Here is a 46,266-nt window from a genome sequence, read left to right as displayed (position 1 = left end):
GGCAGGGGCTCGAAGATCGAGGTCCACACCGAGTTGTAGTTGACCGAGGAGGCCATGACGGCCACCAGGGCCTCGCCCGGGCCGAGTTCCGGCACCGGGACTTCCATGAGGTGAAGGGACTTGCGCGGGTCCTTCACCTCCGAGTCCAGTCCATCGAACATCCCGATGTCGGCCTTGCGGACGGCGATGCCTCGATAGCTGTCCGGGAGTGGCAGCGCCGCGTAGTCGTTGGACGTCGCCTCCGTGGAGACGATGGCATCGACTATTTCCTTCACGTGGTTTCCTCCGGGGGCGAGTGCGAGGTGGGGCAGTGCACGCCCATCTGGCCAGAGATTAGGCGGGCTCCTTTCTCCCGGAAATCCCCTACCGCCGGCGACCGGATCACCTGTCCCCCCTACCGACCCACCCGGCGAAAGTAGGGGATTGCTGTCGATCCCCCATCCGGGCATCATGTGCAAACGCGAGACTTCGCCCGGTTCACTGTGCAGAACGATTTGGAGTAGGCGGCGTGGCTGGTAACCCCGTTAAAGAAACCGCTTGGGTGCGCAGGTTTCACCCTTCGCCTGAGGCGCGATACCAGCTGCTCTGTTTCCCGCATTCAGGCGGATCCGCCAGCTTCTTCTTTCCGTTCTCGCAGAGGCTGGCCCCGGAAATCGACGTGTGGTCCATGCAGTACCCAGGGCGTCAGGACCGCAGGTCCGAAGCCAATGTCCCGCACATCCACGAGCTGGCCGACCGCGTTGTCGGGGCGGTGGGCCCGCGACTCGACGGCCCCTTCGCCTTGTTCGGGCACAGCATGGGTGCAACGCTCGCCTACGAGGTCGCACTGAGGCTGCAGTCGGGCGGAAAAGGTGCCGAAGCCCTCTTCGTCTCGGGGCGACCCGCCCCCCACCGCAACGTCGACACGGGACTGCACCGGCTCTCGGACGAGGAGATAGCGGAGGACATCCGCGCACTCGACGGCACCGGCTCGGAGATGTTCGGCGACACGGACGTACTCAAGATGTTCCTCCCCGCGATCCGCAGCGACTACCACGCCGCGGAGACGTACGAATACGTACCCGGCCCCGTTCTGAAATGCCCCATCCGCGGCTTCACGGGATTCTCGGATCCACGGGTGGAAGTCGGTGAACTGCACCATTGGGCCGATCACACGGAGGGATCTTTCCGGCTGGATGTCTTCTCCGGAGGTCACTTCTATCTCGTTGACGCCCAGGAGGACGTCGCCAGTGAAATCGAGCGCACCCTGTGCGGTGCCGGACACGGTTGAGGAAATGTGGGATTGAGCACGTCCGGGGCAGCCGCAGGGCGTGTCGGGATATTGGGCACGGGTTCGTTCCTGTCGAAGCGTACTGTCGGGAACCAGGAAATGGCGGCCTCAACCGGTGTCACCCCGGAGTGGATCGAACGCGAGACGGGCGTTGTTGAGCGCCGCTACGCGGAAGACGACCAGGCGGCGTCGGATCTGGCGGCAGAGGCCGGCCCCCACGCCCTGGAGAACGCGGGGGTCCGGCCCACCGAGCTGACCTGGATCATCGTCGCCTTCTCCACACCCGACCAGACCAACCCCCTGTCGCCGCCGTGGTTCAGCGTCTGCTCGGCGCCGACCGTGCCGCCGCCTTCGACGTGAACGCCGTGTGCGCGGGAGATTCCTCGGTGGAAGCGTGGCGACGGACAGCCGACTGCTCGACCTCATCGGCATCGAGGCAGGCGGGAGCCGTAAACCGCCCTCCTCCGACACCGTCGCCGGTGGCGGGCACTCTTTCCGCATGCGCGGGCGTGAGGTCCGTGACTACGTGACACGGGAACTCCCGCGCGCCGTTCACGGCTTGCTGACGGACCTGTCCGTCCCACCGGAAGGGATCCGCCGCTTCGTCCCGCCTCCCGCATCAGGCCGATGGAGCGATGCGCACCTGCACATGCCGGTCGCCCGGCACGGCAACACCGGGGCGGCTTCCATTGGGCACTCGCTAGTTCGTGCCAGGACACAACGACGTAAGGACTGACGTGGATCGATCGAAGACACTCGCCCCCCTGCCCGCCGAACCCCCGCCGGGCTGCCCCTTCTCCCCGCCGCGGGAATACACGAAACTGCGCATCGAACATCCGGTCAGTCGTGTCTCGCTGCCCGACGGGAGCTGGGCCTGGCTGCTGACGCGCTATGCGGACATCCGCGGCGCTCTGTCGGATCCCCGGTTCAGTTCCGACGTGAACGCTCCGGGATTCCCCCGAAGCGGAATGGTGACCGCCGGCGAAGGCAGCAGCCTCATACGGACCGACCCTCCCGAGCACAGTCGCCGGCGCAGAATGCTGACGCACTCCTTCACCGTGAAGAGCGTGTCCGCGCTGCGCGCTCGCATCCAGCAGATCACCGACCACCTGTGCGACGAGATGGAGGAACAGAAACGCAAGGACGGACCCGACGGGTCCGTGGACCTGGTGAGGTTCCTGGCGCTCCCGCTTCCGTCCCTTGTCATCAGCCTGCTGCTCGGCGTGCCGTACGAAGACCGGGACCTCTTCCAGTCGATCACCGCCACCGTGCTCTCCCGGGTGAACACGGAGGACGAGCGCGCCACGGCCCGCAAGGAACTGCGCGCCTACCTGGGCCACCTCGTCGCCAGCAAGGAGGCGGACCCGGGCGACGACATCCTCAGTGAGCTGGTCCACGAGCGGATGCGCGAAGGCCAGTTGACCCGGGAAGAGGTGACGGGGACCGCCACGCTGCTCTTGATCGCCGGGCACGAGACCACCGCGAACATGATCGGGCTCGGCGCGCTGACACTGATCCGCAATCCCCACGCGGCCGACGAACTGCGCAAGGACCCCTCCTTGATGCCGGGAGCCGTCGAGGAACTGCTGCGTTTCCACAGCATCACGCGCAGCGGGCCGCGGCGGGCCGCGGTCGCGGACGTCGAAGTGGGCGGCCAACTCATCAAGGCGGGCGAGGGAATCGTGTGTGCCGTCGCCTCGGCCAATCGCGACCCGGATCACTTCCCCGACGGCGATACGTTCGACATCCGACGCCGGAACGCCCAGCACCACATCGCCTTCGGGTACGGCGTGCACCAGTGCCTCGGCCAGTCCTTGGCGCGTGCCGAGCTGGAGATCTCCCTGAACACGCTGCTGGCCCGCTTTCCGGAGCTGCGTCTGGCGGTGGAATTCGCGGATGTTCCCTTCCGCAGCGACATGTTGGTCTACGGCTGCCACGCACTTCCGGTCACCTGGTGACCGATCAGCGACCAGGGCCTGACCCGAGGAGGAGAACCATGAAAATTTCGATCGAGACGGACAACTGCTGCGGCGCGGGACAGTGCGTCCTGGTCGCGCCGGAGATCTTCGACCAGGACGACGACGGGATCGTGATCCTTCTGGACCCCGCGCCCTCCGACGACGTGCGTGAGGCGGTCGAGGACGCCATCGCCATCTGCCCGGCGGACGTGATCCAGGTGGAATGACACCGGACGGCGGCACCGGTTACCGAGGTTGAACTTGATGCAACTATTTTCGAGGGAAGGTTTGATCCCATGTGCGGTATTGCCGGCTGGGTTTCGTACCGTCGGGATCTGACGCAGCACTCGCAGGTCCTCGACGCCATGACCGAGACCATGGCCTACCGCGGTCCCGACACGCGAGGCACGTGGGCGGGCCGGCACGCCGCCCTCGGCCATCGGCGGCTCGCCGTCATCGACCTGCCCGGCGGCGCGCAGCCGATGCGGGTGGACACCGCGGACGGCGAAGTGGTGACGGTCTATTCAGGAGAGACCTACAACTACACCGAACTGCGCGACGAACTCCGCCGCCGCGGGCACCGTTTCACCACGGACTCGGACACCGAGGTCGTGCTTCGCGGCTATGTGGAGTGGGGCGAGGCGATCGGTGAGCACCTGAACGGCATGTTCGCCTTCGCGGTCTGGGACTCGCGCACCGAGAAGCTCGTCATGGTCAGGGACAGGCTGGGCGTCAAGCCGTTCTACTACTACGAGACCGAGGACGGCGTCCTCTTCGGCTCCGAGCCCAAGGCGATCCTGGCGAACCCGCTCTGCTCCGCCGTCGTCGGCCTGGACGGGCTGCGGGAGATGTTCTCCTTCGCCAAGACCCCGGGGCACGCGATCTGGGACGGGATGCGCGAGCTGCGTCCCGGCCATGTCGCCGTGACGGACGTCAACGGGCTGCGGGAGTACCCCTATTGGAGCCTGGAGGCCGGCGACCACACGGACGACCGACAGGCCACCGTCGCGCACGTCAGGGAGTTGCTGGAGGACATTGTCTCCCGGCAGCTCGTCGCGGACGTACCCCGCTGCACGCTGCTCTCCGGCGGTCTCGACTCCTCCGTCATCACCGCCCTGGCGGCCCAGCAGCTCAGGGAGCGGGGCGAGACGGTCCGCACCTTCGCCGTGGACTTCCCGAACCAGGAGGAGAACTTCAAGGCGATCGACCTCGCCCCCACCCGGGACACCCCGTTCGCGCACGCGGTGGCCGAGCACGTGGGGAGCGTCCACCGGGACATCGTGCTCCGCGGCAGCGCGCTGGCCGACCCGGAGGTACGGCGAGCAGCCGTCGGCGCACGGGACTTCCCCAACGGGATCGGCGACCGCGACAACTCCCTCCACCTCCTCTTCAAGGCCGTCCGCGAGCAGTCGACGGTGGCGCTCTCCGGGGAGTCGGCGGACGAGTTGTTCGGGGGCTACCCGTGGTTCCACGACGACAGGTTCCGCTACGCGGACACCTTCCCCTGGCTCGCGGGCAAGGGCTCCCTCTTCGAGGCGGGCGGCCTCCTGGACGACGACCTGTCACGCCGGCTCGACCTGCGCACCTACGTCCAGGACCACTATGTCGACGCCCTGAAGGAGGTCCCGCTGAAGGAGGGCGAGACCGGCCTGGAGAAGCGGATGCGCCAGGTCTCCTATCTGAACGTGACGCGGAAGATGCAGCCCCTGCTCGACCGCAAGGACCGGATGAGCATGGCGGCCGGGCTCGAGGTGCGTGTCCCGTTCTGTGACCACCGTCTCGTGCAGTACGTCTTCAACACCCCGTGGTCGCTGAAGGCGTTCGACGGCAGGGAGAAGAGCCTCCTGCGCGCGGCGACGCGCGACATGCTGCCGCGGTCGGTGGCCGACCGCAAGAAGAGCGGCTACCCCAGCAGCTTCGACCCGCAGTACCTCGCGGCGGTGCAGTCTCAGGTCTCCGACCTGCTCGACCGCGACGACCAGGCGCTGGCACTGTGCAGCCGGGACCGTCTGAGCGAGGCGGTGAAGGCGGACAGGGACACCATCACCCTCCAGCAGCGGACGGTGCTGGAACGCTCGCTCGACCTGGCGACGTGGTTCGATCTGCGGAACCCGACGCTGAAGCTCGACTGATCCGGCCGTCCTCGGGCTGGGCTTGCCCCCGCTGATGGGGTCGAGCCCCGCCTGAACCCTCCCCTTGCTCGTGTACATGCCTACGACACCGCTTGAGCTCGTCGCGCTCCGCTGTAGTGGCTGGCCGGGAAGGCCGCGAAGCCTCGTTGCACGTTCGTTCACGCACATCCCCGAAGAGTTGCTGACCACACGTGCTTTCGCCGAGCCGGGCCGGTGGGCCATGGGGGTCAGCGCGGACGACGACCGTGCTCGCGACGTGACGTCGGACCTGGTACGCGACTGCGGATTCACGCCTGTGAGCCTCGTGCAGGTGGAAAAGGTGACGACATCGATCCGACAGAAGGAGACCATGCCCAGCGATGCGGCGAGCGCCAAGGCCACTGAAGACGCGGTCGGCCAGAAAACCGATCCAGGCGGCGGGCCCGGCCTGAAGCTCGCTGCTCTCGCGGCCGGGTTTGTCATGGCGACGGTCGACACCACCGTCGTAAACATAGCCGGTACGAAGATCCGGACTTTGTTGCACCTGAACTTTTCCGAGCTCACATGGGTAATCGACGGATATGTACTGACCTTTGCGTCGCTGCTGCTCCTCGCTGGTTCGCTGGCAAATCGCTTTGGGGCCAAGAAGATTTACCTTCAGGGCATGGTGGTATTCGTAGCGGCGTCAGCCGCGTGCGCGGTCGCCTCAAAGGGCCTGGCGCTGATCACCGCGAGAGTGATCCAGGGGGCGGGAGCCGCCCTGTTCATGCCGGCCTCACTGACGCTGCTCACGAACTCCTTCCCTGATCCCAAGCTGCGGACCCGCATGGTGGGTCTGTGGACGGCGATCGTGTCCACGTTCACGGCGCTGGGGCCGGTAATCGGGGGAGTCCTGGTTGGCACGCTCGGCTGGCGCAGCATCTTCGTGTTCAACCTGCCGATCGGTGTCGTAGGTATCTTTTTGACCAGGCGATACATCGCCGCGATCCCGGCGCAGCGGGTCCGGCCCCGGATTCTGGGCAATGCTCTGGGAGTTCTCGGGCTCGTGGCGCTGTCCTTCACGCTGATCGAGGGGCCCTCGTTCGGCTGGTCGTCGGTCCCCGTCCTCCTGTCGGGTGCAGCAGCCGTCGTGTTTCTCGTCGCGCTGGTGGTGCAACAGCGCCGCAGCTCAGCGCCTATCGTTCCGCTCGACCTCTTCCGCGAATCCCGCTTCACCGCAGCCAATCTCGTCGGGTTCCTCATCAACTTCGGGCTCATGGGAGGGATCTTCATGCTCGGTCTCTTCCTGCAGAACGCGCGAGGAGCCTCGCCCTTTCTGGCCGGAGTTCAGATGCTGCCCATGATGGCTGGACCGCTGGTCGGTAACCTGACATTCGCTCGGTACAGCCACCGCTGGGGCGTGCGCCGGCCACTGATCGCCGCCTTGTCCCTCGCGGGCGTGGCGTCCGCGGCGCTCCTCGGTATCAGCGACTCCACGCCGTACTGGATGCTGGCCGCGGCCGTTGGTATCGCCAACTTCGGTATCGGTGTCAGCGCGCCGGCCATGACCTTCGTGCTGATGGAGTCCGCGGGCGCGGAGCACGCGAACATCGCCAGCTCGATGCTCAACACGAACCGTCAGTTCGGTGGACTGGTCGGCGTCGCTGTAATCGGCATCGCTCTGGCACATCCCGACAACTGGTACGTGGGAGCGCGCTCCTCCTTCCTCATAACAGCCGTTTGTTACGGTGCGGCCGCGCTGCTCACACTGAAGTACGTCTCGGCGGCTGGCCGTCGGACGGTGTGACCTGTCTTGGAGCCCAGTCACTCTCGATTCGTCAGCGGGGCCACGTATATGCGCGAAGGAACGGACGTCCGCGACGGCACGAAACAGATCGCGCAGCGCCGGCCCCCAAGCCCAGGGCCGGCACTCCGCACCAGGGCCTGGCCCTCACCCTGCTGACCGGCCGCACGGAGGCGAGGGCGCAAGGGAGCCGGGGCGGTCAGCCGGACTGCGACTGACCGCCCCCGAGCGCGCCCACCGCGGCCCGTGCCGCCTGGATGGCCCCCTTGTTGATCTCGTCCGTGCCGGGCGCCTTCTTCGTGTCGAAGTTGCTGCCGTTGTAGGTGACGATCACCAGGGCGTTGGACACCTGGACCATCACCACCCCCTCGCGCGTCTGCTGCTTGTCCTCCGTGGTGAGGTTGACGACGGAGTACGCGCTGTTCCCGAGCCCCGGCACGGCCCCGCCGCCGCTCTTCTCCTTCACCCGCTGCTGGTACTCCTGCGTCGCCTCCTGGCCCGACCCGCTGATCTCGAACGACACGTCGAGCCAGCGGTAGTCGTAGCCCTGCAGCGCGTTCCAGGAGCAGGTGCGGCGCAGCCTGGTGTCCGTCGACGGGATCTCCTTGCCGCTCGTCTTCGCCCCCGGCACCAGGGACTTGACGGTGGCCGCGGGCACGCTGGTGCAGGGGGAGGGCGCGGTGCTGTACGCCTTCGCCGCCGTGGTGGACGACGGGTCGGAGGAGGACGAAGCGGAGGAGGACTGGCTGGACGTCTTCTGGGCCGCCTGGTGCCCGGCGGCCGCCGACGACGCGGCCGGCCCGGACGTCAGCGCCCAGCCGGCACAGGCGAGCACCGCGACCGGCGAGATCCGCGCGGTGAGGGCGAGCGGCAGAGGAAGAGAACGCACGGCGCACTTCTCGAGTGGGGGAGGGGGTACGGAAGGGGTCGGCAGGGTGGGCGTGGGACGACAGTGTCACACGAGTCCCTGTGGGGCGGAAGCGGAATCTCGCAGCGTGCCCGCCCGATCACGGCAGCGCGTTCACGACGTACCGCTCTGCCTGTTTTGTACCTCGCTGCAGAGGGCGCGACCGGCTACGGGCGGACCGGTGGCACGACGGCGCTCGTCTCGCTCGGCGGCACGGAACTCGTCGGGGCGGGCGCGGCCAGGAGCTTCCTGCGGGGGTCCCGGCGCTGCACAGGCCACCCCCACACCACGGCCACGACGGACGCCGCCGCCTGGGCCGGACACCGAAGGCCGGAACCGCGAGCCATGCGGCGGCACCGAGGGCACGCCGCAGCCAGTAGCGCGGACCACGCCGGTACCAGGTGGCGCCCAGCCCCGGCAGAGACGGTGTGCCCAGGGGTGTTTCGCTCGCTGTCACGTTCCGGTGGGGTGCGCATCCAGCCAGCGGCGGGCGCCGACCTCGCTGGGGTACTCGCGGACGGTGAGCATGCCGGCGCTCCAGCCGACGGCGAAACCGGCCAGCGCCGGCAGGACGGGCGCCGCGAGTACCAGCAGACCGCGGCCGACGAAGGCCAGTCCGGTGGTGCGGCGGACCTCCGTGCTCTTGCGGGTGCGGAACTCGTCCGGCTCGGGCGGATCGAGGAGCTGCCCGCGATGCCGACGCCGCTGCACCACCCATCCCCAGGGCAGGGCCACGCAGGCCCCGGCCACCTGCGCCCAGTCCCATACCGGGCGCACGCCCGACGGCAGCACCGTGCGGAACCCCGCGTAGAGCTCGACGGCGGCGAAGCACAGCAAGGCCAGGACGGCCAGCATCAGGACGGCCAGTCGCACCCGGCGCAGCCAGTAGCCGGTGCCGCGCTCGTACCAGCTGGTGCCCAGCCCGTTGAGGGACGGGATCCGGGCGGGCACGCGGGCACCGGGAGCCTCAGAAGATGCTCGTGATGCCATGCCACACGTCCTCTCCGAGTCGTTTGAAGTCGCCCCCGGTCTTGGACAGTACGTGTCCCGTGCCGGTCAGCACGCCGCCGACCACACCGTGATCGTGGATGTCCTCGCTCCAGTGCTCGTGGAGGGAGTGGTCGATGATGCCGGTCGCGCCGATCACGACGGCCCCGCCGACCCCCGCCGCCACGGCGACGGGCACATCGAACGGCGCGGCGGCCACGAGGCCCGCCGTGATGGCCGTACCGGCCGCCAGGCCGGCGATGTTGGCGCCGCCGTCGGTCGCGATCGACCGCTGCCACGACCAGCCCGCGTCATGGTCACCGGACGCCTCCAGCAGCCCGCAGGCGCCGGCCGCGGCGACGTCGAGGACCGGGATCTCCTTCAGGAAGTCCGGCACCTTCTCCAGGCCCTCGCCCGCGCGCAGCAGGTCGGCGGCGTCGGCCAGCTTCACGTTCAGCGCACGGTCGTAGGGGAGTGCGGTGCTGCCGTTCTCGGCGCGGGCGATCGCGTTCTCCAGGTCGTCGACCTTGGTGAGCGCGTCGCGGTAGGCGCTCTTGGCGGGCAGGTCCTTGGGCAGTGCCTCGCCCGCCTTCTGGTACGCCTTGCGCTCCGCCCGGAGTTGCTTCTTGGCGGCCTGTGCCTCGTTCCTGGCGTCGTCGAGCTTCGCGCGGGCCTTCGCGCCACCGGCTCGGGCGTCCTCGGCGTCGTACGCGTACAGGCCGCGGAGGTAGTCGGCGATGGTGACCTTGTCCCCGGTGGACGCCGCGCCGTCCTTCGACGTCACCTGGTCGTACAGCCCCTGCAACTGGTTCGCCGCCGTGAGTCGCGCGTGCTGGGCGGTCTGCAGGATGTGAGCGCGCGCCGCGGTGTACTCGTTCGTCGCGGCGATGGTCCCCTGATCCTGCGCGCTCGGCGGCTTCGCCGTCGTGGGCTGCCTCGGTACGCCCTTGTCGTCCGTCGCCACCCCCTTGCCGGCGGCGATGTGATGGGCGTTGTGCAGGGACCTCTCGCACGTCGACAGCGCGTCGGCGAGGGTTCCCAGGATCTCGCCCGCCTGATGCACCAGCTCGGCGAAACCGCCGGCCGTGATCTGGTCCTCGCTCCACTTGCCGCGGAACGTCTGGGCCGCGTCGCCCTTCCAGCTCGCGTCACCCGCCAGCTTCTCGACGGCATTGCTGAGCGGCTTCACCACGCCGTCGAGCTTGTCCTTGGCGTTCTTGTACGTGTCGGCCATCGTGTGCAGGCCGCTGATGTCGCCGCCCACCCAGCTGTCGCCCATCAGTGCCAGTCCTCCGGGGTGAGGTCCTCGAAGACGCCGTGGACGTCCACGTCGTGCCGGTGGAAGGAGTCACGCGCGTACCCGGCCTTGTCCCCGTGCTCGTCCAGCCGGTCCGCGAGGAGGATGTGCAGGCTCTCGATGAGGTCGGCGACCTCCTTGATCGCGCTGTCCAGCCCCGGGTCACCGCCGCTGACCACCGGCGGCGTCACGTCCGGTTTCAGCTTCCGGTAGTCGTCGGCCTGGTCGTGGAAGGTCTTCGCCAGCGTGGCGAGGTCGTCGTAGATGACCTTGAAGTCGGCCGTCACCGGCGCACCTCCCGCGCGTAGGCGGCCAGGTCCTCCGGCCGCCAGTTGGGTTCCTGGGGCGCGACCCGCGGATCCAGCAGGACGGTGACGCCCTGTTCGTCCATCGCCTCGGCCAGTGGGCCGATCGAGGCGGCGACCCACGGCTGTGCCTCGCCGAGCGCCTCCACCAGCTTGTCCAGTGCGGTGAACGCGAAGGCCACGCTGCCGTGCGCCGGGTGGGCGAACAGCTCGCAGACGATGAACGGCACCCGTGCCGGGCGCCCGCTCGTCCCCGTCGCCGCGACGGACCTCGGATGGGCCGGGACGAACACCGGTGTGTGGTAGGGCGGCACGCCCGGTCTGGGGCGAGGCCGGCCGTCCTCGGCCACGTTCGGGGGAGGTGCCGCCTCGACGAGGTCCCTCAGATGCGAACGGCGTGGATCCGGTTCCTGCCCCGAGGCAGCGCCTCCCGGCGGATCCGGCTCCACGAAATCGAGCAGGCGTGAACGCATCGGCGCCCCCATCGCCGTCACCTCTTCCCCGTGATTGCGTGGCCGATCGGGCGCGACCACCGTAGCCAGCGGTCAAGGGGGCAAATCCGGCTATGTCGGGGCGGGAATGCGGGCGTACACAGAACCCATACGTCCGCTTGGCCGAGGACAGAACAGCCCTTGACCCACTGCTGAACCAGGGCCGCCTGCGCGGGGTCACGGAGTGCTGCGTGCCCGCCACCGAGGGCCCGCCGATGGGTCGCAACCGCTCTCCCGGGCGGCCGTTTCCGGCCGGAGACCGACGGGGATGCATGGGGTTCGGGGCTCGCACGTGCGCCTGGACGGGTCCGCTGATGGCACGCGAACAGTGAGGTGCGGATGCAATTCACGACTCGTCCCACTCTTCAGGGGACATACGGCATGGTGTCCTCCACCCACTGGCTGGCCTCCCAGTCGGCGATGGCGGTCCTGGAGGACGGCGGCAACGCCTTCGACGCCGCCGTGGCCGGCGCGTTCGTGCTGCACGTGGTGGAGCCCCACCTCAACGGGCCGGCCGGCGAGGTGCCGATCCTGCTCGCGCCGGCCGGCGGCGAGGTGCGCGTGCTGTGCGGTCAGGGCGTGGCCCCGGCCGGCGCCACCGTCGCCCACTACCGGGGGCTCGGACTGGACCTCGTACCCGGCACCGGACCGCTCGCGGCCGCCGTGCCCGGTGCCTTCGACGCCTGGCTGCTGCTCCTGCGCGACCACGGCACGAGGGCCCTGGAAGACGTGCTGAAGTACGCCATCGGTTACGCCGAGCACGGGCACGCGCCCGTGGAGAGGCTGGGCGCGACCGTGGAGACCGTGCGGGAGCTGTTCGAGACCGAGTGGACCTCGTCGGCCGAGGTGTACCTGCCCGGCGGCCGGGCGCCCCGGCCCGGTGAGCGTTTTTGCAACCCCGCCCTCGCCGCCACCTGGAAGCGGCTGCTGGCCGAGAGCGCGACCAGCGGGGACCGGGAGGCGCGGATCGACGCCGCGCGCGAGGTGTGGCGCACCGGCTTCATCGCCGAGGCGCTCGTACGGCAGTCCCGGCGGCCCACGCTGGACACCAGCGGCGCACGGCACACCGGCATGCTCACCGAGGCCGACCTCACGGGCTGGTCGGCGAGCTACGAGGCCCCGGTGACCTACGACTGGAACGGCTGGACCGTGTGCAAGGCGGGCCCCTGGAGCCAGGGCCCCGCCCTCCTGCAGCAGCTCGCCCTGCTCCCGCCCGAGCTCCCCGCGTACGGCTCCGCGGAGTACGTCCACCTGCTGATCGAGGGCTGCAAGCTCGCCATGGCCGACCGCGAGGCCTGGTACGGGGACGCGGCCGAGGTGCCGGTCGCCGAGCTTCTCTCGGACGACTACAACGCCGGGCGGCGGGCCCTCATCGGCGCCAAGGCCTCCTTCGAGCTGCGGCCGGGCAGCCCCGGCGGACGCACCCCACGGCTGCCTGCGCAGGCGTACGCGCGCGTGGAGACCGGCGACCGCGGCTTCGACCCGATGGGCGCCGGCGAGCCGACGGTCGCCGAGCTCCCCGGCGAGCCGCGGGTGGCCGCCGACGGCACGACCCGCGGCGACACCTGCCACCTGGACGTCGTCGACCGCTGGGGCAACATGATCGCCGCCACGCCCAGCGGCGGCTGGCTGCAGTCCAACCCCGTCGTGCCCGAGCTGGGCTTCCCGCTCGGCACCCGTCTGCAGATGACCTGGCTGGAGGAGGGCCTGCCGAACTCCCTCACCCCCGGTCGCCGCCCGCGCACCACCCTCACCCCGTCCCTCGCGCTGCGCGAGGGGGTGCCGGTCCTGGCGTTCGGCACACCGGGCGGCGACCAGCAGGACCAGTGGCAGCTGCACTTCTTCCTCGCCGCCGCCCTGCGCGCCCCGGTCCGCGGCGGTCTCGACCTTCAGGGCGCGATCGACGCGCCCAACTGGCACAACGACAGCTTCCCCAGCTCCTTCCACCCGCGCGGTCGCCGCCCCGGCAGCGTGACCGTGGAGTCCCGCGTGGACGCGGAGGTGGTCGAGGAGCTGCGGCGGCGCGGCCACGACGTCACCGTCGGCCCCGCCTGGTCCGAGGGACGCCTGTGCGCGGTGGCCCGCGACCCGGAGACCGGCGTGCTCTCGGCGGCGGCGAACCCGCGGGGCATGCAGGGGTACGCCGTCGGCCGCTGACTGATCATGCGACACCTGTTGTTCATCCCGATTCCACCCGCCGTGCACCGGGTGGGCGGGGATTGTCAGTGGGACGTGCTCTCATGGAGGCATGATCGAAGCAATGACGGAAACCATCGAAGAGTTTCTCGCCCGCTGCTCGGCCGACGTGGAGGAGGTGGTCCGCAAGGCCGCCGCGGCCGAGATCCTGCCCCGTTTCCGCCACCTCGCCGAGCACGAGGTGGACCAGAAGAGCGGCCCCCACGACCTGGTGACGGACGCCGACCGGCTCGCCGAGCTGCGGCTCACCGCGGACCTCGGGTCCCTGCTGCCCGGCTCGGTCGTCGTCGGCGAGGAGGCGGTGCACGCCGACCCGGCGACCTATGCCGCGCTCCAGGGCGACGCACCGGTCTGGATCGTCGACCCGGTCGACGGCACCCGCCAGTTCGTGCACGGCGACGACGGGTTCTGCACCCTGGTCGCCCTGGCCCACCGGGGCGTCGTCCTCGCCTCCTGGACCTACGCCGCGGCGCGTGACCAGCTCGCCACCGCGGTCCGCGGCCAGGGCGCCTTCCTCGACGGCGAGCGGCTGTTCGCGGGCTCGCCCGCGCCCGGCCGGGACCTCGTCGTCGCCACGTCCCACCCGGACTACACCACCGACGAGCAGAAGCACGCGCTGCGCGCCCTGTGGACCGACGGCCTCGCCCCCCGCCCCTGCGCTTCGGCGGGCCTGGAGTATCTCGCCATCGCCCGGGGCGAGTTGGACGCCGTCAGTTTCTCCTGGGAGGCTGCCTGGGACCACGCGGCCGGCCTGCTCCTGGTCGAGGAGGCGGGCGGCACGCACCTCACCCGCGCCGGCGAGCCGTTCCGCGTGACCGGCGGCAACGCACTGCCGTTCACCGCGGCCCGCGACACCGCGACGGCACGCCGGGTGGTGGACCTGCTGCGCACGTCGGCCTGAAACCGGCGAGGCACCCCGTTCCCGCGGGCGCGGGCTGTATCGGAACGCGGCACCGCCGCGTGGGCCGATCGCACTCGCCGACGCCCCCGTGCCGCCCGACCCATCACGGCCACCGACCCACCGGCCCACCCGGCCACCGGTCGGGCCGGCCTCCCAGCCCTCCCGGCCCCGGGCTCCCGGGCCTCGGCCTCCCGGCCCCGGTCCCCGGCCTCCCGGCCCCGGGCTCCCGGGCCTCGGCCTCCCGGCCCCGGTCCCCGGCCTCCCGTCCCCGGGCTCCCGGGCCTCGGCCTCCCGGCCCCGGTCCCCGGCCTCCCGTCCCCGGGTCCCCAGTCCGTGTCCACCCGTCCCCTGGCCCTGGGCTCCCGGCCCCGGCCACCTGGGTCCCTGGGCTCGCTCTCCCGGTCCCTGTCCGCCCGTCCCCGGGCCCTTGGCCCTGGCCGCCTGGGTCCCTGGCCTCGGTCTCCCGGTCCCTGTCCCCTGTCCCCGGGCCCCGGGCTCCTGGCCCTGGCCACGTGGGTCCCTGGCCTCGGGCTCACAGTCCGTCTCCACCCGTCCCCGGGCTCCTGGCCCTGGCCGCCTGGGTCCCTGGCTCGGTCTCCCGGTCCCTGTCCACCCGTCCCTGGGCGCCCGGCCCCGGCCATCCGGGTCTCTGGCCCCGGACCCCCGGACCCGGCCACCCGGCCCCTGCCCCCCCCAGCTTTGGCTCCCCGAGCCCTGCCCCCCCGCCTTGGCCCCCGTCCCCGCCCCCAAGCCCTGCCCCCCAACCCTGCCCCCCGAGCCCCGCCCCCGGGCCCTTGGCCCCCGGCCCCCGCCCCCCCGGCAGTGTCACTCCTCCGGCATATCCTGACCCTGAGTGGCCATCGGCTGACGAAGGGGTCCGAAGGTGCCGTCGATGCTCGATGCGGTTGTGGTGGGTGCGGGACCGAACGGACTGACCGCGGCCGTGGAGCTGGCCCGCCGCGGCTTCTCCGTCGCGCTGTTCGAGGCGAAGTCCACCGTGGGCGGCGGCGCCCGCACCGAGGAACTGACCCTGCCCGGCTTCCGGCACGACCCGTGTTCGGCCGCCCACCCCCTCGGCGTGAACTCACCGGCGTTCCGGGCCCTGCCCCTCGACCGCTACGGCCTTCAGTGGCTGCACTCCGAGCTGCCGATGGCGCATCCCTTCCCCGACGGCACCGCGGCCGTGCTGTCCCGCTCGGTGGCCGAGACTGCCGCCTCCTTCGGACCAAGGGACGCGGGCGCGTACCGCAGACTGGTCGAGCCGTTCCTCGCCCACTGGGACACCCTCGTACGGGACTTCATGTCCCTGCCGCTGACCGCGCTCCCGCGCGACCCCGTCACCCTGGCCCGCTTCGGCCTGGCCGGGCTGCCGCCGTCCACCTGGCTGCTGCGCCGCTTCAAGGACGAGCGGGCCAAGGCCCTGTTCGCCGGTCTGGTCGCCCATGTGATCGCACCGCTGAACGGCCTGGCCACCGGCGCCGTCGGCCTGGTCTTCGCCCTGTCCGCGCACGCCCGCGGCTGGCCGGTGCCCCGCGGCGGCTCCCAGGCCATCTCCGACGCGCTCGCCGCCTACCTGAAGGACCTCGGCGGCGCCGTGCACACCGACTACGAGGTCAAGCGCCTGGACGACCTGCCCCCCGCGCGGGCGTACGTCTTCGACACCTCACCCACCGCGCTGGCCCGCATCGCCGGCTTCGGCGGCCACTACGCGCACTACCGCTACGGCCCGAGCGTCTTCAAGATCGACTACGCGCTGGACGGCCCCGTGCCCTGGACCGCACCCGAGGCCCGCACCGCCACGACCGTGCAGATCGGCGCGAGCAAGGACGAGATCTCCACCGCCCTGCGCGCCGCCTCCCGCGAGGGCCGTGCCCCCGCCCGGCCGTTCCTGATCACCGTGCAGCCCGGCATCGTCGACCCGACCCGCGCCCCCGAGGGCAAACAGGTCTTCTGGGCGTACGGCCATGTCCCGAGCGGCTGGTCCGGCGATCTCACCGACGCCATGGAACGCCAACTGGAGCGCTTCGCCCCCGGGTTCCGTGACCGCGTCCTCGCCCGCGCCGTCGCCGGCCCCGCCGAACTGGCCGCCCACAACGCCAACTACGTCGGCGGCGACATCGCCTGCGGCGCGGCGTCCGGACTCCAGCTGCTGCTTCGCCCCAGACTGTCCCTGTTCCCGTACCACACCCCCCATCCGGCCGTCTTCATCTGCTCCTCGGCCACGCCGCCGGGGCCCGGCGTGCACGGCATGTCGGGGCACAACGCGGCCAAGGCCGTATGGCGAAGACTGAGGCAGCAGACATGACCACCATCACGCTCGTCCAGGGCGACATCACCCGGCAGAGCGCCGACGCGATCGTCAACGCGGCCAACTCCTCCCTCCTCGGCGGCGGAGGAGTCGACGGCGCGATCCACCGGCGCGGCGGCCCCGCCATCCTTCAGGAGTGCCGCGCCCTGCGCGCCTCCCGGTACGGCAAGGGCCTGCCCACCGGCCAGGCGGTCGCCACCACGGCCGGTGAACTCGACGCCCGCTGGGTCATCCACACGGTGGGCCCGGTGTACAGCCAGAGCGAGGACCGCTCCGGCCTGCTCGCCTCCTGCTACCGGGAGTCGCTCAAGGTCGCCGACGAACTCGGCGCCCGCACGGTCGCGTTCCCGGCCGTCTCCACGGGCGTGTACCGGTGGCCGATGGAGGACGCGGCGCGGATCGCCGTGGACACCGTGCGGAACACACCGACGTCGTCCGTCGAAGAGGTGTGCTTCGTCCTCTTCGACGAGCGAGCGTACGACGCGTTCGCCGGCCAGGTCGGCTGATCCGCACCGGGGCTGGTCCCGGCGCGGACCCCTCCGTCAGGACAGTGCGCGCAGCGTCCGGCCGAGGACGGCCACGCCCTGCGCGATGGCTCCCGGCGCGGTCGCCGCGTAGCCGAGGACCAGCCCCTGTGGGCCGGGCAACTGCCGGTGCCAGGACAGCGGTTGGCACTTCACGCCCCGGGCCAGCGCGGCGGCGGCGAGTTCCGTGTCGGGCACGTCCGCGGTGTACGTGACCGTCAGGTGCAGGCCCGCCGCGGCGCCGTGCACGGTTCCGCCGGGCAGATGCCCGGCGAGCGCGGCGATCATCGCGTCGCGGCGGTCGCGGTGCCGCCGCCGCACCAGCCGTAGGTGCCGCTCCAGCGCCCCGGACTCCATCAGCCCGGCGAGCACCAGCTGCGGCAGCACCGCGTTGCCCAGATCGTTGAACCGCTTGGCGTCGACCAGGTCCGAGCGATAGCGGGACGGCGCCAGCAGCCAGCCGATGCGCAGTGCCGGGGCGAGCAGCTTCGACACGCTGCCCATGTAGCACACCCGGTCGGCCAGCAGCGCCCGCAGCGCCGGGACCGGCGGACGGTCGTAGCGGTGCTCGGCGTCGTAGTCGTCCTCCAGGATCAGCCCGCCGTCCCGGGCCCAGGCCAGCAGCTCACGCCGGCGCTCGCCGCTGGTCACCACGCCGGTCGGGAACTGGTGGGCGGGCGTGAGCAGCACCGCGCGGGCGCCGGTCGCGCGCAGCGCGTCCACCCGCACCCCGTCCGCGTCGACCGGCACCGGCGGGGTCGTCAGGCCCCCGTTGTGCAGGTGCTGACGGGCGCCGAGCGAGCCCGGGTCCTCCACCGCGACGGCGTCGATGCCGTCGCCCCGCAGCACCGGGTGCAGCAGCGTGAGCGCCTGGGCGGTGCCCGCGACGATCAGCACCTCGTCCGGCTCCACCCGCACGCCCCGCATCCGCGCCAGCCACCCGGCGACGGCCCGCCGCAGCGCCGGAGCGCCGCGGGGGTCGCCGTAGCCGAGGTGCTCGGCGGACAGCTCCGCGAGGACGGCACGCTCGGCGCGCAGCCAGGCGGTACGCGGGAAGGTGGTGAGGTCCGGCTTCCCCGGAGTGAGGTCGACGGCGGCCGGGGCGTTGCGCAGCGCGTCGAAGACGTCGGCACCGGGGGCGTGGCGGAAGGGCGCCGCGGGCGGCCCACCGGAGGGCAGCGTGCCGGGGGCGCGCCGGGACGGTGTGCCCGGTGGGTACGGCGACCCGGTCCCGGGCGGGGTTGTGCCGGGCGCCCCGGATGTGCCGGGGAGCGGCCCGCGGAGCGGGGCCCGCACCGGCCCGCTCGGCGCCTCACTCCTGTCCCCGCTCCGGTATCCGGACCCGGCGCCCGCCGGACGGAACGGTGCCGCGACCACCACCGTGCCCCCGCGCCTGCGGCCCTCCACATGGCCGTCCTCGGCGAGCCGGCGGTACGCCTCCGTGATCACCCCGCGCGAGACGCGCAGTTCGGCGGCCAGCACCCGGGTGGGCGGGAGCCTGCTGCCGACCGCCAGCCGGCCGTCCGCTATCGCCTCCCGCAGCCGGCCGGCCAGCCACTCGGCCTTCCCGCCGACGGGCACGTCACCGGCCGCCAGCTGCAGGAAGTCCGAGCCCCGGCCCGTGAGTTCGCCGATCACGGCACACGCACCTCGCTCCTCGTCCACCCCGCCGATGCTGTCACGCACCCGCGCTCAGCCGCCGAACGCGCATTCCGGCACGGCCCGGGTGAGCAGGGCCGACTCCGTGACGGCTCCGCCGGCTCCCCAGTGCGCCGCCACCTCCTCCTCGACCGTCCTCAGCAGCTCGGGCACGCTCTCCGCCCCGCCGTCGTGCATCGCCTCCGCCACCACCAGCACCCGCCGGGTGTGCTCGCCGACCGCCGAGTGGCCGCTCTGCCGGTGGGTCCAGCGCCGGGCGTGCGCGCGGCCCGCGGAGTCGACGAAGGTCACCTCGCCGGGCGCGGGATGCTCCACGCCCCCGCCGAACGCCGTGTACGTCTCGTCGCCGCCGGCCGGGCGCACCTCCAGCAGCGGCCCGGCGATCCGGTCCACGTCCAGGACCGCCACCGGGATCGCGTACGCCACCGACAGCGCGTTGCACAGGTCCACCAGCGGATGGATGCGCGGCAGTGTCCCCTCCTTGCGCAGCCGCCGCAGCAGCGACTCCGAGGCACACCGGTACTGCGTGGGCTTCACTCCCATCCGGCTGAACGTCCGCCGCCAGGCCAGCACCTCGGGGAACTCGCCCTCGGTGGCGCCGCCCAGCCGGGCCAGGGCGCGTGCGGTGTACTCAGCCGCGCGCGGCCCGGTGTCCACGCCGGGGCCGACGCCGCTGACGTACAGCGCGCCGGAGGCCAGTTCGGGGAACGCGGCCCAGATGGTGTCCGCGTGCCGGAATCGCATGGTCAGGGACCTCCTCGGGGTCGGGAGCACCACTCTGCCGCTGCCATGGTCCCCTTGCCAGGGCCAAAGCAGGCCCGCGTCACCGGTCCATAACGGCGGCACGTGCACCGGAACCGGCCCGGGAGCGGCAGACGACGTACGGGCGCGCGTCGCGCAAGCCCGCGCCGTGAAAGGAATCCGCCCCGTACGTGCCCGGCCCTCCCAAGCGGCGGCCCGCCCCCGGCCGACCCCGGGCCGAGACCCCCGTCGCCGCGTGACATCATCGGCCGGGGTCCTGCACGCCGTCGTACGAGGAGCACGATGAACCCCGCTGTCACCGTCACCCCGGCGGTCGGTGCCGCACTGCTGGACGACTTCTCGCTGGAGATGACCGGCAAGGACGTGGCCCGCCTGGAGGAGGCGCACGGCGGCATCCCGCGGGGCACCCGGATCAACATCACCTTCCTCGCCGGGGAGGACCTCGGCATGCGGCTGGCGGCCGCCCGCGCGGTCAAGCGGCTCGGCTTCGTCCCCGTCCCGCACATCTCCGCCCGACGGCTGCCCTCCCGCGCCGCCCTGGAGGAGTTCCTGTCCGGGCTGGCCGAGGACGGCACCGCCGAGAACGTCTTCGTCGTCGGCGGCGACCCCGCCCGCCCCGAGGGCCCCTACGCGGACGCCCTCGCCGTCCTGCGCACCGGCCTGCTCCAGCGTTATGGCGTCCGGCACATCGGCATCAGCGGCTACCCCGAGGGTCACCCCGCGATTGCCGACGGCACCCTGTGGTCCGCGCTCAGCGACAAGGCGGCCGCCATCGGGGCGCACCGGTTCGGCGGCGATGTCATCACCCAGTTCGGCTTCGACGTCGACCCCGTCCTCAGCTGGCTGGAGGCCGCCCGCGTCCGGGGCGTGCACCTGCCCGTCCGCATCGGCGTGCCCGGACCGGCGGGCGTACGCCGGCTGCTCGGCTACGCCACCCGGTTCGGCGTCGCCACCAGCGCCTCCGTCGCCCGCAAGTACGGCTTCTCGCTGACCAACCTCATGGGTACGACCGGCCCAGACCGCTTCCTGCACGCGCTCGCCCACCGCTACGACCCCGAACGGCACGGCGCGGTGAAGGTGCACTTCTACACGTTCGGCGGGCTCCGCACCACCGCCGAGTGGATCGACGCGTTCCGCCAGACCACCCTCAGGACGCCCGCCCGGTGAGACGGCGGGGGTCAGGTCCCCGTCGTCGGCGGGGCCCAGCCCGAACACCGGGTCGATCGGCACCTCAGCAGGCCGGCGAACGCTGGTGTCGGATTTCCGCCAGCGGTCGCCGCACCGGGTGGCGGATGCTGGACGCATGCAGACAGCGACGCACCTCGACCGGGAGCACTGCGTACGCGCCGTGCAGTCCAAGGACGCGCGGTTCGACGGGTGGTTCTTCACGGCCGTCCTGACCACCCGGATCTACTGCCGGCCCAGCTGTCCCGTCGTGCCGCCCAAGCCGGAGAACATGACGTTCTACCCGAGCGCGGCCGCCTGCCAGCAGGCCGGGTTCCGGGCCTGCAAGCGCTGCCGCCCGGACACCAGCCCCGGCTCCCCGGAGTGGAACCAGCGCGCCGACCTGGTGGCCCGCGCCATGCGGCTCATCGCCGACGGGGTCGTGGACCGCGAGGGCGTGCCCGGACTCGCCGACCGGCTCGGCTACAGCACCCGCCAGGTGGAGCGGCAGCTGCTCGCCGAACTCGGCGCGGGCCCCCTCGCGCTCGCCCGCGCCCAGCGCGCCCAGACCGCGCGGCTGCTCATCGAGACCACCCCACTGCCCATGGCGGAGATCGCCTTCGCGGCCGGCTTCTCCTCCATCCGCGCCTTCAACGACACCGTCCGCGAGGTCTTCGCCCTGACCCCGAGCGAGCTGCGCGCCCGCGCGCCGCGGTCCGGGGCCGGCACGCCGGGCGTGCTGAGCCTGCGGCTGCCGTTCCGTGCCCCGCTCAACCCGTCCAACCTCTTCGGCCACCTCGCCGCCACCGCCGTACCCGGCGTCGAGGAATGGCTCCCCCACGGCCTGAACGGCGTGGGAGGTACCCCCACCGGCGCGTACCGGCGCACGCTGCGCCTGCCGTACGGCCACGGGATCGTCTCGCTCACGCCGTGCCCCGACCACATCGCCTGCCGCCTCACCCTCAGCGATCTGCGCGACCTGCCCGTGGCGATCAGCCGCTGCCGCCGCATGCTCGACCTGGACGCCGACCCCGTCGCCGTCGACGACCGGCTGCGCACCGACCCGCTGCTCGCGCCGCTGGTCGACAAGGCGCCCGGCCGCAGGGTGCCGCGCACGGTCGACGAGGCCGAGTTCGCCGTGCGCGCCGTACTCGGGCAGCAGGTCTCCACGGCCGCCGCCCGTACCCACGCGGCCCGCCTGGTCACCGCGCACGGCAAGCCCCTCGACGACCCCGAGGGCGGCCTCACCCATCTCTTCCCCCCTCCCGAAGCCCTCGCCGCCGTGGACCCCGAGACCCTGGCGATGCCCCGCACGCGGCGCACCACCTTCACCACCCTGGTCCGCGAACTCGCCGACGGCACACTCCACTTGGGAGTCGAGTCCGACTGGGCGGAAGCCCGCGCCCGTCTCCTCTCCCTGCCCGGCTTCGGGCCGTGGACGGTCGACGTCATCGCCATGCGCGCCCTCGGCGACCCCGACGCCTTCCTCCCCACGGACCTCGGCATCCGGCGCGCGGCGCGGGAGCTGGGCCTTCCCTCCACCCCCGCCGCGCTCACCACCCGCGCCGAGGCATGGCGGCCCTGGCGGGCGTACGCCGTGCAGTACCTGTGGGCGACCGACGGTCACCCGATCAACTTCCTGCCCGTGTAAGAAGGTTCCCCCGTGATGTCCCACACCGTGATCGACAGCCCGTACGGCCCGCTCACCCTGGTCGCCGACGCCGACGGCACCCTGTGCGGCCTCTACATGGCCGGCCAGCGACACCGCCCGCCCGAGGAGAACTTCGGCCCCCGGGACGACAGCCTGTCCTCCTTCGCCGCGGCGCGGGAGCAGCTGACGTCCTACTTCGCGGGCGAGTTGAAGCAGTTCACCCTCGAACTCGCCCTCCAGGGAACCCCGTTCCAGCGCAGTGTCTGGGAACAGCTCACCCGTATCCCCTACGGCGAGACCCGCACCTACGGCCGGCTCGCCGACGCCCTCGGCAGCCCCCAGGCCTCCCGCGCGGTCGGCCTCGCCAACGGCCGCAACCCCGTCGGCATCATCGTCCCCTGCCACCGCGTGATCGGCTCCGACGGCAGCCTCACCGGCTACGGCGGCGGCCTGGACCGCAAACGCCGCCTCCTGGACTTCGAACGTGCGGCCGCTGTCGGGCACGGGTCCTAAGGGGCGCCCTCGGCGCTGAACCGGTGCAGCAGTTCGGGCAGGGCGGTGCCGATGGGCTCGCGGATCACCTCGTCGGCGCGGTCGTCGTACGGTGTCGGCTCGGCGTTGACGATGATGAGCCGGGCTCCGTTGTCGGCGGCGACCCCGACCAGGCCGGCGGCGGGCTGCACCTGCAGGCTGCTGCCGACGGCGACGAACACGGTGCACGCCTTGGTGATCGACACCGCCTCGCCCAGGACGACCGGGTCCAGCCGCTCGCCGAACATCACGGTCGCGGACTTGAGGATGCCCCCGCATGCCAGACAGGCCGGGTCGTCCTCACCGGCCTCGACGCGGGCGAGAGCGTCCTCCATCGGTCCGCGCGCGTGGCACCGGGTGCACACGACACTGCGTGCGCTGCCGTGCAGTTCGAGCACCTTGCGGGCGGGCATGCCGGCGAGCTGATGCAGTCCGTCTACGTTCTGCGTGATGACCCGGACCGGGATGCCGGACTGCTCCAGCTCGGCGACGGCTCGGTGCGCGGCGTTCGGCTGGGCGTGGAGCGCGCGGTTCTTCCGACGCATCTGCCAGGACCGCCGACGGATCTCCGGATCGCCCATGTAGGGCTCGTACGTGACGAGCTTCTCGGCTTCCGGATCCCGCCGCCACAGCCCGTTCGGACCCCGATAATCAGGGATCCCTGAATCGGTGGAGATGCCTGCGCCACTGAGTATGGCCACGAGAGGGCTGTTCATGGACCGAGAGTAGGACGCCTGCATCGCCGGGGCGAACGGGTATCGGGTGAGCCCCTTGGTCGTCGGTGGTGATGGTCGACGAGATCGACTGCGCTGTCTGCCCGCAGATGGATACTTGGGTACAAGTAGGCCCGACCGGCAAGAAGTTGCTGCCGCTGACGGTCAAGAACGCAGGTCAAGCGCCCGCCTCGAGTGGTCACGAGCACTGACGTGAGTGAGGCACTCGATCGGGTGATGGAGGCGCTGGCGGGGGCAAGCGAGGAGGAGGTAGCGGCTGCGCTGACTGCTGCCGGCTCTTCTGGTCGTCGCCGCTCGGCCCCGAAGCGCAGTCTTCGCACGCCCTTGCCGGAGCCTGCGGGTTCCTCGAATGTCTGCTCAGAGGTGGAATCGGTCTGAGCTCGCTACGGCTGAGTTACGACATTCTTCGCTAGTTTCAAGACGCCCGGCTACGCTCCTGCCTTCGGCCCGCTCCGCCCGCGCCGTGCCGACGCGCGTCCACATGCGGATAGGGCCAGTGGCCATGAGTCGGGCACCGCATAGTGCGGCTTCGCGGTCGAGGCGATGCCTCTGGCGGGGGGCGGCCGGCACAGGGATGGCGGGGGCGCCGTTCTCCACTGCGGGCCCGTAGTGGCGTGCGCGGGGGGCCCTATGGGTTTCGTCAGCCCGTGGGGGCGGGTTGGGGGTCGTAGAAGGTGCCGTCGCGGAGCATCGCGAAGAGCACGTCGGCTCGGCGTCTTGCGAGGCAGAGGAGGGCTTGGGTGTGGTGCTTTCCCTGGGCGATCTTCTTGTCGTAGTAGGCGCGGGAGGCCGGGTCGGTCAGGGCCGCGAATGCGGAGAGGAAGAAGGCTCGTTTGAGCTGCTTGTTTCCTCTCCGGGAGGGTTGTTCTCCGCGGATCGAGGATCCGGAGCTTCGGGTCGCCGGGGCGAGCCCGGCGTAGGCCGCGAGGTGGGCGGCGGAGGGAAAACTGCTGCCGTCGCCGACGTCGATGAGGATCCTGGCTCCGGTCCTGACCCCGATCCCGGGCATGGAGGTCAGGACCTTGGAAAGAGGGTGGGCCTCCAGCAGTTCCTCGATCCGGGCGGCGAGGAGTTTGCGCTGGTCGAGCACCGATTTCAGCTGATTGGCGAGGCTGGGGACGATCAGCGCGGCCGCGTCGGTGCCGGGAACGACGACGGTCTGTTCGTCGAGCGCGGTGAAGACGTCGTCGACCAGGCGCTCGGCCATCCGCGGGGCTTTGGCCCGTATCAGATTGACCAGCCTGCGGCGTCCGGCCTTTCTCAACTGGGCGGGCGAGCCGAACTGGTCGAGCATCAGCAGCACGGCCGGGTGCTGGATGCGCGGGCCCAGGACTCGCTCCAGCGAAGGATGGATCTGGGTGAGCAGGCCGCGCAGCCGGTTGCTGATGCGGGTCGCCTCGCCGGCGAGGTCGTCGTCGAAGCCCACGATCATCTCCAGCTCGGCGACGGTCTCGTCTTCCAGCTCGAGGGCGCGGAGCGTGTGCGGCATGGCGCGGGCGGCGTCCGCGATGATGAACGCGTCGCGGGCATCCGTCTTGGCCTCGCCGGGGTAGAGATCGGCGATCCGCCGCATGGTCAGGCCCGGCAGATAGGCCACCTGGCAGCCGGCATCCCGGGCGACGGCCAGGGGCAGGGCGCCGATGGAGGCGGGCTGGTCGACGACCACGAGCACGGTGCCGTGCTTGGCCTGCAGCTTCTCGAAGAGTTCCCGCAGCTTGGGTTCGCTGTTGGGTAGCCGCTTGTCGAAGGCTTTCTTCCCTGCCGGGGTGACGGCGGTGGCGTGGTGTTCGCCCTTGCCGACGTCCAGGCCGAGGAAGGCGCCGATGTCACTGGTGTCGATCACGTGCGTCCTCCGGTCGAGCGTCCCGGCCTCACCTGCGGCACCAGCTGCCGGCATCCACATTACGAAGAGCCTCCCAAGTCCCTGGCGGGAACCGGTGGTCATGCCCCTAATCAGCGGTCTGCCAGTGCCTCCGGGACCGGTGACACCACCCCCCAGATCATGGTCAACAGGGGGGACCAGTCATTCCGGGCCCGGAGGCCGGGAACCCCATTGCGGGGCCGATCAAGAAGGAAATGGGGGGATCGCTGGCCCTCCCCGCCAGGTCGAACGCACTGGTCACCGGAGCGGGGCGGTGTTGTCATGGGTAGGGAGACGGGCCTGGACGAGCGGCCGCGAAGGCCGGGGCGCCGCGCCGTCGCGAAGCGGAGGAGGCTGGATGCCATGCTGCACCGCCGCACGGTCGGCGACGTGATGACCGAAGAAGTCATCACCCTCCACACCGACACACCGTTCCACGAGATCGCCTCCCTGCTGGACGCGAACGACATCGCCGCGGCCCCGGTCATCGATGACGAGGGCGTCCCCATCGGCGTCGTGTCCGCGTCCGACGTGCTGCGCCACGAGACCGGCATGCCCGATCCGCAGGGGCGGGACGGGAATGACGAGCGCGCGTGGGGCAAGGCTCGGGCCCGGACCGCGGGCGCGCTCATGAGCAGCCCTGTCTTCACCGCCCGTGCCGACTGGACGATCCCCCGGGCCGCGCGGGAACTCCACAGGCGGCACGTCAAGCAACTGCCGGTCGTCGGCGACCACGGGCTTCTGACCGGCATCGTCAGCCGTAGCGACCTACTGACCGCCTTCATCCGCTCCGACGTTGAAATCCGCGGCGAGGTCGAGCGGGACGTCCTGGGGCGCATCCTCAGCCTGGAAGAGGGCACCGTAGCGGTCGAGGTCCGGGACGGTGCCGTTACCCTGCGGGGTCACGTCCCGGAATCGCGTCTTGTGCCGGTGGTCGTGGGCCTGTGCCAGGGCGTCGACGGTGTCGTCGCCGTGGATGCCCACCTCGCGGCCGCCCGGGCGGACTAGGGCCTGCCCAGCGGATCATGTGACCATGGACTCGACGACCGGGCCGGTATCCCGGCAGTGCGCGGATCCGGCCGCGATTGGTCACTTTCCGTCGACGCCGGGCTGGATCTCCAGCGTGAAGACCGCGTCCTCGGGGCCAGTGCCTTCTTCGCCCGCCCACACGATCACGCGCACGTGCTGCTCGCTGATGCCGTTTACCTTCCACTCGGTCACAAGGTCGGAGACGACGAGGGCGGCGACGTATTTGGCATCCTCGCTCCGGGACTCGGTGGTGACTCTTCCCCGCCGCCGGTGGGAAGGGCCGCCGTGGGGGCGCCAGCCGTGCGAGCCGTGTGGCTCCTCCACTCGGTACGCCCACACCCTCTCGGTGCCCATGGCACCGATCCTGTCACCAAGGAGCCCTCATGCGCCGGATCGGATCGACGCCCGCCGAGCGGGGCAGTGCGACGGGGCGGTCCTGTCCGGACCTCATCGAGGCCGACGACGGGGACTTCCTCGTGATCGGGAAGCTCGCCTGGCTCAGCTTCCGCGACGGCACGGCGGGTCGTCGCCGCAGGGGGCGGCTTCTACGCGGCCGACTGCTGCCACCACCAGCAGTGCCTCGACAAGAATCCTCCCGAGCACTGCGGGCTGGGCAAGATCGGCGTCTCGTGCCCGATCGGCGTGCGGCGTCTGCCCGCAGATGGATACTTGGGTACAAGTAGGCCCGACTTGCAAGAAGTTGCTGCCGCTGACGGTCAAGAACGCTGGTCAGGCGCCCGCTTCGAGTGGTCACGAGCACTGACGTGAGCGAGGCACTCGATCGGGTGATGGAGGCGCTGGCGGGGGCGAGTGAGGACGAGGTGGCGGCTGCGCTGGCTGCGGCCGGCGCTTCGGTCCCTCGCTCGTCAGCGCCGTTGGCGCCCTCCCGCACTCCGCTGCCGAGCCCAAGGAGCGCCTCGCGGATCGTCTCCGAGGTGGAGTGGGTTTGAGGTCCGTACCAGCTTGTCGAACCTCCGCCGAACTGGCCGGCAACAGCGCGTAGGAGGTCTCGTTGGCGGGTTGCTGAAGCTGCCAAGCTCGGCAAGGTTGAGGAGCCAAGCAGAAGATCGGATACCGGCCGCCGTCGTGGAGAATTCGCAGGCGGTCATCCTCGCAGTCGGCGATGACACCGGGGCGGTCCCTCGAACGTGACCCGCATGCCGCCGTGCACGGTCAGTCCGTAGCTGGTGCGGATGCGCTCGTTTGAGGGGCCGGCTGGAATCCCAGTCGATCCGTTGGGCCGTCTGGGTGCCTGGTGTGGAAATGATGGCCGCTCGTTGAAACCGACCACTCCCTGCTCGGGGGTGACCTGCTCAGTCGATCTCCTCACCCATACGGCACCTGACCTGTGAGCGGACGCCACAGTCGCAGTCCGGCTGGCCAGTGGTTGGAGAAGCTGCCTCGCATGCCATGCCCGGCGGGCACGTAGCGCCTTTGGCTGCTTCGATGGCGGAAGTGTGAAGGGAGACGCTGGTGTCTGTGGCCCGGTCGTTGTCGCCTGAGAGCGTGACCGAGCTGACCCGGGCGCTGGACCTGAGCGGGGTGTTCGCCAACGGCACGCTCGGCGGGGTGCTGGCCCGGGCCAGTCGTCTGGATCTGTTCGGCTTCCTGGTCATCGGCATCGTCTCCGGCCTGGGCGGTGGAATCCTCCGCGACACCCTGTTGCAGCACGGCACGCCCGTGGCCTTGACCGACTACACCTATCTCACGGTCGCCACTGCCGGCACCCTGCTGGCTTTCGTAGCCGATCTGAGCCGCCACACGTCCGGTTGGGCCTTCAACCTCCTGGATGCCTCGGCGCTGAGCGTCTGGGCGGTCGCCGGGGCGCAGAAGACGCTCGCTGTCGGCCTGGGCTGGCTGCCGGCCGTGCTCCTGGGCACCATCACAGCGGTCGGCGGCGGGGCGATCCGGGACCTGCTGCTCGCGCGGACCCCTTCCGTCTTCGGCGGCACGCCGTTGTACGCGACCGTCGCGATCGTGGTGAGCGCGGTGATGGTGGTCTGCAGCCGGTTCGGCGCATCCACCGTAGGCGTCCTGGCCGGAATCACGGTTGGCATCTCGCTGCGGCTGGCCGCATTCCACTGGGGCTGGAAGCTGCCGGGCAGCCGCGACTGGCGGCCGGGGTCGACCAAGGACCGGGATCCCTGACATGAACGGGCGCTGCGATCACCCACCGATAGGGAGGAAGGAGTACACAGCCATGACGCCCAAGGACACCGCGGATGCTGTCCTGGCCGGGCTCGGTGACATCCGCTCCGAGCTTGAAAAGGTCTACAAGGACCTGCACGCCCACCCCGAGCTGGGACACCAGGAGCACCGCACCGCGACCCAGGTGGCGGAACGCCTGAGAAACTGTGGCTACCAGGTGCACAAGGGGATCGGCGGCACCGGTGTGATCGGTGTGCTGGCCAACGGAGAGGGCCCGACCGTTTTGCTGCGGGCCGACATGGACGCTCTGCCGGTCCTTGAGGAGACCGGTCTGACCTACGCCAGCACAGCCGAAGCCACGGACGCTTCCGGCCGCCGGGTGCCCGTGGCGCATGCCTGCGGTCACGACATGCACGTCACCTGCCTGTTGGGGGCTGCGCGGCTCATGGCCGCCGCGACGGGGGCGTGGCAGGGCACGCTGGTGGCCTTGTTCCAGCCTGCCGAGGAGCCGGGGGACGGTGCTGACCGGATGCTCGCCGACGGGCTGACCGACCGTGTTCCTCGCCCGGACGTCGCCTTCGCCCAGCATGTGCTTCCCTATCCGGCTGGGCAGGTCGGCACGCGCGCCGGGTCCTTTCTCTCCGCGGCGGACAATGTGAAGATCACTGTCCATGGCCGGGGCGCTCACGGCTCGGCACCCCAGGCCGCCATCGACCCCGTGGTGATCGCCTCGATGATCGTCGTCCGGCTCCAGACCATTGTCTCGCGCGAGCTGGCCGCCACCCAGCCGGTCGTGGTCACGGTGGGCTCCGTCCAGGCGGGCTCGAGCGGCAACGTGATTCCGGAGTCGGCCGAACTGCTGGTGAACGTGCGCACGTACGACGACGAGACCCGGCGGGCCGTCCTGGCAGCCGTGCGGCGCATCGTCCATGCCGAGTGTGACGCCTCCGGGGCGATTCGCGCGCCGCAGATCGAGGAGGGCACCCGCTTTCCGCCGACTGTCAACGACGACGTGGTGACCCGCGAGGTCTCCGCCGCTTTCGCCGCGATGTTCGGAGAGCGCGCGGTCACTGTCGAGCTGCAGAGCGCTAGCGAGGACTTCAGTCGGATCCCGGACGCCTTCGGCGCCCCGTACACCTACTGGGCCCTGGGCTGTGTGGATCCGGACGCCTACCAGGCCGCCCGGCAACGCGGCACCGTGGCCCAGGACATCTCCGTCAACCACAGCCCCCGCTTCGCACCGGTCCTGCAGCCCACACTGGACACCGGCGTCCAGGCCCTCGTCACAGCCGCACTCACCCACCTCGGGGAACCGACTCGCACGAGCTGATGAGCTTCCGGCCGGTTCGCCTCTGATCCGCAGCACAGCAGCAATCGACCGCCTCGCGGCGCCCGCGCGGGTTGCACGGCTGTGGTTCTCGACGCCCACTGTGCCGGCGCCGAAGAACGCGGGCGGGCCACGGTGGACGCACGCAGTCACCTGGACGGACCTGTCAGCACGCGCTCCACTCCCGACCGTGGTTTCGTTCCTTGCACAACTCCCTGCCCGTCCGAGCGGGCGATACGAAAGAGCGTAATACGCGCATTGAATCGAGGAACAGATGACGACGTACCGGGTCGGCTACTTCGTGGGAAGTCTGGCGACTCACTCCATCAATCGGACGCTCTCGAAGGCTCTGATCCGGCTGGCCCCGGCTGATTTGGAATTCTTTGAGATTCCGATCAAGGATCTTCCCCTCTATAGTTACGACTACGACAGCGACTACCCTGCCGAGGGTAAGGCGCTCAAGGATGCCATCGCCTCCGCAGACGCCCTCCTATTTGTGACCCCTGAGTACAACCGATCGATTCCGGGTGCCCTCAAAAACGCCATCGACTGGGCCAGTCGCCCCTGGGGGAGCAACTCATTCGCGCACAAGCCCTCCGCCGTGATCGGAGCGTCGCCGGGTGCCCTCGGCACTGCCCTCGCCCAGCAGAGTCTGCGCGGTGTCCTAAGCTTCTGCGACTCGCCGCAAATGAATGCACCGGAGGCCTATGTCAGATTCAAGCCCGATGTTTTCACCAGTAACGGTGAAGTCGTCGACGAGCATACGGAACGCTTCCTCCGAGATTTCATGGAGGAATTCCGGGATCACGTTGTCCGGGTTCTTACTGTGCTCCCGCGAAAACCCTGAGGCTTGCAGATTTGTATTCGTTACGATCGGCAAGAGGCAGTGTGAAAGGTTTATGCGGGTCGGCCAGGGATAAACGAAGAGCGCTTCTACCTGTATCCCATGAAACGTGTAGTAGTCGTTCTGGATAACGAAGAAAAACTATCGGTTGAAGCCGTAAGGGACTACGACGCCTTTCGCGCCCTGCGCCCTGGTGTTCCCGGCGCTGGCAAAGGAGGCGGACATGGGGCATGCGGCCGCCGACCTGGATGATCTGACCGCCTTCCTGGCCCGCCTCAGCTCGAAGCGTCAATGTTCGGTGGGTCAGGCCTGCCGAGCAGCGCCGCGGTGAATCCTCACAGTCGTTCGTACAGTGGCGCGCTCCACCTGGACGCCATGAGCCACGCCTGCTCCACGGTGTGTGGGTCGACGGCGAACGGGATGGGAGCTGGGGTGAGTGGTGGGTTGGCCGGGAGGCGACGGCCTGCGATCAGGCGTTCTCGACAGCATGCACCAGCGGTCAGAGTACGATGAAACGGTGTAAACCTCGCGCAGTCACCTCTCCGATCGGATGCAGTGCCTGCGGGAGGCGCGGGCCGCAAGGAGCAGGGCATGATCCATTCAGCCGATATCCGCGAGTGGCGCAACCGGGACGTGATCGATCCCAAGGGACACAAGATCGGAGCCCTGGAAGCGGTCTACGTGGACACCACCACCGACGCGCCGACCATGGCCACCGTCCGTACCGGCCTGCCGACTCGACACCGACTGGTCTTCGTGCCCCTCGACGAAGCAACGCTGGGCCCCGGCTACGTGAAGGTGGCGCACGGGAGAGGGCTGGTGAGGAAGGCGCCGTCCATAGGCATGGATGACGTCCTGCCGGTCGAGCGGGAAGAAGAGGTCTTCAAACACTACGAGAGGCCTTACGAGCGCGGTAAGGGGCGCCGCCTCGCACGCCGCTGACCGGCCTCCATCGCAAGAGCGCCGAAGCCTGACCAAATCGCTGGTCACAGCGGAGGCTTGAGGATGTGCTCACCATGGCGCTTTTCCTGTTCCTGATCCTCGTGGCCATCGTCCTGGGAATCATCGGCACGGTGGCGGCGGGGCTGTCCTACCTCCTGATCATCGGCATCGTGGTCTTCGTGGCAGACCTGGTCCTATTCGGTGTGCGCTGGTCCCGGCGCTCTCACCGACACTTCGTCCGGTGATGCCACCCAGTACGGGCGACAAACGCAAAGCGAGCGAGCCCGTCGTGGCACTCCTCCTGCGCACCGGGTACGTGCCCCTCGCGTGCCCGAGAGAGCGGGAAACCACGGGGAACACCGGGCAGTAACGGTAGCCGGACAAGAGAGTGGCCCCTGACCAAACACTCAGGTCAGGGGCCGTTCTCACTGCTCATCGCGCGGAGGCGGTGGGATTTGAATCCACGGTGACATCGCTGCCACGACGGTTTTCGAGGCTGCAGTTGGATCGCGAGTAGAGGCTCTTCCAGTAGTCCAGTACTGAGGTTCGATAGGATCCCGCGATCTTCGTACCGGGGAGGGATCATGGCCAAGGGCGGCAGGACCGAAGGTAGCGACAGCAGCGCGGAAACCTCTGACGATGTCGTGGACCAACAGTCCGCGGTCCAGCTGGTGTACCGGCCGCAGCCTGCCGACACACGGGTCGGCCTGCGGGTCCGCGACCGGGTCAAGCGGACCAAGCTGGTGCTGCGGGGCGTGCTCCTCGCGTTGGGGATAGGGTTCTGGCTGATCACTATCGACGTGATCTCGACCGGTCTGCTCTTGTTCGTCGTCCTGTGGATGTGGGGCTACCCACGGCTGCACGTCGCCTACATACAGCGGATCATCGGATGGCAAGGTGAGTACCGCGCCACCGTGTCTGCGGCCGGGATCACCTGCCGCAGCGACCACAGCACGCTGGTCCAGAAGTGGTCCGTCTACCAGGGCTACCGGGAGACGACGGACCACTTCGTCCTGCTCAGCCGTGACCCCAACATCATGTGGCTCGAAGTCCTGCCCAAGCGGGGCGTGCATGAGGCCGAGGACCTCGACCGGCTTCGGGCCATCCTGGACCAACACACCACCCGCGTGTGACGGACGTGGAGGGCGTCCCGCGCCGGCGGTCGACGGCCGGGCCTGCCGCTGGGGTGTGGCGTACAGCAGCGAAGTACAGCAATCGCCGCAACCGCAGCCGACCAACCCCACCCACGAGCGAACGTCTGATCAGCCGGGCAGACTTCAGCGACCGCCCCCGCCCATAGTTCGCATCGAGGGGCAGCGTCGCGCTACGCCTGCACGTGGCGCCGTTCTCAACCGATGAACGGCGCCCCACAGGCTTGACCTGGTCATTGAGACTCCGCCGCCCGCGTGGATAGCCGCTCGTGACGGGGGCGGGGTCGGCGCGGTCACCAGTCACTGCGCTGGGGCCTTCGCGGGGGCTAACCGTCGGTATGTGTCCCTGAGCAACGTCGAGCTCTACGTGGACGCGAGGGGCCACGCGTCCTCGACTGTGTGTGAGGCGAGCCGAGGAACGCCGGCCGAGGGAGCGATGCAGGCGGCGACAGGAGGTGGGCGACCACCGTCGGCTCGGCAAAGGTGCGGATGTGGGAAGCTACCTGCCGGCAGATGGATACTTGGGTACAAGTAGGCCCGACCGGCAAGGAGTTGCTGCCGCTGACGGTCAAGAACGCAGGTCAATCGCCCGCTTCGAGTGGTCACGAGCACTGACGTGAGCGAGGCACTCGATCGGGTGATGGAGGAGAAGGAGTACGTCGTGGCTGGGGCGGTCGGCTCCGCGACTTTAGCCAGCCACTTTGGCGCGAGCCTCGAAGATCATGGCCCCAACGTCGTGCTTCACCGGGCAGGTCCACAGACTGCCCGACGCGCCGGAAGCTTACGGGGCCATGATCACGCGCGCCAAAGCAGCGTCACCCCAAAGCCGTTCCACCGACCGCGCGCTCTCGTGCCCACTCCGGATTTCCCGGCACACCCGACGCACGGGGGGTGTGTGGGCCTGGCGGAGAACCTGCTTCACGGTCTCCTTGCTCCACCGGTTGCCCAGCACCGTCGTGCTTGTTCCAGTCGGCCGCGATCGTTCGCGGGGAGGCCCCCGTGAGAACACGCTCGACGGCTTTGCGGAGCGCGGCTGCTTCCTTGGGTTCGAGCGTGCGCCTGTCGTCCTTGTAGCCGAAGGGGCCGGGTGCTCCCTGTGGGGATCCCTGCTTGCTGCAGGGCGCGGTGCTTGCGCCGGACGCGCCGGGCCGTGTCGGCGCTCGATTTGTTGGCCACGGTAACGAGCAGGCGTGCGACTGTCCGGCCGTTGTCCGTGAGGAGATCAAGGGTGCCGGTGATGTCGATGATCGGGCGGCGGAAGTTCTCCACCACTTCGATGGCGTCTTCGAGGTGGCGGTTGTCGCGCGTCAGACGGTCGATGTCGTAGACGATGAGACCGTCCAGGCGTTGACCGTCCGGTGTTGTGCCGCGCTTGAGGTCCTCCAACGCCCCTTCGAACACCGGCCGGATCACTCGATAGGCGACCGTGCCATCAGGTTGCCGTACGCGCTTGCGCTTCCACGCCGATGTGTCGGGTTCCTCGTACGTGTAGACATGCCGGCCCCCGCGACTCTCGACGAACCGGCGGCCGTCCTTCTCCCGTTCCTCGCGGCTCTTGATGTCCCTGCCCGTCGCCGGACGCCACTTCGGGCCGTCTTCGGACGAGCCGACCGACGGCGTTGCGCTCGGAGCCGAGGAGGGCAGTTCGTCGGCGTCCGGTTCCAGGGACAGCCGAACCAGCACCGCCCAGTTCTGCCCGTCCAGGTCGCCCCAGTGCGCCCGCTGAACTAAGTCTTGGGTCATGGCGCGAGGTTACTTCTGCCCATGCTCTGCTTGGTGGAGATCCCTGCGCCGCTGAGGATGGCGACGAGTGGCCTGTTCATGGGGCGAGCGTAGGACGCTTGCCTGCTCGGAGCGAGCGGATATCGGGGCACGGCTGCGCCCTCGTCTCTGCCCGTGGCGAATCTGCGGCGGGCAGAGAAACCGCATCCCGGGGTCTCCCGAGGCCAACAGTGGAGTCGACGGCATCCCCGCCTCGACAAGGAGACCAGATGACTCCACTCACCACACTCCCGCCCCGCGCGGAGGAGGGCGACACACCGCCCAGCCGCTTCGACGACCATCTCGCGGCACAACTGCTCGCCCAGCGGATCGTCCTGCTCGGCACACAGGTCGACGACGTGTCGGCCAACCGGGTGTGCGCGCAGCTCCTGCTGCTGTCGGCGGAGGACCCGCGCACCGACATCAGCCTGTACATCAACAGCCCCGGCGGGTCGGTCACCGCGGGTCTCGCCATCTACGACACCATGCGGCTCATCCCGAACGACGTCTCGACGCTGGCGATGGGGTTCGCCGCCAGCATGGGCCAGTTCCTGCTCACCGTGGGGGCGCCCGGCAAGCGGTTCGCGCTGCCGCACGCGCGGATCATGATGCACCAGCCGTCCGCGGGCATCGGTGGCACCGCCGCGGACATCGAGATCCAGGCGGAGAACCTCCAGTTCACCAAGCAGGCCATCGAGCGGATCACCGCCGAGCACACCGGGCAGAGCGAGGAGACGATCGCGCGGGACGGCGACCGGGACCGCTGGTTCACGGCCGAGCAGGCCAGGGAGTACGGGATCGTGGACCGGGTGGTGGAGTCGCTCACCGACATCCGCCCGGCCACGTCGCGCCGACGGATGGGGTTGTGACATGGGGTCGTACACGGTTCCTTACGTCATCGAGCGGACCGCGCAGGGTGAGCGGTCCTACGACGTCTTCAGCCGGTTGCTGAACGAGCGGATCATCTTCCTCGGGACCGAGATCGACGACGGGGTCGCCAATGTGGTCATCGCGCAACTCCTCCATCTGGAGTCGGCGAACCCGGAGCACGAGATCTCGATCTATCTCAACTCGCCCGGTGGATCGTTCACTTCGCTGATGGCGATCTACGACACGATGACGTTCGTGCAGGCGCCCATCTCCACGTTCTGCGTCGGTCAGGCGGCGTCGACGGCGGCGGTGCTGCTGGCCGGCGGAGATCCCGGGCGACGGTTCGTGCTCCAGCACGCGCGGGTGCTGCTCGGCCAGCCGGCCAGCGGCGGCCGGCAGGGGACGGTCTCCGACCTCAGCCTCGCGGCCAAGGAGATGGTCCGTATCCGCTCGCAGGTGGAGGAGGTCCTGTCCCGGCACACACATCACGACGTGGCGACGCTGCGCGCGGACATGGACCGGGACAAGGTGCTCACCGCCGAGGAGGCCGTCGCCTACGGGCTCGCCGACGAGGTGCTGAGCCGACGGCTCGCGTTCGTCTGACCCGGGCCTTCGACCGTGGCCGAAGCGGGCGAGCCGGCCGGTACGGCGGTGGTGTGCCCCGTCGTACCGGCCGCCGGTCCGGTCAGGCCGCGAGGCAGAGGCCGTCGTACCGCGCCGTGGGCGACGTGCGGCCCGGGCCCACCCGGCTCCGGGTGTACCGGGCCAGCTCGTCCTGGGTGAGCGAGAGCAGGTCGGCGAGGCCGAGCCCGAGGGCACGGGCGGCGGCCGCCAGTACCTCGGAGGAGGCCTCCTTGCGTCCGCGCTCCAGCTCCGACAGGTACGGCATCGAGATCCGGGCCGCCTCCGCGACGTCCTTCAGCGTGCGCTCCTGGGCGAGTCGCTCGCGCCGCAGCACATCGCCGACGAGGTCGCGCCACAGGGGTTCCCTCGGCGCGGGTGTCGGTGGGGCTCCCTCCGGTCGTTGCGGGGTGCGGGTCGCCCCACCGGAACCGGGCGGTGAGGTGTGCGGGCGCAGCGGGATGACGCGGGCTTCGTTCGGCGCATGAGTGCTCACTTCTTCAGCCTAGGGATCCGGGGCGCGGGGGGAAGGCAACGGCGTTCTGCCCTGGGTGAAGCCGTGCGGCAGGACCGGGGTGCTGTACCAAGTCATCGGTCATGGCGCGAGGTTGCTTCTGTCCATGCTCTGCTCAGGGGTCCGGGCCGGTCAGGCCACGCGGTGGCCGTTCTCCAGTTCCGCGGTGCCGGAGCCGTCCGCGAGGATGTCCAGGGCGGTCAGGACCCGGCGGCCGAGGGCACCGGGGAGGTGGTCGGTGATCTCCTCGCGCGGTACCAGGCGCCAGGACAGCAGCTCCTCCTCCTGGAGGCGGATCGCCTTCAGGTCGGCCTCCGTCAGGACACCGCCGTCGTACAGGTACGCCACCAGTGGCGGCCGGCCCGCGCCGTGCACCCAGTCCACCGCCAGCAGCCGGCCCGGCTCCCGGTCGAGGCCGATCTCCTCCAGCGTCTCGCGGCGCGCGCCCTGGCGCGGGGTCTCCCCGTCGTCCGACTCGATCGTGCCGCCCGGAAGCGCCCAGCCCTCGCGGTAGTTGGGCTCGACCAGCAGCACGCGCCCCTCGGCGTCCCGGAAGAGCGCGGCCGCGCCGGCGAGGACTCGGGGCAGGCTCGCGATGTACGTGGCGAAGTCAGGAGTCGTGGTCATTGGGGAAGGGTAACCAGGCGCGGGGCGGCTACGGGCCGGCCGTCGCCAGGCGCAGGGTGCGTTCGGCCAGCGCACTGATCCGTACGCCGTCGAAGCCGAACACCGCGCTCCGTACCGTGTCCTGCAGCGGGTCCTTCCACTGGGCCGGGATCGCGGCCGCGCCGGTGAGCACCCCGGCCACCGAGCCGGCCGTGGCCCCGTTGGAGTCGGTGTCCAGGCCGCCGCGCACGGTCAGGGCGATGGTCCGGGTGAAGTCGCCCTCGCCGTACAGCAGTCCGGCGGTGAGGACGGCGGCGTTCGGGACGGTGTGGATCCAGCCGAGCCCGGCGGTCTCCGCGGCCAGGGTGGCCAGGGTCTCCTCCCAGGGCAGCCGCGTCTCGTGCAGGGTCATGACCCGCCGTACGGTACGGGCGAGCCGGCTGCTCGCCGGGATCACGCCGAGCGCCGTCTCGAGTGCGTCCCGCACGGTGGGGGCGGTGAAGGCGGCCGCGATCAGCGCCGCCGCCCACATGGCGCCGTACACGCCGTTGCCGGTGTGCGACAGCACCGCGTCCCGCCGGGCCAGGCCGGCGGCGCCGGCCGGGTCGCCGGGGCGGGTCCAGCCGTGGACGTCGGCGCGGATCAGCGCGCCGATCCACTCCTGGTACGGGTTGTCGTACGTCGCCGTCAGCGGTGGTTTCAGCCCGTTCGCGAGATTGCGGTAGGCCGCCCGTTCCGCGGTGAAGGTCTGCAGATACGGCAGCCGCAGCAGCCACAGCTCGCCGACCTGCTCGGTGCTGAAGCCGAAGCCGTACGTCTCCAGCAGGTGGAGGCCGAGGATCGCGTAGTCGACGTCGTCGTCGCGCACACTGCCGTGGATCCGGCCGCGCACGCAGTCCCGCCACTCCGGGCGCAGTACGGCGGTCTCGTCCGGGTCGGCGGGCTCGGGCAGGTAGTCGGTGAGCGGTAGCGCCTCGGCCTTGCGGAGGTAGCGGTCGATGCGCTCGCGGGTCCACACCTCGCCCTGCTCCACCGGCTTGCCGAGCATGTTGCCCGCGATCCGGCCGAGCCAGCCGCCGTGGATGCGGTCGGCGAGGGCGGGGAGGCCGGCGGGCTGCGGGCGCGGGCTGGTCATGGCTGGGGTCTACCCGTTTTCCCCAGGGTCTTCCCAGCCGCTGCCCAGCCTTCGGTCGGGGCATGACGAGGGGGGTCTCCTGCGGTTAAGGTCGCAGCGGCGCGACTGGCTCCGACGTGCGCGGGGCCCGGAGAGCAAGGGGAAAGCAAGGTGGCGGACGCTGCAGTGAACGAGACCCGTCGGGTGCTCATCGCCGCGGACAAGTTCAAGGGCTCGCTGACGGCCGTGCAGGTCGCCGAGCGGGTGACGGCCGGGCTGCGCCGGGTCGTGCCGGGTGTTCACGTCGAGGCGCTGCCCGTTGCCGACGGCGGCGACGGGACCGTGGACGCGGCGGTCGCGGCCGGTTTCGAGCGCCGGGAGGTACGGGTCGCCGGGCCGCTGGGCCAGGAGGTGACCGCCGCGTTCGCGCTGCGCGGGGAGACCGCGGTGGTGGAGATGGCGGAGGCGAGCGGCCTCCAGCGCCTGCCGGCCGGGGTCTTCGCGCCCCTGACGGCCTCCACGTACGGCTCCGGCGAGCTGCTGCGGGCCGCGCTGGACGCGGGCGCCCGGACGATCGTGTTCGGCGTCGGCGGCAGCGCCACGACGGACGGCGGCGCGGGCATGCTGTCCGCGCTGGGCGCGCGCTTCCTGGACGAGAGCGGTGAGCCGGTGGCGCCGGGCGGCGGCGGGCTGGCGGAGCTCGCCCGCACCGACCTGTCCGGCCTGGACCCGCGCCTGTCCTCAGTGGAGCTGGTGCTGGCGAGCGACGTCGACAATCCGCTGACCGGGCCGAAGGGCGCGCCGGCGGTGTACGGCCCGCAGAAGGGCGCCTCGCCGGAGGACGTGGAGACCCTGGACGCGGCCCTCGCCCACTTCGCCAAGGTGCTGGAGGCCGAGGTGGGGCCGCGCGCGGCGGAGTACGCGGCGTCGCCGGGCGCGGGAGCGGCGGGCGGCATCGGCTATGGCGCGCTGCTGCTGGGCGCCGGTTTCCGGGCCGGTATCGAGGTCATGCTGGACGTGCTGGGCTTCGCGCCCGCGCTGGAGCGGGCCTCGCTGGTGATCACCGGTGAGGGGTCGCTGGACGAGCAGACGCTGCACGGGAAGGCGCCGGCGGGGGTGGCCGCGGCGGCTCGCTCCGCGGGGAGGACCGTGGTGGCGGTGTGCGGTCGGCTCGCTCTGTCGCCGGAGGCGTTGCTGCGGGCGGGGATCGAGAGGGCGTACCCGTTGACCTCCGTCGAGCCGGACGTGGCCAGGTGCATCGCGGATGCCGGGCCGATTCTGGAGGGGGTCGCCGTGCGCATCGCCGAGGACTACCTGGGCTGAGGTCCCTGGGGGCGGAGCCCCCAGGTCGCCCACACAAGCGAAAGGGCCCCGGACCAGCCAACGGTCCGGGGCCCCTCGTACAAGCGCCGCTACGGCAACTGCGCCGCCCGCGCCTCCCGGCGGTTGTCGCGGAAGTTGTTCACCCGCCGAGCCGTGGCGAACAGCGGAATCACCGCGCCCATGACCAGCTGCAGCGCACATCCCGTCTGCAGCAGCAGCTGCCCGCTGGGCGCGTCGAAGGCCCAGGCCGCCAGCAGGCCCATCGACAGCACGATCCAGGCCAGCATGGCCCCGGCCAGGCGCCCCCTGGGCTTCGGGTACTCCACCCGGCTCACCATCAGCCACGCCGTACCCAGGATCGCCAGCAGCGTCGCCACGAAGGGCAGCTCCAGCAGCACGATCGAGACGACCGTCAGCGCGCCGAACGGGCTGGGCATGCCCTGGAACATGCCGTCCTTCATGGTCACGCAGGAGAAGCGCGCCAGACGCAGTACGACGGCCAGGAGCACCACGATTGCCCCGAGCGCCGCCATTCTCTGGTGCGCGTCGTCCGCGACCATGCCGTAGACGAGGACGAAGTACGCGGGCGCGAGCCCGAAGCTGATCAGGTCGGAGAGGTTGTCCAGCTCGGCGCCCATGGGGGAGGAGCGCAGCTTGCGGGCCACCAGTCCGTCGAACAGGTCGAAGACGGCCGCGCAGAGCATCAGGATGACGGCCGTGGCGGCGCTGTGCCGGGCCATGCCCGCGGACGCGTCGTTCCCCGTCAGGTGCGGGATCAGGATGCCGGTGGTCGTGAAGTACACCGCCATGAACCCGCACGTGGCGTTGCCCAGGGTGAGGGTGTCCGCTATCGACAGACGGAGAGAGAGGGGCATCTCCTCCTCTTCGTCCACTTCGTCGGCCTCGGGCACCCAGCCCGCCTGGGTCTCCGGATCAATCACGGTCAATGCGAGTCACCCCAGCCACGGTCTTCTGTCCGACCTCGACCGCGACCTCCACGCCCTCGGGCAGGTAGAGGTCGACACGCGAGCCGAAGCGGATCAGACCGATACGGTCGCCCTGCTCGACCTTCGTGCCCGCGGGGATGTAGGGCACGATGCGGCGGGCGACCGCGCCGGCGATCTGGATCATCTCGATGTCGCCGAGTTCGGTGTCGAAATGCCAGACTACGCGCTCGTTGTTCTCGCTCTCCTTGTTGAAAGCCGGAACAAAGCCGCCGGGGATGTGCTCGACGGACGTCACCGTGCCCGCGAGGGGCGCGCGGTTGACGTGGACGTTCAGCGGGCTCATGAAGATCGCGACGCGGGTGCGTCCGTCCTTCCACGGCATGATGCTCTGCACCACGCCGTCGGCGGGCGAGATCACCCGGCCGGAGCCGATCTCGCGCTCGGGGTCGCGGAAGAACCACAGCATGCCCGCGGCGAGCGCGGTGGCGGGCACGGCCACGGCCTTGGCCGCGCCGGAGCGACGGGCGCGGGCCAGGCTGAGGGCTGCGGTGGCGACGGTCGGGAGAAGCCACGGCGATGCTCCGCGCGCGAGGCGTACGCCGGCTCGGCTGTCGCGAGGTGCAGAGGTTTGGCTGTGGGGCATGGATGACCTTCGTAGCGGATGATGCCGCGCAAGACGGGGGACGGCGGCTTTCCCGGGATCGTACCGGTCGCGGGCTGCAACTGGGCAAGCCAGGCTGCCGAGTCGACGGCCGAAGAACATCTACGGGGTGTGATCTTCTTCTCGAAGAAAACACCCCGTATCAGGACAATCAGCCCTGGAACCGATACTCTTCGAGCAGCCTGCGGCCGATGATCATTTTCTGGATCTCGGCGGTACCTTCACCGATGAGCAGCATCGGGGCCTCCCGGTAGAGGCGCTCGATCTCGTACTCCTTGGAGAAGCCGTAGCCGCCGTGGATCCGGAAGGCGTCCTCCACGACCTCCTTGCAGTACTCGGAGGCCAGGTACTTCGCCATGCCCGCCTCGAGATCGTTTCGCTCTCCCGAGTCCTTTTTGCGCGCGGCGTTGACCATCATCGCATGCGCGGCCTCGACCTTGGTCGCCATCTCCGCCAGCTTGAACTGGATGGCCTGGTGCTGGGCGATCGGCTTGCCGAAGGTGTGCCGCTGCTGGGCGTACTGGACGCCGAGCTCGAAGGCGCGCTGGGCGACGCCGCAGCCACGCGCCGCCACGTTGACCCGGCCGACCTCGACGCCGTCCATCATTTGGTAAAAACCTCGGCCGGTGACGCCGCCGAGCACCCGATCGGCGGGCAGCCGCAGGCCGTCCATGATCAACTCGGTGGTGTCGACGCCCTTGTAGCCCATCTTCTCGATCTTGCCGGGGATGGTCAGACCCGGTCGGACCTCGCCGAAGCCCGGCTCCTTCTCGATCAGGAAGGTGGTCATCGACTTGTGCGGCGCCGTGCCCTCGGGGTGTCCTTCGTCACTGCGGACCAGGACGGCCACGAGCGAGGACGTGCCGCCGTTCGTCAGCCACATCTTCTGGCCGTTCAGGACGTACTCGTCGCCGTCCTTGACCGCCTTCGAGGTGATCGCCGACACATCGGAGCCCAGGCCCGGCTCCGACATCGAGAAGGCGCCCCGGATGTCGCCGGCCGCCATCCTCGGCAGGAAGTGGTCCTTCTGCTCCTGCGTGCCGTGCTGCTTGAGCATGTACGCGACGATGAAGTGGGTGTTGATGATGCCGGACACCGACATCCAGCCGCGGGCGATCTCCTCCACGCACAGCGCGTAGGTCAGGAGCGACTCGCCCAGACCCCCGTACTCCTCGGGGATCATCAGACCGAACAGGCCGAGTTCCTTCAGGCCGTCCACGATCTGCTGCGGGTACTCGTCGCGGTGCTCCAGCTCGGTCGCGACAGGAATGATCTCCTTGTCGACAAAGTCCCGGACGGTGGAGAGGATCTCCTGCTGGACGTCGGTCAGACCGGCGGTCTGGGCGAGACGGGCCATTACTTCTCCTGCTGCTTCAGCTCCGGGCGGCCCGGCTGCTCGCCGCCGCGCTCCTTGATGTACGTCTCGGTCGGCACCATCACCTTGCGGCGGAAGACGCAGACGAGCGTGCCGTCCTGCTTGTAGCCCTTGGTCTCGACGTAGACGATGCCGCGGTCGTTCTTCGACTTCGACGGCCACTTGTCGAGCACGGTCGTCTCGCCGTAGATCGTGTCGCCGTGGAAGGTCGGCGCCACGTGCTTGAGCGACTCGATCTCCAGGTTGGCGATCGCCTTGCCGGAGATGTCCGGCACGGACATGCCGAGCAGCAGCGAGTAGATGTAGTTCCCGACGACGACGTTCTTGCCGAAGTCCGTCGTCTTCTCCGCATAGTTGGTGTCCATGTGGAGCGGGTGGTGGTTCATGGTGAGGAGACAGAACAGGTGGTCGTCGTACTCCGTGACCGTCTTGCCCGGCCAGTGCTTGTACGTCGCCCCGACCTCGAACTCCTCGTAGGTGCGTCCGAACTGCATCGTGCTCAGGGCTCCTTAGCCGGCGGGGATCTCGAACTTGCTGGTGCGCTGCATGCCGGCGGCCCGGCCCTTGCCGGAGATGACCAGGGCCATCTTGCGGCTGGCCTCGTCGATCATCTCGTCGCCGAGCATCGCGGAGCCCTTCTTGCCGCCCGCCTCGGACGTGTAGTAGTCGTACGCGTCCAGGATGAGCTCGGCGTGGTCGTAGTCCTCCTGGGAGGGCGAGAAGATCTCGTTGGACGCCTCGACCTGGCCCGGGTGCAGCACCCACTTGCCGTCGAAGCCGAGCGCGGCGGCGCGCTGCGCGACCGCGCGGTAGCCGTCGATGTTGCGGATCTGCAGGTAGGGGCCGTCGATCGCCTGGAGGTTGTTGGCGCGGGCGGCCATCAGGATCTTCATCAGGATGTAGTGGTAGGCGTCCGCGGGGTAGCCGGGCGGCTGCTCGCCCACGACGAGGGACTTCATGTTGATGGAGGCCATGAAGTCGGCCGGGCCGAAGATGATCGTCTCGACGCGCGGGGAGGCCTGCGCGATCTCGTTGACGTTGTTCAGGCCCTGCGCGTTCTCGATCTGCGCCTCGATGCCGATCCGGCCGACCTCGAAGCCCATCGTCTTCTCGATCTGGGTCAGCAGCAGGTCCAGCGCGACGACCTGCTGGGCGTTCTGCACCTTCGGCAGCATGATGCAGTCCAGGTTCGGGCCCGCGCCCTCGACGACCGTGACGACATCGCGGTACGTCCACTCGGTCGTCCAGTCGTTGACGCGTACGACGCGCGTCTTGCCCGTCCAGTCGCCCTCGTTGAGGAACTTGACGATGGTGTGCCGCGCCTCGGGCTTGGCGAGCGGCGCGCAGGCGTCCTCCAGGTCCAGGAAGACCTGGTCCGCCGGGAGGCCCTGCGCCTTCTCCAGGAAGCGCGGGTTGCTGCCCGGTACGGCCAGGCAGGAGCGCCGCGGGCGAAGGCGGTTGACGGTCGTCATGCGGGGACCTCCAGAGGGTCGAGCTTGTTCGCTTTCCGGATCTCGTCGACGATTCGGCCGATGATTCCGGTGATGTCGAAGTCCTTCGGGGTGAAGACGGCAGCCACTCCGGCGGCCCTGAGCTGCTCGGCGTCACCATTCGGGATGATGCCACCGGCGATCACCGGTATATCTGTGGCACCGGCCACACGCAGCCGTTGGAGCACGTCCGGCACCAGCTGGGCGTGCGAGCCGGACAGGATCGACAGGCCGACCGCGTGGACGTCCTCGGCGAGGGCGGCGTCCACGATCTGCTCGGGCGTCAGCCGGATGCCCTGGTAGACCACCTCGAAGCCGGCGTCACGCGCGCGTACGGCGATCTGCTCGGCGCCGTTGGAGTGCCCGTCCAGGCCCGGCTTGCCGACCAGGAACCGCAGCTTGCCCACGCCCAGCTCACGGGCGGTGGCGTCCACCTTGGCGCGCACCTCGGCGAGCGCGGAGCCCGGCTCGGCGGTGACGGCCACCGGCGCGGAGGAGACCCCGGTGGGCGCCCGGTACTCGCCGAACACCTCACGCAGGGCGCCGGCCCACTCGCCGGTCGTGACCCCGGCGCGGGCGCACTCCAGCGTGGCCTCCATCAGGTTCTGGGTGCCCTTGGCGGCCTCCTTCAGCCGCTCCAGGGCCTTGCAGGGCCGCGGGTGGTTGAAGGGCGGCTGGTAACGAGTGTCGCGCCAGTTCTGCAGCGAGGCGATGACCCGGGCCTCGACCGCCGGGTCGACCGTCATGATCGCGGTGTCCAGGTCGGCCGTCAGCGGGTTCGGCTCGGTGCCCTCGAAGGCGTTGACGCCGATGATCTTCTCCTCGCCGGACTCGATCCGGGCCCGGCGTTCGGCGTGCGAGGAGACCAGCTGGGACTTCAGGTAGCCGGACTCCACGGCGGCCATCGCGCCGCCCATCTCCTGGATGCGGTCGATCTCCGCGAGGGCGTCCGCGACCAGCTGGTCCACCTTCGCCTCGATCACCTTCGAGCCCTCGAAGATGTCCTCGTACTCCAGCAGGTCGCTCTCGTAGGCGAGCACCTGCTGGATGCGCAGGCTCCACTGCTGGTCCCACGGCCGGGGCAGACCGAGGGCCTCGTTCCAGGCGGGCAGCTGCACGGCACGCGCGCGTGCGTCCTTGGACAGCGTCACGGCCAGCATCTCCAGCACGATCCGCTGGACGTTGTTCTCCGGCTGAGCCTCGGTCAGGCCGAGGGAGTTGACCTGGACGCCGTAGCGGAAGCGGCGCTGCTTGGGGTCCTCGATGCCGTACCGCTCGCGCGTGACCTCGTCCCAGATGCGGCCGAACGCGCGCATCTTGCACATCTCCTCGATGAAGCGGACGCCCGCGTTCACGAAGAAGGAGATGCGGGCGACCACGTCACCCATGCGCTCCTGCGGCACCTGGCCGGAGTCGCGGACGGCGTCGAGGACGGCGATCGCGGTGGACATCGCGTACGCGATCTCCTGCACCGGCGTGGCCCCGGCCTCCTGCAGGTGGTAGCTGCAGATGTTGATCGGGTTCCACTTCGGGATGTGGGAGACCGTGTACGCGATCATGTCCGTCGTCAGCCGGAGCGACGGCCCCGGCGGGAACACATGAGTGCCCCGGGACAGGTACTCCTTGACGATGTCGTTCTGGGTCGTGCCCTGGAGCTTGGTGATGTCCGCGCCCTGCTCCTCGGCGACGACCTGGTAGAGCGCCAGCAGCCACATGGCGGTGGCGTTGATCGTCATCGAGGTGTTCATCTGCTCCAGGGGGATGTCCTGGAACAGCCGGCGCATGTCGCCCAGATGGGCCACGGGCACGCCCACCCGGCCGACCTCGCCGCGGGCGAGGATGTGGTCGGGGTCGTAGCCGGTCTGCGTCGGCAGGTCGAACGCCACCGACAGACCGGTCTGGCCCTTGGCGAGGTTGCGCCGGTACAGCTCGTTGGACGCCTCCGCCGTCGAGTGGCCGGCGTACGTCCGCATGAGCCACGGACGGTCCTTCTGACGCTCTGTCATCTATGGCTCTCAGACGTTCCGGAAGCGGTTGATGGCGTCGAGGTGCTTGGCGCGCATCTCCTCGTCGCGCACGCCGAGGCCTTCCTCGGGGGCGAGGCAGAGCACGCCGACCTTGCCCTGGTGCAGGTTGCGGTGGA

43 protein-coding genes and 1 pseudogene are annotated in these 46,266 nt (G+C 70.2%); 23 read left to right on the top strand and 21 right to left on the bottom strand.

Annotation, left to right across the window (positions count from 1 at the left end; translation table 11 throughout):
• Window positions 1–275 (bottom strand): annotated as a pseudogene (locus ACWDEN_RS42770) (crotonyl-CoA carboxylase/reductase); the annotation flags it as partial.
• A 233-nt stretch (window positions 276–508) separates the two neighbouring features.
• Between ACWDEN_RS42770 and ACWDEN_RS42765 the strand changes: the two are divergent.
• From ACWDEN_RS42765 to ACWDEN_RS42740, 6 genes are all read left to right on the top strand, one after another.
• Window positions 509–1,270: a thioesterase II family protein gene (locus tag ACWDEN_RS42765; RefSeq protein ID WP_450863358.1), complete on the top strand. Its 762-nt coding sequence runs from the start codon at window positions 509–511 to the stop codon at window positions 1,268–1,270.
• 99 nt (window positions 1,271–1,369) lie between these two features.
• The gene (locus ACWDEN_RS42760; RefSeq protein ID WP_351614999.1) at window positions 1,370–1,630 is read left to right on the top strand and encodes a hypothetical protein; all 261 of its coding nucleotides are present in this window, start codon (window positions 1,370–1,372) and stop codon (window positions 1,628–1,630) included.
• A gap of 377 nt (window positions 1,631–2,007) precedes the next feature.
• The gene (locus ACWDEN_RS42755) at window positions 2,008–3,228 is read left to right on the top strand and encodes a cytochrome P450 (protein ID WP_450863356.1); all 1,221 of its coding nucleotides are present in this window, start codon (window positions 2,008–2,010) and stop codon (window positions 3,226–3,228) included.
• 38 nt (window positions 3,229–3,266) lie between these two features.
• On the top strand, window positions 3,267–3,455 hold the full coding sequence (locus tag ACWDEN_RS42750; protein ID WP_351614993.1) for a ferredoxin: 189 nt from the start codon (window positions 3,267–3,269) through the stop codon (window positions 3,453–3,455).
• 69 nt (window positions 3,456–3,524) lie between these two features.
• Entirely contained in the window at window positions 3,525–5,360 is a 1,836-nt protein-coding gene (gene asnB / locus ACWDEN_RS42745; protein WP_450863354.1) for an asparagine synthase (glutamine-hydrolyzing), read from the top strand.
• 178 nt (window positions 5,361–5,538) lie between these two features.
• Window positions 5,539–7,125, top strand: coding sequence for an MFS transporter (locus tag ACWDEN_RS42740; RefSeq protein ID WP_351614987.1), 1,587 nt, complete (start codon window positions 5,539–5,541; stop codon window positions 7,123–7,125).
• Window positions 7,126–7,321: 196 nt separating this feature from the next.
• On the opposite strand, the gene ACWDEN_RS42735 is transcribed toward ACWDEN_RS42740, so the two are convergent.
• The 5 genes from ACWDEN_RS42735 to ACWDEN_RS42715 form a co-directional block, all read right to left on the bottom strand.
• Window positions 7,322–8,011: a hypothetical protein gene (locus ACWDEN_RS42735; RefSeq protein ID WP_450863352.1), complete on the bottom strand. Its 690-nt coding sequence runs from the start codon at window positions 8,009–8,011 to the stop codon at window positions 7,322–7,324.
• A gap of 471 nt (window positions 8,012–8,482) precedes the next feature.
• Window positions 8,483–9,019 carry a hypothetical protein gene (locus ACWDEN_RS42730; protein WP_351614982.1) on the bottom strand — a complete coding sequence of 179 codons (537 nt, stop codon included), beginning with the start codon at window positions 9,017–9,019 and terminating at the stop codon, window positions 8,483–8,485.
• Complete coding sequence (locus tag ACWDEN_RS42725; RefSeq protein WP_351614979.1) at window positions 8,997–10,295, bottom strand: hypothetical protein; 1,299 nt, start codon at window positions 10,293–10,295, stop codon at window positions 8,997–8,999. The genes ACWDEN_RS42730 and ACWDEN_RS42725 overlap by 23 nt, the downstream gene beginning before the upstream one ends.
• Window positions 10,295–10,600, bottom strand: coding sequence for a DUF6317 family protein (locus tag ACWDEN_RS42720; protein WP_351614976.1), 306 nt, complete (start codon window positions 10,598–10,600; stop codon window positions 10,295–10,297). The genes ACWDEN_RS42725 and ACWDEN_RS42720 overlap by 1 nt, the downstream gene beginning before the upstream one ends.
• On the bottom strand, window positions 10,597–11,091 hold the full coding sequence (locus tag ACWDEN_RS42715) for an SAV_915 family protein (RefSeq protein ID WP_450863349.1): 495 nt from the start codon (window positions 11,089–11,091) through the stop codon (window positions 10,597–10,599). The genes ACWDEN_RS42720 and ACWDEN_RS42715 overlap by 4 nt, the downstream gene beginning before the upstream one ends.
• A gap of 357 nt (window positions 11,092–11,448) precedes the next feature.
• On the opposite strand from ACWDEN_RS42715, the gene ACWDEN_RS42710 reads away from it, so the two are divergent.
• From ACWDEN_RS42710 to ACWDEN_RS42695, 4 genes are all read left to right on the top strand, one after another.
• Entirely contained in the window at window positions 11,449–13,266 is a 1,818-nt protein-coding gene (locus ACWDEN_RS42710; RefSeq protein WP_450863347.1) for a gamma-glutamyltransferase family protein, read from the top strand.
• 91 nt (window positions 13,267–13,357) lie between these two features.
• Window positions 13,358–14,206, top strand: coding sequence for an inositol monophosphatase family protein (locus ACWDEN_RS42705; protein ID WP_450863345.1), 849 nt, complete (start codon window positions 13,358–13,360; stop codon window positions 14,204–14,206).
• 883 nt (window positions 14,207–15,089) lie between these two features.
• Window positions 15,090–16,511: a phytoene desaturase family protein gene (locus ACWDEN_RS42700; RefSeq protein WP_351614967.1), complete on the top strand. Its 1,422-nt coding sequence runs from the start codon at window positions 15,090–15,092 to the stop codon at window positions 16,509–16,511.
• Window positions 16,508–17,020, top strand: coding sequence for an O-acetyl-ADP-ribose deacetylase (locus ACWDEN_RS42695; protein WP_450863343.1), 513 nt, complete (start codon window positions 16,508–16,510; stop codon window positions 17,018–17,020). Before ACWDEN_RS42700 ends, ACWDEN_RS42695 begins: the two co-directional genes overlap by 4 nt.
• Window positions 17,021–17,056: 36 nt before the next feature.
• Here the strand turns inward: ACWDEN_RS42695 and ACWDEN_RS42690 are convergent, their stop codons facing one another.
• Window positions 17,057–18,619 carry an aminotransferase class I/II-fold pyridoxal phosphate-dependent enzyme gene (locus ACWDEN_RS42690; RefSeq protein ID WP_450863360.1) on the bottom strand — a complete coding sequence of 521 codons (1,563 nt, stop codon included), beginning with the start codon at window positions 18,617–18,619 and terminating at the stop codon, window positions 17,057–17,059.
• Between the two features lie 111 nt (window positions 18,620–18,730).
• Window positions 18,731–19,441: a B3/B4 domain-containing protein gene (locus tag ACWDEN_RS42685; protein ID WP_450863341.1), complete on the bottom strand. Its 711-nt coding sequence runs from the start codon at window positions 19,439–19,441 to the stop codon at window positions 18,731–18,733.
• Window positions 19,442–19,741: 300 nt separating this feature from the next.
• Here ACWDEN_RS42685 and ACWDEN_RS42680 point away from each other — a divergent pair, with 300 nt between their 5' ends.
• The 3 genes from ACWDEN_RS42680 (at window position 19,742) to ACWDEN_RS42670 (ending at window position 22,787) form a co-directional block, all read left to right on the top strand.
• Window positions 19,742–20,626, top strand: coding sequence for a methylenetetrahydrofolate reductase (locus tag ACWDEN_RS42680; RefSeq protein ID WP_450863340.1), 885 nt, complete (start codon window positions 19,742–19,744; stop codon window positions 20,624–20,626).
• A gap of 136 nt (window positions 20,627–20,762) precedes the next feature.
• Window positions 20,763–22,274 carry an AlkA N-terminal domain-containing protein gene (locus ACWDEN_RS42675; protein WP_450863338.1) on the top strand — a complete coding sequence of 504 codons (1,512 nt, stop codon included), beginning with the start codon at window positions 20,763–20,765 and terminating at the stop codon, window positions 22,272–22,274.
• A 12-nt stretch (window positions 22,275–22,286) separates the two neighbouring features.
• Complete coding sequence (locus tag ACWDEN_RS42670) at window positions 22,287–22,787, top strand: methylated-DNA--[protein]-cysteine S-methyltransferase (protein ID WP_450863336.1); 501 nt, start codon at window positions 22,287–22,289, stop codon at window positions 22,785–22,787.
• Here ACWDEN_RS42670 and ACWDEN_RS42665 read toward each other — a convergent pair.
• Entirely contained in the window at window positions 22,784–23,521 is a 738-nt protein-coding gene (locus ACWDEN_RS42665) for an SIR2 family NAD-dependent protein deacylase (protein WP_351614951.1), read from the bottom strand. The two genes, ACWDEN_RS42670 and ACWDEN_RS42665, sit on opposite strands and share 4 nt — an antisense overlap.
• A 658-nt stretch (window positions 23,522–24,179) precedes the next feature.
• Window positions 24,180–25,436: an IS110 family transposase gene (locus tag ACWDEN_RS42660; RefSeq protein ID WP_450863334.1), complete on the bottom strand. Its 1,257-nt coding sequence runs from the start codon at window positions 25,434–25,436 to the stop codon at window positions 24,180–24,182.
• Between the two features lie 327 nt (window positions 25,437–25,763).
• Here ACWDEN_RS42660 and ACWDEN_RS42655 point away from each other — a divergent pair, with 327 nt between their 5' ends.
• Complete coding sequence (locus ACWDEN_RS42655) at window positions 25,764–26,408, top strand: CBS domain-containing protein (RefSeq protein WP_351614947.1); 645 nt, start codon at window positions 25,764–25,766, stop codon at window positions 26,406–26,408.
• Between the two features lie 81 nt (window positions 26,409–26,489).
• Here the strand turns inward: ACWDEN_RS42655 and ACWDEN_RS42650 are convergent, their stop codons facing one another.
• Window positions 26,490–26,783, bottom strand: coding sequence for a hypothetical protein (locus ACWDEN_RS42650; protein ID WP_450863332.1), 294 nt, complete (start codon window positions 26,781–26,783; stop codon window positions 26,490–26,492).
• Window positions 26,784–27,935: 1,152 nt separating this feature from the next.
• Between ACWDEN_RS42650 and ACWDEN_RS42645 the strand changes: the two genes are divergently transcribed.
• From ACWDEN_RS42645 to ACWDEN_RS42620, 6 genes are all read left to right on the top strand, one after another.
• A complete protein-coding gene (locus ACWDEN_RS42645; RefSeq protein ID WP_351614943.1) occupies window positions 27,936–28,577 on the top strand; it encodes a trimeric intracellular cation channel family protein in 642 nt (213 codons plus the stop codon).
• 52 nt (window positions 28,578–28,629) lie between these two features.
• A complete protein-coding gene (locus ACWDEN_RS42640) occupies window positions 28,630–29,907 on the top strand; it encodes an amidohydrolase (protein WP_351614941.1) in 1,278 nt (425 codons plus the stop codon).
• Between the two features lie 271 nt (window positions 29,908–30,178).
• Window positions 30,179–30,751 carry an NADPH-dependent FMN reductase gene (locus ACWDEN_RS42635; protein ID WP_055703566.1) on the top strand — a complete coding sequence of 191 codons (573 nt, stop codon included), beginning with the start codon at window positions 30,179–30,181 and terminating at the stop codon, window positions 30,749–30,751.
• Window positions 30,752–31,339: 588 nt separating this feature from the next.
• Entirely contained in the window at window positions 31,340–31,690 is a 351-nt protein-coding gene (locus ACWDEN_RS42630; RefSeq protein WP_351614938.1) for a PRC-barrel domain-containing protein, read from the top strand.
• Between the two features lie 74 nt (window positions 31,691–31,764).
• Window positions 31,765–31,935 (top strand): hypothetical protein, encoded by a 171-nt coding sequence (locus ACWDEN_RS42625; RefSeq protein ID WP_351614935.1) that lies wholly within the window; start codon window positions 31,765–31,767, stop codon window positions 31,933–31,935.
• A gap of 399 nt (window positions 31,936–32,334) precedes the next feature.
• Window positions 32,335–32,823 (top strand): YcxB family protein, encoded by a 489-nt coding sequence (locus ACWDEN_RS42620; protein WP_351614932.1) that lies wholly within the window; start codon window positions 32,335–32,337, stop codon window positions 32,821–32,823.
• Between the two features lie 936 nt (window positions 32,824–33,759).
• Here ACWDEN_RS42620 and ACWDEN_RS42615 read toward each other — a convergent pair.
• Entirely contained in the window at window positions 33,760–34,584 is an 825-nt protein-coding gene (locus ACWDEN_RS42615; protein WP_450863328.1) for a recombinase family protein, read from the bottom strand.
• 248 nt (window positions 34,585–34,832) lie between these two features.
• On the opposite strand from ACWDEN_RS42615, the gene ACWDEN_RS42610 reads away from it, so the two are divergent.
• Both ACWDEN_RS42610 and ACWDEN_RS42605 read left to right on the top strand, forming a co-directional pair.
• A complete protein-coding gene (locus ACWDEN_RS42610; RefSeq protein ID WP_450863326.1) occupies window positions 34,833–35,471 on the top strand; it encodes an ATP-dependent Clp protease proteolytic subunit in 639 nt (212 codons plus the stop codon).
• 1 nt (window position 35,472) lies between these two features.
• Entirely contained in the window at window positions 35,473–36,075 is a 603-nt protein-coding gene (locus ACWDEN_RS42605) for a ClpP family protease (protein WP_351614920.1), read from the top strand.
• 82 nt (window positions 36,076–36,157) lie between these two features.
• On the opposite strand, the gene ACWDEN_RS42600 is transcribed toward ACWDEN_RS42605, so the two are convergent.
• From ACWDEN_RS42600 to ACWDEN_RS42590, 3 genes are all read right to left on the bottom strand, one after another.
• Window positions 36,158–36,589, bottom strand: a complete 432-nt coding sequence (locus ACWDEN_RS42600) for a helix-turn-helix domain-containing protein (protein WP_450863323.1) — start codon at window positions 36,587–36,589, stop codon at window positions 36,158–36,160.
• A 150-nt stretch (window positions 36,590–36,739) separates the two neighbouring features.
• Window positions 36,740–37,234 carry an NUDIX domain-containing protein gene (locus ACWDEN_RS42595; protein ID WP_450863321.1) on the bottom strand — a complete coding sequence of 165 codons (495 nt, stop codon included), beginning with the start codon at window positions 37,232–37,234 and terminating at the stop codon, window positions 36,740–36,742.
• A 28-nt stretch (window positions 37,235–37,262) separates the two neighbouring features.
• Window positions 37,263–38,348, bottom strand: coding sequence for an ADP-ribosylglycohydrolase family protein (locus ACWDEN_RS42590; protein ID WP_450863319.1), 1,086 nt, complete (start codon window positions 38,346–38,348; stop codon window positions 37,263–37,265).
• 165 nt (window positions 38,349–38,513) lie between these two features.
• On the opposite strand from ACWDEN_RS42590, the gene ACWDEN_RS42585 reads away from it, so the two are divergent.
• The gene (locus tag ACWDEN_RS42585) at window positions 38,514–39,650 is read left to right on the top strand and encodes a glycerate kinase (protein WP_450863317.1); all 1,137 of its coding nucleotides are present in this window, start codon (window positions 38,514–38,516) and stop codon (window positions 39,648–39,650) included.
• 89 nt (window positions 39,651–39,739) lie between these two features.
• On the opposite strand, the gene pssA is transcribed toward ACWDEN_RS42585, so the two are convergent.
• The 6 genes from pssA to ACWDEN_RS42555 form a co-directional block, all read right to left on the bottom strand.
• The gene (gene pssA / locus ACWDEN_RS42580) at window positions 39,740–40,561 is read right to left on the bottom strand and encodes a CDP-diacylglycerol--serine O-phosphatidyltransferase (protein ID WP_351615004.1); all 822 of its coding nucleotides are present in this window, start codon (window positions 40,559–40,561) and stop codon (window positions 39,740–39,742) included.
• Window positions 40,562–40,583: 22 nt separating this feature from the next.
• Window positions 40,584–41,240: a phosphatidylserine decarboxylase gene (locus ACWDEN_RS42575; protein WP_228620641.1), complete on the bottom strand. Its 657-nt coding sequence runs from the start codon at window positions 41,238–41,240 to the stop codon at window positions 40,584–40,586.
• Window positions 41,241–41,409: 169 nt separating this feature from the next.
• A complete protein-coding gene (locus tag ACWDEN_RS42570; RefSeq protein ID WP_031168227.1) occupies window positions 41,410–42,615 on the bottom strand; it encodes an acyl-CoA dehydrogenase family protein in 1,206 nt (401 codons plus the stop codon).
• Window positions 42,615–43,127, bottom strand: a complete 513-nt coding sequence (locus ACWDEN_RS42565; RefSeq protein WP_019757884.1) for a MaoC family dehydratase — start codon at window positions 43,125–43,127, stop codon at window positions 42,615–42,617. The genes ACWDEN_RS42570 and ACWDEN_RS42565 overlap by 1 nt, the downstream gene beginning before the upstream one ends.
• Before the next feature lie 15 nt (window positions 43,128–43,142).
• The gene (locus ACWDEN_RS42560) at window positions 43,143–44,105 is read right to left on the bottom strand and encodes an HpcH/HpaI aldolase/citrate lyase family protein (RefSeq protein WP_351614908.1); all 963 of its coding nucleotides are present in this window, start codon (window positions 44,103–44,105) and stop codon (window positions 43,143–43,145) included.
• Entirely contained in the window at window positions 44,102–46,129 is a 2,028-nt protein-coding gene (locus tag ACWDEN_RS42555; RefSeq protein WP_351614905.1) for a protein meaA, read from the bottom strand. Before ACWDEN_RS42555 ends, ACWDEN_RS42560 begins: the two co-directional genes overlap by 4 nt.
• Window positions 46,130–46,266 lie beyond the last annotated feature (137 nt).

This window comes from Streptomyces sp. NPDC001153, from assembly GCF_053598315.1.
Note: the sequence above shows the minus strand (reverse complement) of the source record. Positions and strands in the feature narration are given on the sequence as shown.

Bases quoted from the DNA above. Each gene is read 5' to 3' on its own strand.
- ACWDEN_RS42760 (WP_351614999.1), top strand. From the start codon at position 1,370: ATGGCGGCCTCAACCGGTGTCACCCCGGAGTGGATCGAACGCGAGACG.
- ACWDEN_RS42750 (WP_351614993.1), top strand. From the start codon at position 3,267: ATGAAAATTTCGATCGAGACGGACAACTGCTGCGGCGCGGGACAGTGC.
- asnB (WP_450863354.1), top strand. From the start codon at position 3,525: ATGTGCGGTATTGCCGGCTGGGTTTCGTACCGTCGGGATCTGACGCAG.
- ACWDEN_RS42730 (WP_351614982.1), bottom strand. From the start codon at position 9,019: ATGGCATCACGAGCATCTTCTGAGGCTCCCGGTGCCCGCGTGCCCGCC.
- ACWDEN_RS42725 (WP_351614979.1), bottom strand. From the start codon at position 10,295: ATGGGCGACAGCTGGGTGGGCGGCGACATCAGCGGCCTGCACACGATG.
- ACWDEN_RS42715 (WP_450863349.1), bottom strand. From the start codon at position 11,091: ATGCGTTCACGCCTGCTCGATTTCGTGGAGCCGGATCCGCCGGGAGGC.
- ACWDEN_RS42710 (WP_450863347.1), top strand. From the start codon at position 11,449: ATGCAATTCACGACTCGTCCCACTCTTCAGGGGACATACGGCATGGTG.
- ACWDEN_RS42705 (WP_450863345.1), top strand. From the start codon at position 13,358: ATGATCGAAGCAATGACGGAAACCATCGAAGAGTTTCTCGCCCGCTGC.
- ACWDEN_RS42695 (WP_450863343.1), top strand. From the start codon at position 16,508: ATGACCACCATCACGCTCGTCCAGGGCGACATCACCCGGCAGAGCGCC.
- ACWDEN_RS42685 (WP_450863341.1), bottom strand. From the start codon at position 19,441: ATGCGATTCCGGCACGCGGACACCATCTGGGCCGCGTTCCCCGAACTG.
- ACWDEN_RS42680 (WP_450863340.1), top strand. From the start codon at position 19,742: ATGAACCCCGCTGTCACCGTCACCCCGGCGGTCGGTGCCGCACTGCTG.
- ACWDEN_RS42675 (WP_450863338.1), top strand. From the start codon at position 20,763: ATGCAGACAGCGACGCACCTCGACCGGGAGCACTGCGTACGCGCCGTG.
- ACWDEN_RS42665 (WP_351614951.1), bottom strand. From the start codon at position 23,521: ATGAACAGCCCTCTCGTGGCCATACTCAGTGGCGCAGGCATCTCCACC.
- ACWDEN_RS42660 (WP_450863334.1), bottom strand. From the start codon at position 25,436: ATGCCGGCAGCTGGTGCCGCAGGTGAGGCCGGGACGCTCGACCGGAGG.
- ACWDEN_RS42655 (WP_351614947.1), top strand. From the start codon at position 25,764: ATGCTGCACCGCCGCACGGTCGGCGACGTGATGACCGAAGAAGTCATC.
- ACWDEN_RS42650 (WP_450863332.1), bottom strand. From the start codon at position 26,783: ATGGGCACCGAGAGGGTGTGGGCGTACCGAGTGGAGGAGCCACACGGC.
- ACWDEN_RS42640 (WP_351614941.1), top strand. From the start codon at position 28,630: ATGACGCCCAAGGACACCGCGGATGCTGTCCTGGCCGGGCTCGGTGAC.
- ACWDEN_RS42635 (WP_055703566.1), top strand. From the start codon at position 30,179: ATGACGACGTACCGGGTCGGCTACTTCGTGGGAAGTCTGGCGACTCAC.
- ACWDEN_RS42630 (WP_351614938.1), top strand. From the start codon at position 31,340: ATGATCCATTCAGCCGATATCCGCGAGTGGCGCAACCGGGACGTGATC.
- ACWDEN_RS42625 (WP_351614935.1), top strand. From the start codon at position 31,765: ATGGCGCTTTTCCTGTTCCTGATCCTCGTGGCCATCGTCCTGGGAATC.
- ACWDEN_RS42615 (WP_450863328.1), bottom strand. From the start codon at position 34,584: ATGACCCAAGACTTAGTTCAGCGGGCGCACTGGGGCGACCTGGACGGG.
- ACWDEN_RS42610 (WP_450863326.1), top strand. From the start codon at position 34,833: ATGACTCCACTCACCACACTCCCGCCCCGCGCGGAGGAGGGCGACACA.
- ACWDEN_RS42605 (WP_351614920.1), top strand. From the start codon at position 35,473: ATGGGGTCGTACACGGTTCCTTACGTCATCGAGCGGACCGCGCAGGGT.
- ACWDEN_RS42595 (WP_450863321.1), bottom strand. From the start codon at position 37,234: ATGACCACGACTCCTGACTTCGCCACGTACATCGCGAGCCTGCCCCGA.
- ACWDEN_RS42590 (WP_450863319.1), bottom strand. From the start codon at position 38,348: ATGACCAGCCCGCGCCCGCAGCCCGCCGGCCTCCCCGCCCTCGCCGAC.
- ACWDEN_RS42575 (WP_228620641.1), bottom strand. From the start codon at position 41,240: ATGCCCCACAGCCAAACCTCTGCACCTCGCGACAGCCGAGCCGGCGTA.
- ACWDEN_RS42570 (WP_031168227.1), bottom strand. From the start codon at position 42,615: ATGGCCCGTCTCGCCCAGACCGCCGGTCTGACCGACGTCCAGCAGGAG.
- ACWDEN_RS42565 (WP_019757884.1), bottom strand. From the start codon at position 43,127: ATGCAGTTCGGACGCACCTACGAGGAGTTCGAGGTCGGGGCGACGTAC.
- ACWDEN_RS42560 (WP_351614908.1), bottom strand. From the start codon at position 44,105: ATGACGACCGTCAACCGCCTTCGCCCGCGGCGCTCCTGCCTGGCCGTA.
- ACWDEN_RS42555 (WP_351614905.1), bottom strand. From the start codon at position 46,129: ATGACAGAGCGTCAGAAGGACCGTCCGTGGCTCATGCGGACGTACGCC.